The sequence below is a fragment of the Pseudomonas sp. JUb42 genome (assembly GCF_024807945.1).
In the GTDB taxonomy this organism is placed as follows: domain Bacteria; phylum Pseudomonadota; class Gammaproteobacteria; order Pseudomonadales; family Pseudomonadaceae; genus Aquipseudomonas.
Genome location: NZ_JANUFD010000021.1, coordinates 57,143 through 103,439 on the forward strand (window position 1 = coordinate 57,143; position 46,297 = coordinate 103,439).

41 protein-coding genes and 7 pseudogenes (1 of these 48 only partly in view) are annotated in these 46,297 nt (G+C 56.6%); 23 read left to right on the forward strand and 25 right to left on the reverse strand.

The genetic code is table 11. From position 1 onward, the window contains the following. A protein-coding gene (locus M2401_RS31490; RefSeq protein WP_259110117.1) for a YqaJ viral recombinase family protein crosses the window boundary here: on the reverse strand, positions 1-299 show its 5' portion. It extends 706 nt beyond the left edge of the window; the window shows 299 of its 1,005 coding nt (coding positions 1-299); its start codon is at positions 297-299; the stop codon falls past the left edge of the window. A gap of 81 nt (positions 300-380) precedes the next feature. After that, entirely contained in the window at positions 381-1,349 is a 969-nt protein-coding gene (locus tag M2401_RS31495; RefSeq protein ID WP_259110120.1) for a DUF932 domain-containing protein, read from the reverse strand. Between the two features lie 840 nt (positions 1,350-2,189). Between M2401_RS31495 and M2401_RS31500 the strand changes: the two genes are divergently transcribed. Next, positions 2,190-3,590 (forward strand): YfjI family protein, encoded by a 1,401-nt coding sequence (locus M2401_RS31500; protein WP_259110123.1) that lies wholly within the window; start codon positions 2,190-2,192, stop codon positions 3,588-3,590. Positions 3,591-3,996: 406 nt separating this feature from the next. On the opposite strand, the gene M2401_RS31505 is transcribed toward M2401_RS31500, so the two are convergent. The 3 genes from M2401_RS31505 to M2401_RS31515 form a co-directional block, all read right to left on the reverse strand. After that, positions 3,997-4,977, reverse strand: a complete 981-nt coding sequence (locus M2401_RS31505; protein WP_259110126.1) for a toxin-antitoxin system YwqK family antitoxin — start codon at positions 4,975-4,977, stop codon at positions 3,997-3,999. 73 nt (positions 4,978-5,050) lie between these two features. After that, entirely contained in the window at positions 5,051-5,812 is a 762-nt protein-coding gene (locus M2401_RS31510; RefSeq protein ID WP_259110128.1) for a TylF/MycF family methyltransferase, read from the reverse strand. Beyond that, a complete protein-coding gene (locus M2401_RS31515) occupies positions 5,805-6,575 on the reverse strand; it encodes a phytanoyl-CoA dioxygenase family protein (RefSeq protein WP_259110131.1) in 771 nt (256 codons plus the stop codon). The genes M2401_RS31510 and M2401_RS31515 overlap by 8 nt, the downstream gene beginning before the upstream one ends. Positions 6,576-6,781: 206 nt before the next feature. On the opposite strand from M2401_RS31515, the gene M2401_RS31520 reads away from it, so the two are divergent. Then, positions 6,782-7,087: a helix-turn-helix domain-containing protein gene (locus M2401_RS31520; RefSeq protein WP_259110133.1), complete on the forward strand. Its 306-nt coding sequence runs from the start codon at positions 6,782-6,784 to the stop codon at positions 7,085-7,087. 773 nt (positions 7,088-7,860) lie between these two features. Here the strand turns inward: M2401_RS31520 and M2401_RS31530 are convergent. Then, on the reverse strand, positions 7,861-8,367 hold the full coding sequence (locus M2401_RS31530; RefSeq protein ID WP_259110138.1) for a hypothetical protein: 507 nt from the start codon (positions 8,365-8,367) through the stop codon (positions 7,861-7,863). A gap of 422 nt (positions 8,368-8,789) precedes the next feature. Here M2401_RS31530 and M2401_RS31535 point away from each other — a divergent pair, with 422 nt between their 5' ends. The 5 genes from M2401_RS31535 to M2401_RS31555 all read left to right on the forward strand — a co-directional run bounded on the left by M2401_RS31535 (position 8,790) and on the right by M2401_RS31555 (position 14,015). Continuing rightward, positions 8,790-9,134, forward strand: a complete 345-nt coding sequence (locus M2401_RS31535) for a transcriptional regulator (protein WP_259110141.1) — start codon at positions 8,790-8,792, stop codon at positions 9,132-9,134. Positions 9,135-9,640: 506 nt separating this feature from the next. After that, entirely contained in the window at positions 9,641-11,701 is a 2,061-nt protein-coding gene (locus M2401_RS31540) for a SwmB domain-containing protein (RefSeq protein ID WP_259110144.1), read from the forward strand. A 153-nt stretch (positions 11,702-11,854) separates the two neighbouring features. Beyond that, a complete protein-coding gene (locus M2401_RS31545) occupies positions 11,855-12,139 on the forward strand; it encodes a type II toxin-antitoxin system Phd/YefM family antitoxin (protein WP_259110147.1) in 285 nt (94 codons plus the stop codon). Further along, complete coding sequence (locus tag M2401_RS31550; protein ID WP_259110149.1) at positions 12,136-12,522, forward strand: type II toxin-antitoxin system VapC family toxin; 387 nt, start codon at positions 12,136-12,138, stop codon at positions 12,520-12,522. The genes M2401_RS31545 and M2401_RS31550 overlap by 4 nt, the downstream gene beginning before the upstream one ends. 284 nt (positions 12,523-12,806) lie before the next feature. Next, positions 12,807-14,015, forward strand: coding sequence for a trypsin-like serine protease (locus M2401_RS31555; RefSeq protein ID WP_259110151.1), 1,209 nt, complete (start codon positions 12,807-12,809; stop codon positions 14,013-14,015). Between the two features lie 119 nt (positions 14,016-14,134). Here the strand turns inward: M2401_RS31555 and M2401_RS31560 are convergent, their stop codons facing one another. Beyond that, positions 14,135-15,088 (reverse strand): GDP-mannose 4,6-dehydratase, encoded by a 954-nt coding sequence (locus tag M2401_RS31560; RefSeq protein ID WP_259110152.1) that lies wholly within the window; start codon positions 15,086-15,088, stop codon positions 14,135-14,137. A gap of 48 nt (positions 15,089-15,136) precedes the next feature. After that, complete coding sequence (locus M2401_RS31565) at positions 15,137-16,324, reverse strand: glycosyltransferase family 1 protein (protein ID WP_259110153.1); 1,188 nt, start codon at positions 16,322-16,324, stop codon at positions 15,137-15,139. Between the two features lie 374 nt (positions 16,325-16,698). Between M2401_RS31565 and M2401_RS31570 the strand changes: the two genes are divergently transcribed. Beyond that, positions 16,699-17,037: a hypothetical protein gene (locus tag M2401_RS31570; RefSeq protein ID WP_259110154.1), complete on the forward strand. Its 339-nt coding sequence runs from the start codon at positions 16,699-16,701 to the stop codon at positions 17,035-17,037. Between the two features lie 349 nt (positions 17,038-17,386). Here M2401_RS31570 and M2401_RS31575 read toward each other — a convergent pair whose 3' ends face one another. After that, entirely contained in the window at positions 17,387-18,286 is a 900-nt protein-coding gene (locus tag M2401_RS31575) for a DUF4214 domain-containing protein (RefSeq protein ID WP_259110157.1), read from the reverse strand. Positions 18,287-18,504: 218 nt separating this feature from the next. Here M2401_RS31575 and M2401_RS31580 point away from each other — a divergent pair, with 218 nt between their 5' ends. Next, positions 18,505-19,923, forward strand: coding sequence for a mannose-1-phosphate guanylyltransferase/mannose-6-phosphate isomerase (locus tag M2401_RS31580; protein WP_259110159.1), 1,419 nt, complete (start codon positions 18,505-18,507; stop codon positions 19,921-19,923). 74 nt (positions 19,924-19,997) lie between these two features. Next, entirely contained in the window at positions 19,998-21,164 is a 1,167-nt protein-coding gene (locus M2401_RS31585; RefSeq protein ID WP_409034013.1) for a murein transglycosylase A, read from the forward strand. A 121-nt stretch (positions 21,165-21,285) separates the two neighbouring features. Here the strand turns inward: M2401_RS31585 and M2401_RS31590 are convergent, their stop codons facing one another. Next, positions 21,286-22,815, reverse strand: coding sequence for a sensor domain-containing diguanylate cyclase (locus M2401_RS31590; protein ID WP_259110162.1), 1,530 nt, complete (start codon positions 22,813-22,815; stop codon positions 21,286-21,288). A 469-nt stretch (positions 22,816-23,284) separates the two neighbouring features. On the opposite strand from M2401_RS31590, the pseudogene M2401_RS34855 reads away from it, so the two are divergent. The 5 genes and pseudogenes from M2401_RS34855 to M2401_RS31610 all read left to right on the forward strand — a co-directional run. Beyond that, positions 23,285-24,019, forward strand: a pseudogene (locus tag M2401_RS34855) (cache domain-containing protein); the annotation flags it as partial. Between the two features lie 342 nt (positions 24,020-24,361). After that, positions 24,362-24,877: pseudogene (locus M2401_RS34860) on the forward strand (methyl-accepting chemotaxis protein); the annotation flags it as partial. Between the two features lie 185 nt (positions 24,878-25,062). Further along, positions 25,063-26,529, forward strand: coding sequence for a sensor histidine kinase (locus tag M2401_RS31600; RefSeq protein ID WP_259110167.1), 1,467 nt, complete (start codon positions 25,063-25,065; stop codon positions 26,527-26,529). Between the two features lie 176 nt (positions 26,530-26,705). Then, complete coding sequence (locus M2401_RS31605) at positions 26,706-28,961, forward strand: EAL domain-containing protein (RefSeq protein ID WP_259110169.1); 2,256 nt, start codon at positions 26,706-26,708, stop codon at positions 28,959-28,961. Positions 28,962-29,105: 144 nt separating this feature from the next. Then, on the forward strand, positions 29,106-29,471 hold the full coding sequence (locus tag M2401_RS31610) for a response regulator transcription factor (protein WP_259110172.1): 366 nt from the start codon (positions 29,106-29,108) through the stop codon (positions 29,469-29,471). Positions 29,472-29,542: 71 nt separating this feature from the next. Here M2401_RS31610 and M2401_RS31615 read toward each other — a convergent pair whose 3' ends face one another. Further along, positions 29,543-30,199, reverse strand: a complete 657-nt coding sequence (locus M2401_RS31615; protein WP_259110175.1) for a response regulator transcription factor — start codon at positions 30,197-30,199, stop codon at positions 29,543-29,545. 321 nt (positions 30,200-30,520) lie between these two features. Here M2401_RS31615 and M2401_RS31620 point away from each other — a divergent pair, with 321 nt between their 5' ends. The 4 genes from M2401_RS31620 (at position 30,521) to M2401_RS31635 (ending at position 34,660) form a co-directional block, all read left to right on the forward strand. Next, positions 30,521-31,519, forward strand: coding sequence for a response regulator (locus M2401_RS31620; protein ID WP_259110177.1), 999 nt, complete (start codon positions 30,521-30,523; stop codon positions 31,517-31,519). 2 nt (positions 31,520-31,521) lie between these two features. Further along, positions 31,522-32,475: a diguanylate cyclase gene (locus tag M2401_RS31625; protein ID WP_259110180.1), complete on the forward strand. Its 954-nt coding sequence runs from the start codon at positions 31,522-31,524 to the stop codon at positions 32,473-32,475. A gap of 292 nt (positions 32,476-32,767) precedes the next feature. Continuing rightward, positions 32,768-34,030 carry a 3-phosphoshikimate 1-carboxyvinyltransferase gene (gene aroA, locus M2401_RS31630; protein WP_259110183.1) on the forward strand — a complete coding sequence of 421 codons (1,263 nt, stop codon included), beginning with the start codon at positions 32,768-32,770 and terminating at the stop codon, positions 34,028-34,030. Between the two features lie 3 nt (positions 34,031-34,033). Then, a complete protein-coding gene (locus M2401_RS31635) occupies positions 34,034-34,660 on the forward strand; it encodes a nucleoside/nucleotide kinase family protein (protein WP_259110186.1) in 627 nt (208 codons plus the stop codon). Between the two features lie 31 nt (positions 34,661-34,691). Here the strand turns inward: M2401_RS31635 and M2401_RS31640 are convergent, their stop codons facing one another. Next, positions 34,692-34,985, reverse strand: a complete 294-nt coding sequence (locus M2401_RS31640; protein ID WP_259110188.1) for a type II toxin-antitoxin system RelE/ParE family toxin — start codon at positions 34,983-34,985, stop codon at positions 34,692-34,694. Continuing rightward, on the reverse strand, positions 34,975-35,214 hold the full coding sequence (locus M2401_RS31645; RefSeq protein ID WP_259110189.1) for a type II toxin-antitoxin system RelB/DinJ family antitoxin: 240 nt from the start codon (positions 35,212-35,214) through the stop codon (positions 34,975-34,977). Before M2401_RS31645 ends, M2401_RS31640 begins: the two co-directional genes overlap by 11 nt. A gap of 432 nt (positions 35,215-35,646) precedes the next feature. On the opposite strand from M2401_RS31645, the gene M2401_RS31650 reads away from it, so the two are divergent. Both M2401_RS31650 and pelG read left to right on the forward strand, forming a co-directional pair. After that, positions 35,647-36,339 carry a metallophosphoesterase gene (locus tag M2401_RS31650; protein ID WP_259110191.1) on the forward strand — a complete coding sequence of 231 codons (693 nt, stop codon included), beginning with the start codon at positions 35,647-35,649 and terminating at the stop codon, positions 36,337-36,339. 40 nt (positions 36,340-36,379) lie between these two features. Next, a pseudogene (gene pelG, locus M2401_RS31655) lies at positions 36,380-36,529 on the forward strand (exopolysaccharide Pel transporter PelG); the annotation flags it as partial. Between the two features lie 53 nt (positions 36,530-36,582). On the opposite strand, the gene M2401_RS31660 reads toward pelG, so the two are convergent. After that, entirely contained in the window at positions 36,583-37,389 is an 807-nt protein-coding gene (locus M2401_RS31660; RefSeq protein ID WP_259110192.1) for a helix-turn-helix transcriptional regulator, read from the reverse strand. Between the two features lie 118 nt (positions 37,390-37,507). On the opposite strand from M2401_RS31660, the gene M2401_RS31665 reads away from it, so the two are divergent. Further along, positions 37,508-37,867 (forward strand): DUF2834 domain-containing protein, encoded by a 360-nt coding sequence (locus M2401_RS31665; RefSeq protein ID WP_259110195.1) that lies wholly within the window; start codon positions 37,508-37,510, stop codon positions 37,865-37,867. 43 nt (positions 37,868-37,910) lie between these two features. Here M2401_RS31665 and M2401_RS31670 read toward each other — a convergent pair. Continuing rightward, positions 37,911-38,093 (reverse strand): annotated as a pseudogene (locus M2401_RS31670) (transposase domain-containing protein); the annotation flags it as partial. Here M2401_RS31670 and M2401_RS31675 point away from each other — a divergent pair. Further along, positions 38,040-38,606 (forward strand): annotated as a pseudogene (locus M2401_RS31675) (IS66 family transposase zinc-finger binding domain-containing protein); the annotation flags it as partial. The pseudogenes M2401_RS31670 and M2401_RS31675 sit on opposite strands and share 54 nt — an antisense overlap. Before the next feature lie 64 nt (positions 38,607-38,670). Here M2401_RS31675 and M2401_RS31680 read toward each other — a convergent pair. The 10 genes and pseudogenes from M2401_RS31680 to M2401_RS31725 all read right to left on the reverse strand — a co-directional run. Next, positions 38,671-39,177, reverse strand: coding sequence for a GNAT family N-acetyltransferase (locus M2401_RS31680; RefSeq protein ID WP_259110196.1), 507 nt, complete (start codon positions 39,175-39,177; stop codon positions 38,671-38,673). A gap of 54 nt (positions 39,178-39,231) precedes the next feature. Continuing rightward, complete coding sequence (gene tnpC / locus M2401_RS31685; protein ID WP_259110200.1) at positions 39,232-40,758, reverse strand: IS66 family transposase; 1,527 nt, start codon at positions 40,756-40,758, stop codon at positions 39,232-39,234. A 63-nt stretch (positions 40,759-40,821) separates the two neighbouring features. Then, positions 40,822-41,157, reverse strand: coding sequence for an IS66 family insertion sequence element accessory protein TnpB (tnpB, locus tag M2401_RS31690; RefSeq protein ID WP_259110203.1), 336 nt, complete (start codon positions 41,155-41,157; stop codon positions 40,822-40,824). Then, positions 41,154-41,486 (reverse strand): IS66-like element accessory protein TnpA, encoded by a 333-nt coding sequence (tnpA, locus tag M2401_RS31695; protein ID WP_259110206.1) that lies wholly within the window; start codon positions 41,484-41,486, stop codon positions 41,154-41,156. The genes tnpB and tnpA overlap by 4 nt, the downstream gene beginning before the upstream one ends. 72 nt (positions 41,487-41,558) lie before the next feature. Then, positions 41,559-42,089: pseudogene (locus tag M2401_RS31700) on the reverse strand (IS3 family transposase); the annotation flags it as partial. Between the two features lie 171 nt (positions 42,090-42,260). Beyond that, complete coding sequence (gene istB, locus M2401_RS31705) at positions 42,261-43,064, reverse strand: IS21-like element ISPsy20 family helper ATPase IstB (RefSeq protein ID WP_029241171.1); 804 nt, start codon at positions 43,062-43,064, stop codon at positions 42,261-42,263. Beyond that, positions 43,057-44,556, reverse strand: coding sequence for an IS21 family transposase (gene istA, locus M2401_RS31710; protein ID WP_102619021.1), 1,500 nt, complete (start codon positions 44,554-44,556; stop codon positions 43,057-43,059). Before istA ends, istB begins: the two co-directional genes overlap by 8 nt. A gap of 191 nt (positions 44,557-44,747) precedes the next feature. Further along, positions 44,748-44,999 (reverse strand): hypothetical protein, encoded by a 252-nt coding sequence (locus M2401_RS31715; RefSeq protein WP_259110214.1) that lies wholly within the window; start codon positions 44,997-44,999, stop codon positions 44,748-44,750. A gap of 657 nt (positions 45,000-45,656) precedes the next feature. Further along, entirely contained in the window at positions 45,657-45,938 is a 282-nt protein-coding gene (locus M2401_RS31720) for a hypothetical protein (protein ID WP_259110216.1), read from the reverse strand. A 74-nt stretch (positions 45,939-46,012) separates the two neighbouring features. After that, positions 46,013-46,297: pseudogene (locus tag M2401_RS31725) on the reverse strand (hypothetical protein); the annotation flags it as partial.

Genomic DNA, 46,297 nt, shown 5'->3' on the forward strand with positions numbered 1-46,297 from the left:
CCGCTGCGCTTTGTGTAATGCGCTGCCACGATAGGCTCCAGCACGTTACCCCAGTAAGCCGGGCTTTCCTCATCCTGGGCATCGAGCTTAGGCAAGGAAGCATCACGTCCTGTTTTCTCCAGCCAAAGTTCTAGCTGAGATTTGTAAGGGTTAAGGCCAACCGCCGCGGCCGCATCCGAACTACCGATACCTTGCTTGCGCACGGCTAACCAGTCCTCGCGGGGCAAGTCGTTAGTACCCACCAAGCGCAAGGCTGGGTGAGGTTTGGTTCTGGGGGTTCGCAACTTTTGAATGGCCATGATGTTTTTCCTGAGCGGCATAAAAAAGCCCGGCTAGCGGATGCTAACCAGGCGCTTTAACAGCTGAGTAAGTGCGGCCAGCTAGGCAGCAAGTTGTAACGCGGCCTGTAAGGCGCGTTGTTTGACGACAGCACCCTGGCCGAACCATGCCGAGTCCATGCGGTTTTCAGTACTTCGCGCGCGCCGCTCGTGATCGACGTACTCGGTCACCGCGTTGACCAGGCCCCAGGCAGTGCCCTGGGCCGACTCCAGTGTGGCGCCGCGACCATGGCCTTCATACAGGCTTTGCACCTTACGCAGAGCTCGCTCATTCGGCAGGACATTTGCCTGCTCACTAATGGAGGGAGCGTTACACAGCACGTTCATGAAAAAGCTCGTGGCTTCATGACCTTTTATCTTGCGCTCAGCCAGTGTTCGCATTCGGTACATGAAGTCGTCCCAGTGGGAAACAGCGATGCCCAGTCGCTTCTTTACAGCCTGGGGATCGAAGCGGGTGCTATGTGGCACCTTAATCGCTCGTGTAGTGCCATCCAATGCGATGGTTAATGTGTTGTTGCATACTACTCGAACAGTAGTAGGGGTGGCAGTGGTGGCCAGGGTGCCGTCACAGGAAGTGGCGAGCAGGAGATAGCCGTTCACCTGGTCATTTCCTCTTAACGCTGTACCTTGCCCAGTACGTGCCAAGGCCCAGAACTTGCGCCCACCCTTGAGCACACCGGCGGTTTCCAACTCATAGCCGGAAACCTCAGTTAGATCTCGGTAGAACTCCAGAACCTCGCGAGGTTGAACAACTCGGTAGCGGCTGGAAACCACTGACAATGGGGCCTGAGTGTCGGAACGATATAGCACCTTCTGTTCAGGGAATGTGTGAATTGAGCCCAGATCATCGAAGCTCTCGGATTTAAAATGCACTGGACTGTCCTGGATCTCCCAGTCCATACCCGCTTCGTTCTGCCAGACTTCAAGAGGTTGTTTGGGAGAGAGTCGACTGCCTAGGCCATGCCAAGGGGTAGTGCCAACATAGGCCATTTGTTCAATGAGATGAGCCATGGAAGTGATTCCTTAGGAATGAGTTTAAAAGGGCATCGTTGTTTTAGTAAAAATATGGTGTGCTCGGAGCTACTTGTTGGTTGGGCCGACGATAAGCTTCAAATGTGCTTGGATATTTATTTGCCGAGCACACGGTGTTATACCGGCGATTACCGGATCGTCTGTTTGCCGGTGAGATAATTACCGCGCTAGTATTGAGCCAGATAGGAACTGGCATCACTAGCTCCACTGGCTTTGTAAGCAACCAAACTACTTGTTTCGTATGGCGATTCTTTTGCCAAATGCCTTCAGGGCTGGTGCTTGCTCGAGGCGCACAGCTCTCAGGCGAGGGGGCCTGTTAGCGCCGATAGCGGTGGGGGAGGCATCGTGGTGATATAGATCTGAGATTCTATCGAATGCGTTTTCAAGCGAAAGACCTGCCGAACGAGCGGTAGGGATTCAGCTTGATTACAGTTATCAGGGTAGACATTCCTAAAGAGAATCTGCTATTTCTGATATTAGTAGCAGAAATAGCAGATGTCATGACGAAATTTTGGATTTTTATGAAGTAATGATTCTCAATACTTCAGGTGGTACAAAATCGGCAAGCAGCGTCCGGTGCCTACGTGGTGCTTTAGGAAGTGAGAATAATTAGTATTAATATTTACATACCTCTGCTCTGATCCAGGTAAATCGAGATGAAGGATCACGCTCGTAGGAACTGGAGATTCATCGGGCGATGGGATGGATTTGAAAACTGTAGGGCCGCCAATACCACGGATATTACAGAACTCCTCGGCACTGGCGTTAAATAAAGGAAACAATTATGCACGCCACTATATCCATCAAGAGTAATGCAGTATGACGCTCGCCGACATAGACTTTCCGATGGTCTTACCTTTTCCATTATTAGCTGCTGCGATAGATGAAGTCCAGAACACGGTAAAAGCACCTCGGTCGCTGATTCTTTCTACGGCGTTATCTGCTATTGCTGTCGCTATACAGGGCTTATTTGATGTGCGTAAACCAAATGGACAACAAGTACCTCTTTCGCTAATGCTTATGACAATTGCAGATTCGGGGGAGCGTAAGTCTACCGTAGATAAAGTGTTTTTCCGAGCCGTTCGTGAGTTTGAAAAAAAACAAAAATTAATTTATGATTATGCCATAAAGGAGTGGAACTATGAGTTGAAAATTTTAGATGTTAAAATTAATAGGATTTTTGGATTGATTAAAAGCAAAACTGCTGTCGAAGAATCGTCAGAATACGAAGAAAACAGAGCTAAATTCCTTGAAAACTCTAAACCTTTAAAACCTAGATTATTCAAGCTCTTGTATGATGACGCAACTCCAGAAGCCTTGTTCCTTGGACTGTATCGGGACTTGCCAACGGCAGGATTAATTTCTAGTGAGGGCGGGAGTATTTTAAAAGGAAGAGCTTTAGGTGATCTGCCAAAACACAACGCTATTTGGAGCGGCGATCAAATAACTATAGATCGTAAAAAAGCTGAAAGTTATACCATTACTGATGCTCGTCTGACTGTTTCGATTATGATTCAAGAAAGTGCTTTTCTTAGCTACATGGAGACGCGTGGAGAACAATCCAGAGGGTCTGGATTATGGGCAAGGTTTCTGGTTTGTAAGCCGGAATCAACTCAAGGCTCCCGTATGATGAGTAATGTTACTATGTCATCAGAACATTGTGATAGATTTTCAGAACGTCTACTTGAATTGCTCGAGCCAAATATAGAGCTCCTAGAAAATCCAAATAGACCAAAAGCGGTAATAAAGTTTTCTCCTGAGGCTGGCGAAGCGTGGATAGCAATGTTTAACCGAATTGAACAGGCAATTCGAACAGGTATGCATTATTCAGAAGCGGGTGATCATGCATCAAAGCTTGCCGATAATATTGCAAGAGTGGCGGCTTTAATACATTGCTTTGAAGGATTTGAAGGGGACATTTCACTAGAAACCGTGAACATGGCGAATAGCCTTTGTATTTACTATTCTGATGAGTTCATGAAAATTTTTGTACCGCCACCCCAAGATGAAGTAAATGGGTACGAGCTTTATACTTGGTTGTTGAAAAACCTTCAGCAAGGTCACATGATGACGAAGAACAATATACGTCAAAAGGCGCCTTCTAAACTTAGGAGCAAAGATATCATAAACAGTGCTTTGGAATTCCTTGTTCAACAAAACAAGATTTACGTAGGAGTTGTGAATAAAACTCAATACGTTAGTTTTTCTAGAATTTATTAGCTTAACAGAGCTTCTTATTGTTTTTGCAAATTTGCTATAGAAATAGTTTGTATTAGTGAGGAGATTTAGTCTTGACTAGAGGTTAACTAATTCATTGCTACTAATTTATGATATTCGCTAGAAGACCTATAGTGATGAAACATTTGTTTGTGCTGCCCAACGACTCTCTCGTCTCTTTGCTTGTTGGCCGCTCCATGCGACAGCACTCGCGACCTGTGTAGGTATTTGCCCATGGCCCCCACCGCCATCTTGTATATCGACACCCGCAACGAGCCGCAAAAGGGCAGGGCTACTATGGCGGAATATTGGTGTCTAACGGTGGCTGGTGCAGGGGGACGCCTGGCAGGCTTCCTAACCATTGTTTATGACCAGGGTTGTTGCGTAAACCGTAAACCAGGATGATAGTTTAATTTGGAAGTTTTCCTTCAGCACACCAGCTTTCCCATTCGTCGATTTGCTCGGTGGTAATTAGAGCGTCTTCTCCGTTTGTTCTGTGAAACGCATCGATCCATTTGTCCGGGCAGTTTGAATTACTCAAGGATGGAGAGGTTGCTGGTTGTTGATTTGGATACCAAATCTCTCGTTTGTAGGTACCAGAGCTTATCAGAACTCCTTTTTCGTCCCAAGATTGAGACGGGCCATCCCGATAACCATCCTTCATCATGACGACGGACATTGGCTTTCCGTTGTCGAACCAGGTTTTTACCAGACCCGATTTTAATCCATTGGAAAATGGAACTTCACCTGTTAGTACCCCTTCACGGCTCCATAACCGCATGAGCCCAACGTTAAGACCATTTTTTGCTACGACGTTAGACGTCATTTGTCCTGTGTTTTCGTCCCAAGTTGTTTGTGATCCGTCAGCCTTTCCATTAGTGCTGTGATATTCAGCAATTAACTTTCCAGAATGAGGGCCATACACCTTTATGTCACCATCGATTAAATCATTTGTAAATTGAGCATGGGCCAACTGGGTTTTACCATCTGCTGCATAAACATTGATATCGCCGTTGAGTAGCCCGGAAGTATATTCAGCTGTATAACGTTTAACGTTTGTATTGGGGATGTAGCAGATGGTTAATCCTGATAAATAACCTTTCTTGACTTCCGAAGTACAAATCAGATGCCGCCCATATATGGTGTTTTCACGAGCTTTGGTTTTGTCCATAATGTTATTATAGCTTACCAAGAAGTCATTGAAATTTGCCGCCATGCTAATGACGCTTTCGGGAAGGTTGTATGCAGTGCCACTGAATGGTGTATCTTCGCTTTTCTTGAAGATCTTGCCGTTAGATATCTGCATATTTTTAAAGTCGAGTTCATTTTGACTGCACCCGCCAATTAAAGTAAGTAAAAATGAGAGTAGTGCTAGGTATAACAAGTTCATGGTTTGGTTCTCTTATAAAAGGTGGATGTATTGGCTCTAAATCATCAGCCAATACAACGTAATACCTCAGCTTTCAAAGAACAGCAAAAGAGATGTAGGAATCAAAGTAGAAACGCTCAATTTTTAAATTGTTGATCCCTAAAGTTTCTTGAACTGCTAATGTCTCTCCTGGGAAAGACTTGGCGTTCAACTCATCAAAGACGATAATTGCGCCTTTTGGCATTCTAGGAAGAAATGTTTCGATCAGCGTTTTGGTCGGTTGATAAAGATCTACATCCAGGTACAAAAGACTTACTACAAGGTGTGGGTTTTGATCGAGGTACGCTTTTGCCGTGTGCGAAATATCTCCCTTTATCAATTCAATTTTCTGAATATGTGATAGAGGACGGTTGATGTCATAAGTATCTACCGCAGCAAGAACATCTTCGTACGAGGAGCCCCGCAATGCTCCTGGCACAAGTAAGTCGCTATCACTACCAGTTGTATCCTTAGTATCTATCGAAGGAAACCCATCAAAAGTATCAAATCCAATGATTTTTCGCGTATGGTTAACGGGCTCCAGAATTGAAGAAAGCTTCGCCCATGCTAACGTGCCCCCTCCTTGAAGGACTCCACCTTCAACGATGCTACCATTGACATTTATTATCTTTTTAAATAATTCATATTTTGTTATGAATTTAGCGATAGATTGACGACTTGCGTATTTTGCGAATGAATCTAGTTTAATCGATAGAGGATCATTGCTATTTTTAAATAGTATTTCGGATGCTGAGAATTGTTCAAGATCCTGCAATGATTGATTCTTGGGTTCCCGATATGTAATTGGCTTAGACATCAATATTTCCTTTCATGATTGTAGAGGGTGATTTACCACGAGACGTGTAGCGTAATTGAATGGAGTACCGGATTTCTTCAGAGAAATTTAAATTTGAGGAGTGAACTAGTAAAGAACTAAAAAACAAGGCGTCGTTCTGTGACATTTCAACGAGTCTAACTTCTCTATCATAGATGCCCATCGGAACACGCTTCTTTCCTGTCACATAGCTGTGTTCCAATCGACCAAGTCTATGTGAGCCTGGCATGACCGAGAGGCAGCCTTGAGGAATACTGGTGTTTTGTAGAGGAATCCACACGGTAAGTTCTTCGTCATTACCTTTAACGTAAAAATCATCTTGATGCCAATAGGCAAGTTCTTTATATTCGAATGGGATATCGATACGTAGCACGGACTTTAAATATAGCGAAGGGTCTTTAATAAATAGACGAACAATGTCTGTAATTGGTTTTGATCTGCCGAGATCTATTAGCCTGGCATTGTTTTGTAGTTTTTCATATATTTTTGTGACCGTCTGTGGATTGGTTTTTAGAAAAATCGCTGTATCGGGAGAGTGAATATCGTTGCAGGGGTAATGTTCAGAAATCACCACTGATATTAATTTCTCAATGTTTGAAAAGGAATCTATTTTAAATAAATTCTTGGCGAGATAGTAGCCGTGCTCATTATATTGATTTCCAATGAGTCCCTCTTCATTTGCCTTCGCAGATTTATCCATAATCCTTGTATTTCCAATAAATGGCATACGCTCTGGGTTATTCATCAATACGGTTCATGCTTCGATGGGTATCCATTAATCTGGCTTTTATCGACATAGCTATCCCTAGACCTCGTAGGTAAGTTGAGCCGGGTTAGATCTCCCTACGTAGGGGGCAGTCCTAGCTCGCTTTCTGGGCAATACTACCAAAACGGTAGTATTTAAAAAAGCCCATGTCTTCACGATGCCGCTTTTGCATCTGGACTGAGCTGATGTCTCTTTTAGGTAAGCGGATCAAGCATGCGCGTCTCTTGGCTGGACTCTCCCAAGAGGGTCTGGGGCTTGAGGCTGGGCTGGACGAGATGTCCGCGAGTACGCGAATGAATCGTTATGAGCTAGGTCGCAGGGTACCTAGCCCAGATTTTGTGGTCCGATTGGGTAAGGTACTCAACGTCCCAGCAGCATACTTCTATGCGACGGATGAAGATGAGGCAGACCTGCTCTTGGGGTACCATCGTTTAGACCCAACGCGACGTACGCTGGTCATGAAATTTCTGGCAGAGCTGGCAAACCACTGAAGTCAGCGGTTGCCGAATAATCAGCGGCTGACGCTAAATGTGAATTCGCATGTTAGGCAATGATAGTTATCCAGCAGTACATCATCGATGTGCTCTCCTATGGTAGCGCCTGTTATTGCTCCAGCGGCTGCTCCGGCTAGACCTCCGAGTATTGCACCAGCTATACAGGTTACGGCGACACCTAACGGCCCACCGCTTACACCTACAGCCGCGCCCGCTTCAGCTCCTGAAATAAGACCTGACGCACCAGATGCTGCGCCTCCTACCAGCCCGAGAATTCCACATATGTGCCGGGCTGTATTTTTCTCAACTATTTGATCGTAGCCACATTTTGGGCAAGAAATGTTCATTTGCTCAATCCTTAATTACATATTAAAAGTCGCAAATTCGCAGTTAGCTGTAGCATCGCCTTCGTGTTCACATCTGTTATATGGACTTATCTTTTTTTTGAATTAATAATTGATTATCAGTCCATTTTGTTGGCATACATATTTGCGTTGAATGTTCGCTTCACTGCATATCGCGCGGGTGATTGTCGGTTGGCTGACAAAAACTTGATTTGCGATACCCGCATTTTTAACTAAATAGCAGCTGGTCATTTCTAAAAGCAAGTAGCTGAGCTATCTTAAGATAGCTGTAATCGATTGGTTACTGCGAGAATACTGTGAATGGCGTGCTAGTTATTTGTATGGCCGTATCGCCCGCAACATAATTGGTTGTCGCTCCAGTCGTCTCAATATAAGCATAGGTGTTACCGCCAAAGATGAATACGGTCAAGCCTGAGTTGGTCGTATTGTCATTCGCGAGGACGTTGAGCGCAGCCAGCACGCTAGCTTGGGCAGACAGGTCTGAACGAGGTTGATGTTCGAAGCAACCGTCGTGATATCGCTGATGGTAATGATGTCGTTCCCGGCGCCTCCTGCACGGTAGTCAGTGATGGTATCCGTAAAAGCCGGAGTCGAACGGTTCCCCAAGTTAAAGGTATCGATACCGGCGCCGCCGGTAAGCGTATCAGCACCTGTGCCGCCACTGATGGTGTCTGCCCCAGCCCTACCAACGAATTTTTGCCCGCCTGTGCCGAGCTGAACGGACACTGCAGCCGTGCCAACGTCGTTGGCAATGGTAATGACGGCTGAGCTACCCGCCAGGTGAACGGTTTCAAAGCCCGACAGGCTGGTGAGGGAAGTGGTCGTCACTGCCGATGTTGTAAGGGGCAGCACATCGTCGTGGAGTTTGCGGCGAATATCTTGCCTGCCAAAGGCAAGGTCTTTAAGCGACACGCATGACTCAGAAGAAGATCGCGATCACCAGTATGAGCCAGGCATATCTGAGCCTGCCTTGAACCATTCGCGGTAGTGCCCCGCGAACCCTTGGAGGTCTTAATGCTGGCGGGATTGCCGTGTCGCATCGGCTCATTCTGACCTGGAACTGATCTTTCCGATCCCTGTAACCACTCGTTCAGCGCCTCGTTGCCGGCCTTTTAGCCGCCAACGTGAGCACCGAGTCGGAATCAGCAAAGCCCGAACAGCGTGGTACGCGCTTCACAGACACTACCTCGAATTTTGACGTAGAAATAATAGTCACCAACGTTAACCTTATAAATATTAACGTTAACAACGGTGCGCTTTAATTGTATTTTCCGGAAATTTAATACGTGCTATCGTCAGTCTTAACTAATTTAATACTCATGATGGTTAGTCTTATGGATGCGTTTTTCCCCGTCGCTTGCGCTGATAAGCTCAGTAAAATCGGGCTTCTCGTTAAAGCCAAGCGCCTTGCGTTAGGAATCCGCCAATCCGATATCAAGGTTTCACTTGGCGTCTCAGAGCACACGCTTCGCAAGATTGAGGGCGGATCGGAGCTCGTGGATCTTCGGTCGTTCATATTGGTGCTGTGGAAGATGGGAATCACTGAAACGGTTTTCGCCTCCCTGGACGGAATCGAAAAAACGTCCGAAATCACCCGTTTTACCGACGAAGGTGAATCACACCATGTCCTGGCAACAAAGCGTGTACGACTGCCTAAACCCAAGCCCGAGGATTTCTGATGCCGCGTGCTTACATCTACATGGAACATCCCGAAACCGGCGAGCGTCTGACCCTCGGGAGACTGACCTTGAAAGGGAACTGCGGCGAGTTTCTCTATGCGCCCGAATTAGTTAAGCGCGGGGAGTGGGTGCCTGACCCCATCAACTATCCATTGCGCGCTGAGCCTTACACCGCAATTACGAAGAACCGTAGCGTTCCCGGCTCCATCAATGATGCTATGCGTCGAATGTTCTGGCCTCTTCGCGGATAAATCCGCTCCCACCGAATGCTCTCCCCCCAAAATTTGCACTCGTCCCCAGGCCAAGGTGTTTGTTGTTCGACGTCTCTATATCGCGGCATCGGGCAAGTGCGCGCGTTGTCGATATTCATTTTGCCCGCGCAATAATGGTGATATAGCATGGCGTTTCAGTCAGCCTGCAGCGCGCTATCGGGCTGTCCCCTATCGGTTGTGTTTCATGAGCGGTCCCTGGGTGGCCGGAACGTCATTTCTACGGAAGGTTTTTTCATGACAAGCATCACATCCATCAACCGGGTAACCGGGACAAACACCAACGCCAGTTCCCTGGAGTACACCGTTACGTTCGATAGCGCGGTAACGGGCGTCGATACGGGCGACTTCTTGCTGAGTGCCACTGGATCAGCGACCGGCACCATCACCTCGCTCACTCCTGCCGGCAATGTATATACCGTCACGGTTAGCGGTGTCAGCGGCGACGGTACTCTGCGGTTGGACTTAAACAGCTCGGGTACGGGGATCGTCGATGGCTCCAGTAACCCAATCACAAGCGGTTATACATCCGGCCAAGCTTACACCCTCGACCACACCGGCCCGTCTGTTGGTAGTGTCGGCGTCCCTGCCGATGCGACCTACACAACAGGCGATAATCTCGATTTCACGGTCAATTTCAACGAAGCCACGACGGTCGATACAACCGGCGGTACGCCGCGCCTGGCTGTCACCCTGAGTACCGGCACGGTGTATGCCAATTACGTGAGTGGCTCGGGCGGTACTGCCTTGACCTTCCGCTATACCGTTGTGGCCGGCAATGCCGATGCTGATGGTGTCTCCGTTGGCGGTTCACTTGACCTCAATGGCGGGACCATTAAAGACGCCGTGGGCAACAATTCGACGCTGACGCTCAACTCGGTCGCTAGTACTGCTGGCGTGCTGGTGTCGGCACCTGTACTTGCCGTGCCACCGGTGTTCAGTTCGGCGGCAGTTACGGGCAACAGTCTGGTGCTCAGCTACACCGAGGCTACGACGCTGGATGCGGTCAACAAGCCCGCTAACGGTGCCTTTGAGGTGAAGGTGGGCGGCGTTGTCGATACGGTTACGGCGGTGACGATCAATGCCGTGGCCAAGACCGCGACCCTGACGCTGAATACCGCCGTCGTTGCCGGTCAGGCGGTGACGGTGGCCTATACCGACCCGACCGCAGGCGACGATACCAATGCTCTGCAGAATGCGGCCGGTACCGATGCTGTCAGCCTGGCTGCGACAGCAGTGACCAACAACACGCCTACAGTGCCACCGGTGTTCAGTTCGGCGGCGGTCACGGGCAGCAGTCTGGTGGTCAGCTATACCGAGGCTACGACCCTGGATGCGGTCAATAAACCCGCTACCAATGCGTACCAGGTCAAGGTGAACGGTGTGGTCGATACGGTCACGGCAGTGACGATCGATGCTGCGGCCAAGACCGCTACCCTGACCTTGAACACCGCCGTTGCGGCGGGCCAGACGGTGACGGTCGCGTACACCGACCCAACCGTCGGCGACGACGCCAATGCTCTACAGAATGCCGCCGGTACCGATGCCGTCAGTCTGGCCGCGACGGCGGTGACCAATAACACCGTCGCGCCGGTTGTGGGGCCTTCGGCGCCCAGCGTCGGTGTGACTCTGACTGCGCCTGCCGGTGGTGGCACGCTGCAAGGCACGGCTCAGGCAGATGTTCTTATCGGCTCCGGTTCCAAGGATATCTTCTATCCCGCAGGCGGTGCGGACAGTGTGGACGGCGGCAGCGGTATCGACACTGTGGTGCTGACTGGCGCTCGCGCTCAGTACGGGATTAGTCATCAGGCAGACGGCACCTTTACCGTGCGCTCGCTGACCGATGCCAATACCGTGGTGACCCTCAAGAACGTCGAGCGCGTGACCTTCGACAACCAGACCATCGCCTTGGACAGCACCACCACCAGTGGCCGTGTCGCCGAGTTTTATCACCTGGCCCTGGGGCGCAATCCGGAGGAGGGCGGGCTGGATCTTTATTCGAACGCCAGCAACCAGAGCTTGAGCACCGCGCAACTGGCGCTGAACTTCGTCAACAGCCTGGAGTTCGCCAGGATCCATAACACCACCGACAACACCGCGTTTGTCACCCAGCTCTATCAAAGCGCCTTTAACCGCGCGCCCGATGCGACAGGCCTGGCCTTCTTCCTCAACCAGTTGGCTGCCAACCCAGGGGCTGCCGGGCAGGCGGCGGTGATTGCCAACTTCATCGACTCGCCGGAAATGGCGGTGAAACTGGCCGGTGTGGTGGATCAGGGGGTGGCGTTGTTGGCGGTTTGAGTGAACTGATATCGGTGGGACCGGCTAAAGCAGGTCCCACATGAGCCATTGCCATTCTTCTGATCGATTTTCAGATTTGTCCTATATCCCTCTGGATGTCTGTGCATTGATTCTCTAATCCCTTGCAGAAATCAGGCATCGTAGATCGTTTTTATGACTAAACTAACAGGACTTAGTTTAAGTGAGTCCATCATGCTGACTATCAACATCCATGAAGCCAAGACGCATTTGTCGCGCCTGATTGATCAGGCAGCCAAAGGGGAATCGTTCATCATTGCCAAAGCAGGCAAGCCGCTGGTCAAGGTTATGGCGTTGACGGCACCTGAGGCTGATCAGGTCAAGCGCCTGGGGTTTATGGCGGGGCAGATCAACGTGCCCGATGATTTTGATGAGATGGGCCGTGATGAGATTGAGCAGATGTTCGGTGGCGATGCATGAAGCTGCTGTTGGACACTCATCTGTTGCTCTGGGCTGCGTCTAACCCTGAACGGCTGTCTTCCGTGGCAAGAACCCTGCTCGATACGCCAGAGAATGAATTGTTTTTCAGCGCGGCCAGCTTGTGGGAAATTGCTATTAAACGTGGGCTGGGGCGTGCGGACTTCAAGGTCGACGCTCGGGTACTACGCCGAGGGCTGCTCGACAATGGTTACAGCGAATTGCCTATTGGCAGTGAACACGCTGTTGCTATAGACAATTTGCCACCGATTCACAAAGATCCTTTTGATCGCATCCTGGTGGCGCAAGCGACTGTGGAGGGTATCGTTCTGCTAACGGTAGACGCGCTGGTTGCCCAATATCCCGGACCTGTTCAGCGGGTCTGACAGATGCTTGAAGCTGCTTGTCCGACGCACACCGTCATCTCTGCCCTCAATCAATAAGTATTAGAGCTAATTAACTCTATCGGTTTCCCTGGGGGGGATATCGAATACCCACTGGCAACAAACCCTTTGCGGTTTGGGATTTTCCGCGTTTGACGGGAAATACCGCATGATGCGACAGGCGCTGACGTTCGTCAGCGCCTTCTAGCCCGACGAGTACCCTCATTTCCTCACCCATCCGGCCGACACCCTGTGCACGTCGTCTATTTTTTCAGGACTCTCACCCCATGGTCTCAACCGTCACGTCTTACACCGACACCCGCAACCGCGCTTTGACCGGGCAGGGCTACGATGGCGTGGTGATGGTGTCAGTGGGGGGTTATTACGGCACCGGGGTGTTGTTGTATGACGGCCAGGCGGTGCTGACGGCGGCGCATTTGTTTTCCCATGGCAGTTCGCTGACGACGGTGCTGTTCCAGACCACGGCGGGGTCGCAGTCGCTGACGACCAGTGATGTCGCGGTGTTGAGCAGTTATGACGCGACCAATACCAATAACGATCTGGCGATTGTCTGGCTCAACGGGCATGCGCCGCTGGCTGCCAATCGCTACGACCTGTATCGCAGCAGTGACGAGATCGGCCAGGCCATGACTCTCGTCGGCTACGGCGAGCCCGGCACGGGGACGTCGGGGGTGTTGACCAGTTATGCGGCGGCGCCGATCCGGCAGAAGGCGGTCAATACCTTCGATGCCGATGCCTCGGACCTCAAGGCCAAGCTCGGCTCGATCATGAGCTGGACGCCGAAGACCGGCACGCAATTGGTTGCCGACTTTGATAACGGTGCTACCGCCCAGGACGCGCTGGGGCGGCTGATCGGCAAGTCCGGCCTGGGCCTGGGCAGCAGCGAGGGGATGATCACCCCGGGTGACAGCGGCGGGCCTGCGTTTATCAATGGCAAGGTGGCGGGCATCGCCAGTTACATCACCAGCCTGAGCCAGAACGGCGTGCATCCGGATATCGATAACACCTCGACCAACAGCAGCTACGGCGAGATTGGTGCGTGGCAGCGAGTCAGTGCCTATCAGCAGACCCTGGATCAGGCGATCCGCGCGCATTACACCGACGCACCGACCACGGCCGCCCAGGTCAAGACCTCGGTGACTGAGGGCAACACGGGGATGACCAATGCGTATTTCCTGTTGCAGTTCACCGGCATGCGCACCGACCCCAACACGGTGCTGAGCGTCGATTACACCACCCGCGACGGCACGGCCACGGCCGGTCAGGACTATGTGGCGGTGAAGGGCACGCTGAAGATCTATCCCAACGAGAGCCAGGCGGTGGTGGCGGTAGAGATCATCGCTGACCGGGTGGTAGAGCCGAACGAGACTTTCTTCCTGGACCTGAGCAACCCGGTGGGCGGCAGCTTCGGTGCGGGCGTGGTGACACTGACGGGCATGCGCACCATCGTTAACGATGATGGGGTAGTCGCGTAGGACTCGGTTGAAGAGGTATGTAGGACCGGCTTTAGCCGGGAAGGCTTAGGTACAGACGACAAAGATGTATCGGCTGTACTGACGCTTTCCCGGCTAAAGCCGGTCCCACCAAGGTGTTTTTACCCGCGAACCTGCTCACGCCAGTACGCCAGCAACTGCTGCAAGGTCTCGCGCAGGTCGGTGGCCGGGCGCCAGCCGGTGGTGTCGCGCATGGCCTGGGTGTTGCCGGTGGCGGTGGGGATGTCGGAAGGACGCATGCGTTCCGGGTCCTGGGTGACCTGGATCTGGGCGCTGCTCATGGCCAGCATCTCGTCGAGGATGCTGCGAATCTGCCGTGGCTGGCCGGAGCAGATGTTGAAGCAGCGCGGGTAGTCGCCGTCGCGCTCGGACAATTGCAGCAGCTTCACGTAGGCGTCGCAGACGTCGCTGACATCGAGGAAATCGCGGCTGGCGTCGAGGTTGCCGACCTTGAGCACCGGCTCCTGCTGGCCGGCTTCGATCAGGGCGATCTGGCGGGCAAAGGAAGCGGTGACGAAGTCTGCCGATTGCTGCGCGCCGATATGGTTGAACGGCCGCACGATCACGCCCGGCTGGCCCTGGCGGAAGTACTCGTTGAACGCCGCTTCTGCCGCCAGTTTGCTCGCCGCGTAAGGGTTGAGCGGCTGGCACAGGCTGTTCTCGCCCAGAGCAATGCCTTGCTTGAAGCTGGCGCCGTAGACTTCCGAGGAGCTGACGAACAGCACGAAGGCCTCCGGCGCCTGGTTGCGCAGGGCCTGCAGCAGGTTGACGCTGCCGATGACGTTGGTCTGCCAGGTCAGTACCGGCTCCTTGAAGCTCAAGGGCACGTTGGTGATGGCGGCCAGGTGCACGACGTGAGTCGGCTTCACTTCGGCGATGGCCTGCTCCAGGGCGGCGGCGTCGCGGATGTCGCAGGTCACGGTCTGTTGTGCGTATTGCGGCGCCGCCGAGGTGGCGCCGGTGAGGGCGATAACGTGCTGCCCGGCCTGGTGCAGGATCTTGCACAGGATCTGCCCGACGAAGCCGTTGGCGCCTGTAATGAGGATGCGTTGCATGGTCGGTTTCCTTGTTGCCGTACGCTGGCTTGCGAGTCTATCAGTGTGTCAGCGCGGGCTGACCGTGCGGTAGATATCCAGGGTTTCCTGGGCACAACGTTTCCAGGAAAAAGCCTTGGACCGCAAAAGTCCGGCATCTGCGACGCCCAGGCGTAATTGTTCATCACTGAGCAGGGCGTTCAGGTGCATCGTCAGCTGTTCGGCGTTGCCGCGCTCGACCAGCAGCGCGCTGCCTTCGGTGAATTCCGACATCGAGGTGTCGGCGGTGCAGACCACCGGCACGGCGCATTGCATGGCTTCCAGCACCGGCAGGCCGAAGCCTTCATACAGCGATGGGTAGGCAAAGACGGCGGCCCCGGCGTAGAGGGTCGGCAGGTCGCTGCCGGCGACAAAGGACAGCTGACGCACGCCATGGCTGGCTTCCAGGGCCTTGATGCGCTCGCTCAGGCCGTGGTTCTGCCAGCCCGGCGCGCCGGCCAGGACCAATGGATAGGCCTGGCGCAGTTCTGCTGACAGGTTGCACCAGGCATCGAGCAGGGTGTCGACGCCCTTGCGCGGCTCCAGGGTGCCGACAAACAGCACGTAGCGGCCATGCTGCAGGCCGTAGCGATCGAGGATCGGCCGGGTCTGTTCGGCGGTCTGCGGGCCGTAGGCCTCGGAGGCGCCGAGGTAGACGGTACGCACCTTGTCGGCGCTGACCTTGAAGTCGCTGATCAGCTCGTCGCGGATCAGGTCCGAGTCGGTGATCAGGAAATCGGCCCGGGCCAGGGTTTTAGGCAACTGATCACTGAGCCAGTCCACACGTTTTTGCGGGTGGAACTGCGGGTAGTGAATAAACGACAGGTCATGAATGGTCGCAACGCTCGGGCCGGAGTGGGCCTTGAGCATGAAATTGGGCTCGTGATAAACGAAGTCCCGGCGCTGACTGGCGCGCAGGCGCAGTTGAGCGTTGCGCAGCTTTTCGCGCATGCGGTAGGCGAAGGTCCAGCTGCGCAGCAGGGCGCGCAGGCGCGATTGCGCAGGCGGCGCGGTGCCGTCGTCGCGGGTGCGGACATAGTGGCTGCTGGCAGCGGCGCAATTGGCCAGCGCCTGCTCGGCGGTGAAGTATTTGGCGCCGATGAAGCACTCGATGGTCTCGATGTCTTCATCCTGCAGCTGTTCGATCAGGTTGTAGGTGTAGTTGCCGATGCCGGTGAGCGGGGGGATGAGCGATTCGATATTGAGCAGAAGCTTCATGAAGTCGGTCTTACCTGGCTGCGCCAGTCGGCGAGCAAATCGAGAAATGGGGGGATGAACGGCGCCCTGCCGCGAGGCGGCGAGTTTACCAGTCTGTAGGCTTTACGCCTCAGCTTTGTAAGAAGCTTCGACATATGCTCGTTGCTAAATCCCGTCCCCTGTGTGAGCATCTGCGCAACTATTGGCATTTACCTGAAAAAAACCTTGTCTTCAGGGGCCATCAGGCAGCTAATAGCCTTTTTTGACGTCAAGGATCTGTGTAGGACGATTCTGACGGTAACAACCGTAAATATATTTTCATTTGACGGTTGACGAGGGTCTGTGCGGGAATCATTGTGGCGTTTCAATATCATCTGTTTCATTGAGACGCCTAAATGAAAAAAATCTTCGCTGCTGTGGGCCTTTCGCTGTTTGCTGTGCACGCTGTAGCTGCGACCATCAAGATTGAAAATCAGTCTTCTTGGGAGATTCATGAGGTCTACTTCGCTCCGTCGAGCCAGGACGATTGGGGCGATGACCATTTGGGCAAGCAGATTCTCAAACCAGGTACTACCCTGACGCTGACGGGCGTAACGCCGGGCAAATGGGATGTGCGTCTGGTCGATGAAGATGAAGATGAGTGCATCGTTACCGGTCAGAAGATCGCCGAATCGGAAAAATTCGTGATCGATGACAAAGATTTGATCAGTTGCCAGAAGGCGACTGAAGAGTAAGTTCTGATCGTTGCCATTCTCCAGGGTGGTTATGATGGAAGCTGGGCACCGTGGGGCAGCCCCCCACGGTGCTTTTTTTTGCCTGGAGAAAAGTGAACCGGCCCGATTGTGCAGCGAAACCTGTGGTGGCAGCTGTGGGGGCCCTACTGTGTGCATCCAACACATTGGCGGCGTCCGGAATAAAGCTTTCGCGAATGAATTCGCTCCCACAGTAGCGCGTGCATATCGTCGGATCTGTGGCCGGATTCATCCGCTGAAGGGGCTGCTCTGGCTTTACAGCAAACATAGAATCTCCCACAACTGTTCCCGCAGAATTCGCTCCTACAGTCGGCTTCCACGCTTCCCTGGCTCAGCTCAACCAGATCCCGCCATTGAGTGCCGGGGCGGTGGCGGCGATGTTTTCGTTGCTTTCGGCGAAGGCGGCCAGCACTTCATAGGCCGGTGTCCCGCTGTTCATGGCGGCAGACCAGTAGGCCTGGCCGACGGCGTCAGGCGCACGGTGCAGAACGTGCTGGTAGTAGCTATTGAGGAGGGCGGTCGTGTCGTTGCCCGGGTTCATGGTCTTGAACTCGGTGCTGTTGACGAATCCATTGGCCACGTCCTTGAGCGACATGCCGTTGTCCATCTGCTTGACCCAATAGTTGAGCCCGGTCAGATCCGGCTTGCGGTCGAATGCAGCCTGGTAGATACGGTAGGCCGAACCGGTGTTCTCACCGGCCTTGACGTCCAGGGCCAGAATCGAGCCATTGCCGGCCTCAATTCGTTCGATACCATTCAGCGTATCCGTCATACCCTGGGTCGCGACTTTGTAGTAGTTGCCTGTGGGGGTAACGGTGATGTCGCTTTTACTGGCGTTATAGAAAACGGTATCAATGCCAGATCCACCGTTGTAGGTGTCATTACCTGTGTAGCCGTGAAAGCTATCGTTACCATCCGAGCCGATGAATGTATCGTTACTACTGGTGAGAAGGGCCATTAGGCTATCGCCCCTGGTGACGAAAAGCTCTCGGGCGTCCAGTTTCAAATAATCAGCAGCAAGGTAGGTCTGGCCCCCCTGGGAGAACGTTACCCCCCATAGGGTTCCGCCAATTATTCCCGTGGCGTCGTAGATAAAGCTGCCAGAAAAGTCGATGGTGTGGACACCGTCACTGACTTGGGCGTGATAAGCGCTGAGAGCGGTTGTGCTGGGGCTCCGCCAGTCGTTTAAGTTGAAGGTGTCAGCAGGCCGAAAATAGGTGATGGTGCTCATGAGGCGTCCTTATCCATGGAAGGGACGGGCCGGCAAGGCCCGCGCTGAAGCGGGTGGTGGTAAAAACGTCATGCCTGAAACATAACGGTACATACCGACTACAAAAACGCCCTCTTGTTCAACCAACGACTCCCTTCCGCACACTAGTTGCAACACGTGTGCCCCCCTCGGATAATGCGCGACCCGCTACGCACTCGTAGCACCAGAATGGAGTATCTATGTTCACCCCCGTAATCCTGGCCGGCGGTAATGGTTCGCGCCTGTGGCCTCTGTCGCGGCAGAGTTTTCCCAAGCAGTTCCTCGCCCTCGACGGGCAGGATCAGGGCACGATGTTCCAGCGCACGCTGGCCCGTCTGCAGGGCTTGGAGCATTCTCCGGCCATGGTGGTGAGCAACGAAAATCATCGGTTTATCGTCGCCGAGCAACTGCGTGTGGCGAAGATGACCAGCCGCCGGATCATTCTCGAGCCGCTGGCCCGCAATACCGCCCCGGCCATTGCTCTGGCCGCGCTGGAAGCCACCGCCGACGGCAGTGACCCGATCCTGCTGGTACTGGCCGCCGACCACCATATCGATAACGAAGACAGCTTCCGCGAGGCCGTCAGCGTTGCCCAGGTGCACGCAGCGGCCGGGCGTCTGGTGACCTTCGGCATCACGCCGACCCACGCCGAGACCGGTTTCGGTTACATCCAGTGCGGTGCCGCAGTGGAGCAGGGCGGTTTCGACATTGCCGCGTTCAAGGAAAAGCCATCGCAGGTGCTGGCCGAGGAGTACCTGTCGTCGGGCGTGTACCTGTGGAACAGCGGCATGTTCATGTTCCGCGCCTCGGTGTTCCTGGCCGAGATGCAGCAGTATCGCCCGGACATCCTCGCTGCCTGCCGCGTGGCCCTGGAACACGCTCAGGCCGACAGCCACTTCCTGCATGTACAGGCCGAGCAGTTCGCTTTGTGCGCCGATGAGTCGGTGGACTATGCGGTGATGGAGCACACCAACGCTGGCCTGGTCGTGCCGCTGGATGCCGGCTGGAACGACCTAGGCAGCTGGTCGGCGATCTGGGACGTGGGCCCGCACGACGCCAACGCCAACCGTCTGGAAGGCGACGTAATCGCCATCGACACGCGCAATTGCCTGGTGCAGTCCCATCATCGTCTGGTCGCTACCGTGGGCCTGGAAGACCTGATCGTCATCGAGACCAAGGACGCCGTACTGGTTGCCAACAAACACGACAGTCAGCAGGTCAAGGATGTGGTCAAGCGACTGCAGGCCGAAGAGCGCGAAGAGTTCGTCAGCCATCCGCTGGTCAACCGCCCATGGGGCCATTACGACACCGTCGACAAGGGCGAGCGTTATCAGGTCAAGCGCATCAGTGTGCTGCCGGGTGAGTGCCTGTCGCTGCAACTGCACTACCACCGCGCCGAGCACTGGATCGTGGTGTCGGGTACGGCCAAGGTCATCTGCGGCGACAAGGAACTGATCCTCTCCGAGAACCAGTCCACCTACATCCCGCTGGGGGTCAAGCACTCGCTGGCCAACCCGGGCAAGGTGCCGTTGGAGTTGATCGAAGTGCAGTCCGGGGTGTACCTGGGCGAAGACGATATCGTGCGTTTCGAAGACCGTTACGGCCGCCTGGCCAAGTAACGGCTGCCGGCGCCTGCCCTTGCGGGCGCCGTCACCGCCTCATCTGCTTCAGGTAACTCCCCATGTTTCCCTCTATGCCCCCCTCTTTCAAAGCCCTGGTCTGGGTGCTGCCCATGGCCTTGCTGCTCACCGCCTGCGACAAGCCGGAGAAAACCCCGGCGCCTGCCCAGGCCCCTGCGGTCGAACCGCACACCACTTACGTGAAAGCGGGCTGGGATGCCTTGCCTCCTGTGGCCGATGCCGACCTGCAAGCCGGTTTTGCGTCGTGGCGCAGCGCCTGTGCGACGCGGCTCAAGAGCGATGCGGTGTGGGCCGAGACCTGCGCCGCCGCGCTGAACCTGCCGGTGGTGCCGACTGCGGCGGATATTCGCAGCTTCTTGCAGGCGCGCTTGCAGGTCTACAGCCTGCGCGCAGCGGGGGGCAGTGCCGAGGGTTTGATCACCGGTTACTACGAGCCGGTCTACCCCGGCAGCCTGACCCGCAGCGACGTAGCGACAGTGCCGGTCTACGGCGTGCCGGATGACCTGATCATCGTCAATTTGGAAAGCATCTACCCGGAACTCAAGGGCAAGCGCCTGCGCGGACGTCTCGAAGGCCGGGTGCTCAAGCCCTATGACGACGCGGCGGCGATCAACGCCCAGGGCGTCAAGGCGCCGGTGATTGCCTGGCTGACCAGTCAGATGGATCTGCAATTTCTGCAGATCCAGGGTTCAGGCCGGATTCGTCTGAACGACGGCAAGCAACTGCGCATCGGTTACGCCGACCAGAACGGCCACCCGTATAAAGCCATCGGCCGCTGGCTGGTGGAGCAGGGCGAACTGAAGAAAGAAGACGTGACCATGGGCGCTATCTCCAGCTGGGCCAAGGCCCACCCGCAGCGCATCGGCGAGTTGCTGGCGAGCAACCCCAGTTATGTGTTTTTCGCCCGCAACCCGGACAGCAACGAAGGCCCGCGCGGTTCGCTCAATGTACCGCTGACCGCTGGTTACAGCGTGGCGATTGACCGCAAGGTGATTCCGTTGGGCAGCCTGCTGTGGCTGTCGACCACGCGCCCGGACGGCACCCCGCTGGTGCGCCCAGTGGCGGCTCAGGACACGGGCGGAGCGATTGCTGGTGAAGTGCGCGCCGACCTGTTCTGGGGGACCGGCGATGCCGCCGGCGACCTGGCTGGGAACATGAAACAGAAAGGCGCGATCTGGCTGCTGTGGCCGCAGAAGGCGGCGTTGCCTTCTGCACAATAGAGGCGACGAACTTTGTGGGAGCCGGCTTGCTGGCGATCGAGTGCGAAGCGCTCGCAATAGTTTCAGTGACTGACCCGAGCCATCGCCACCAAGGCGGCTCCCACGATGTATCAGCCGCTGGTTACAACGCCATACTCCGATTGCGCCCCGTACGCTTGGCCAGGTACAGCGCCGAGTCAGCGTTTTCAACGAAGCCTTTGACGCTGACATCCATGCCCGGCACTTCGGTATGGCAGCCCATGCTCACGGTGACCACCTGTTCCGGGTTATCGGCGTGGGGCAGGTGTTCGTTGTAGATGGCCAGGCGGATGGCTTCGGCCATGTTCAACGCGCCGTCGCTGTCGGTGTCCGGCAGCAGGATGGCGATTTCCTCGCCACCATAGCGCACGCCCAGGTCGCCCGGGCGCCGCAGGCACTGCTTGACCACATTGGCCACCGCAACGATGCAGGCGTCGCCGGCGACATGGCCGTAGTGGTCGTTGTAGCTTTTGAAGAAGTCGATATCGAGCATGAGCAGGCTCAAGGGCGCCGCGCCGCGCTGACCACGCAGAAACTCCAGCTCCAGGTTCTTCTCGAACAGGCGTCGGTTGGCCAGGCCCGTCAGGCTGTCCTTGAGAGCCAGCTCCTCGAGCACGCTCTGGGTGTCGCGCAGATCGGCTTCGATGCGCACGCCGTAGCGCAGCTGTATCACCAGCATGAAGCCGAACAGGGTGTTGACCACCAGCAGGGCGAAGATGATGCCGTAGGTGTTGCGCGCCGAGTCCTGCCATTCGGCGAGGATGGTGCGTCGGGAAATCCCCGCTGCGACGATCACGTTGTAATTCTCTACGGTGCGATAGCCGTACAAACGCATGATCCCATCCAGAATCGACGGCACCATGGCCACTCCGGAACTGGCGTAGGGCAGGTAGTTGGAGAAGATCTGCCCCTTGGCCAGGCTGGCGCCGATGTTTTCCTCGGCGAACGGGCGCCGCGCCAGGATCGTCCCGTCGGCCCTGGCCAGGAAGATCACGCCGTCGTCGCCAATGCCGAAACTGGCGAAGTATCTGTCGAAGTACGACATCTTGATAGTCGCCAGGGCTACGCCCAGGAACTGGCCGTTGTCATCGTTGATGCGCCGCGAGAGCGGGATGATCCACTCGCCCGTGGTGCGGCTGTGGATCGCCGTGCCAATACGCGGGACCAGTGACGCGTGAGTGGCGTGGAACTGAAAATACTCACGGTCGGCGTTATTGGCGCCCGGCGCAATCTGGCCGAAGGAGGACAGCAACCATTCGCCGTCCTTGCCGTAGATGAACACCCCGTGCAACTGATTGACCGCCCGTACCTGCTGCTCGGCGAAGGCCTGGACGTTGGAGTTGTTGTGCTCGTTGCGGCGGTTAGCCTGGAACAGTTCGATGGTGCCGCTGAGTACGATATTGGCCTCATCGAACGCATCGGCGGCCTGCTGGGCCATGGCCTTGGCCAGGTTGGTGCTGTCGGTGCGGGCATGATCGAGTTCGTGATCGCGGGCCTGGAGCAGTTGATAGATCGACAGCCCGATGATCGACGCGCAGACCACGATGATAAATGCGATCGAGACCTTTACCACGGGCAAGCGCTTGAGCCTTCCGGTGAAGATCTTCTGGGTCGCGGTTAAAAAGTCAGGCAAAGGCAAGGCATCCTGTGGAGGGGTAAAAGTCTCTTTGCGCTGCAAGGAATCATCTGGGGTTATCGACAGTAGTCAGGGAATCTGAATGCAGGGCCTGAGCAACTCGGCATAACTATAGTGGACGCCACGAAATGCATTTCGTGCGAAGCGCCCTGGCAGAAGCAAGTCACCTTTGGGCCTCTGCCGGTTTTTAGCTGATATGTGACATTTAATCGGTAGTAGCCCATTGACACGTCTGTACCGTCTTCTATGATCGGCAGATCTTTCGGCTTGCCGAAAACTTCTCGTCTGCCTTCGCAAACCCTGCCCATGATCAAGCCCCTCTGTTGCGGGCTCGCTCATCATTTGCGTTTGATTTCACTTTCCCGGAAAGGAATCTACCGTGGCGCTCAACTTACGCAGCAAAGTGATCCTGTTAGCGATTGTGCCCAGCCTGTTATTGGCTGCCGTCATCAGCGCCATCGCTTTTGTGGTCCTGGAAAAACTGGCCACTGAAGAAGTCGATCAGACCCGTACGTTATTGACCGAAGAACGGCGTTTATCGCTGAAGAACTACACCGAAATCGGTCTTGCCGCGATCAAGCCGATCTACGACGCCGCGGCGCCCGGCGATACGGCTGCGCGGGACAAGGCTGTACAAGTACTGCGCAAGTTGAACTACGACAAGGCCGCTTACTTCTACGGCTATAACTCGGCCAGTGTGCGGGTGTTCTGGGCGGATAAAGACCAGGACATCGGCAAGAGTTTTATCGACTCCAAGGACGCCAATGGCGTGCCGGTGGTCAGTGGTCTGGTCGAGGCGGGCAAGTCCGGCAAGCATTTCTTCCGCTATGACTGGCCGACGCCGGGCAGCGACAAACCGGTGCCCAAGCTCGGCTATACCGTGTTTCTCGATAAGTGGGACCTGATCTTCGGCACCCAGGTGAACCTGGACGATATCGAAGAGCAGGTGCAGGCCATTTCTACTGACCGTCATAGCCGCATCGGTTCCTACACGGCGTTCATCATTGCGGTCGCCGCGGTGCTGTTGGCGCTGGTGGCGGGTGTCGGTGCGCTGCTGGGCAACAGCATCGTCAAGCCGGTACTGGCAATCAAGACCAAGCTCGATGACATTGCTGCCGGTGACGGCGACCTGACCCACCGTCTGCCGATCACCAGTAACGACGAACTGGGCGTGCTGGCCAACTCGTTCAACCTGTTCGTGGAGAAGATCCACACCCTGGTGCGGCAGATTGCCGAGATGACCGGGCAACTGACCGGGCTGGTCGGCGACATGTCGTCCCAGGCCGGGCGCTCCGAGCATCAGATGGAGCTGCAACGCCAGGAGACTGACCAGGTCGCCACCGCCATTCACGAGATGTCCACGGCGGCGCATCAGGTCTCGGTCAGCGCCCAGGGCGCTTCCCAGGCGGCCAAACAGACCAGCGATGTCGGCAGTGAAGCCCGTCGTGTGGTCACCGAGAGCATTGCCAGCATTCATGAGCTGATCGGTGAGATCAGTGACAGCAGCTCGTCTTTGGATCACCTGCAGAAGAACGTGGAATCCATCGCCAGTGTGGTCGATGTGATTCGCTCCATCGCCGAGCAGACTAACCTGCTGGCCCTGAACGCGGCCATCGAAGCGGCCCGGGCAGGTGATGCCGGACGTGGTTTTGCCGTGGTTGCCGACGAAGTCCGCGCCTTAGCCAGCCGCACCCAGAAAAGCACTCAGGAGATCAACGAAATGATCGGCCTGTTGCAGCGCGGCACGCAGAATGCCGTCACCTCCATGAGCCGCTCCAGCGAGACCGGCAAGACCACGGGCGAGCTGGCCAACCAGGCGGGCAAGTCGCTGGATGCCATTGGTCACCTGATCGAGACCATCAACGACATGAACGCGCAGATCGCCAGCGCCTCGGAAGAACAGACCTCCGTGGCCGAGGAAGTCAGCCGCAGCATGACCCAGATCGCCCAGTCGGTGGACAGCGTCGCCGACGATGCCCAGGGCGGTGCGCAGACAGCGCGTAGGCTGAATGAGCTGGGCAATCGCTTGGGTGGGTTGGTCAAACAATTCAGGATTTGAGACGCTGAGTGCTGCAAGTTCGGACTTGTGAAAGCGAGGCTTGCCCGCGAAGAGGCCAGTACATCCGCTACATTTTTTCAGGCTGAAAAATCGCCTTAGCGGGCAAGCCTCGCGCCCACTGGAATCGCGCATCTAGATAGATATATAGCTATCTATCTAGATATAAATCAAGGATGGTCCGCTCTATGATCCCTTCCTCCACCTCCCGACTCTGCTCCCTCCTGAGCCCTTGGCTCATGCGTCTGGGCGCGCTGTCGATCACCCTGATTATCTTCCTGATCGACAGCCTCAGTTCTCTCGATGTGGCCATCGCGGTGTTGTACATCGTGGTGATCCTGATCGCTGTGGACCTGTTCTCGCGCCGGGGTGTGCTGCTCGTGGCCTATGCCAGTGTGGCCCTGACCCTGAGCGCCTATGTGATCGCCCATGGTGACGAGTTCTGGGGGCCGGCGTTCGGTCGTTGTCTGGTGAGTCTGGCGGCCATTGCCATTGCCGGGTACCTGGCGCTCAAGAACAAGGCCGGCAAGGACCAGTTGCAGGAACAGGTGCGTCTGCTGCATCGCAGTGAGGCGTTTCTGGCCGGGGCCCAGCGCCTGAGCCAGACCGGCAGCCTGGGCCTCGAATTGCCCGGCACAGCCATGTATTGGTCGGATGAAGCGCGGCGGATTTTCGAGTTCGATGCCGGGCAGCAACCTTCGGTAGACGCCATGCTTGAGCGAACCCACCCGCAGGATCGCACGCTGTTGCGCTCGATCATCGACCAGGCCGATGCCGGCACCGTGAACCTGGCCGCCGAGTTTCGTTTGCAGATGCCCGATGGCCGTACCAAGCATGTGCGCATGCTGGCCCGGGAGGTCGAGGACGGTGCCGGTCACCGCGAGTATGTCGGTGCGCTGATGGACGTCACCACGGCCAAGAACGCCGAAGAGGCCCTGCATCGGTCGCAGAGCGATCTGGCCCATATCACCCGGGTCACGACCCTGGGTGAGTTGGCGGCGTCCATTGCCCATGAGGTCAATCAGCCCCTGGCCGCAGTCATCACCAATGCCGAGGCCGGGCTGCGCTGGCTCAACCGTGAGGTGCCGGACATCGGCGAAGTGCGCGCGGCCATCGAGCGGGCCAAGAGCCAGGCGCACCGTGCCAGCGAGGTGATCCGGCGTATCCGCGCGCTGTCACGCAAGACCGACCCGCAGAACGTCAGCCTCGATCTGCCGGAAGTTATCGAGGAGTCCATCGCTTTGGTCCAGCGCGAGATCCAGCGCCAGCGCGTGACCCTGAGCGTGCAGATTGACGAGCCGCTGCCCGCGGTGCGCGGCGATCGCATTCAGCTGCAACAGGTGATCATGAACGCCGTGCAGGCCATGGCGGCTTCCCCGGACGGTCGCCGTGATGTGTTCGTGCATCTGCGTCATACCGAGGGCGAAGGCGTCATGCTGCAGATTCGCGACAGCGGCCTCGGCATCGATGCGCAGAACATGGGCAGCCTGTTCGATCCGTTCTTCACCACCAAGGCCAACGGCATGGGCATGGGCATGGGCCTGTCGATCTGCCGCTCGATCATCGAATCCCATGGCGGCCGGATCTGGGCCGACAGCGAGCCGGGGCAGGGCGCGGTGTTGAGTTTTGCCTTGCCAGGGGAAACGAACGGCTAACTAATGTGGGACCGGCTAAAGCCGGTCCCACACAAAAGCCGGCACACAAGAAACAGACTGCTCCTATACCCAGGTATAGGTCCGCCAACCCCATAGCTGATCGGCACGTCCATGGTTGAATGCTAAGGTCGCATCCTTTGCCAGAACCGTTTAATCATTCAGGGAGACACCCCCGCATGCTCAGCGCAAGTCGACGCAGGATCGGCCTCTGGCTGTTGTTGGCAGCCGCTATGGCCGGTGCGCTGGGCGGTCTGCTGTACCTGGATTATCGCCAGGTGCAGCGCCAGGCCGAGGCGGATATCGGCAATCTCAACCTGATCTTCGAAGCGCGCCTGAATGCCACGCTGCAAGGCTTTCAGGCCAGCCTGCAAGGCATTGCTCTGCGTATCGATGACGGCATGTTCAGTTTGCCGGCCGGCAGTACGACGGGGCAGCGCAAGCTCAAGGCGCTGGGCAGCCGTTTTGGCGAGATGGGCGATTTCGACGTGTTGGCCAGCGATGGCCGCCTGTTGCTGCGCACCGATGAAAAAAGCGCCGAGCCGTCGACCGACGAGCTGCATTTCTGGGCCACGCTGACGCCGCAGCCCGATGACCAGGGCAGCCTGACGCCGATGGTCATGGGCAACGACAAGGGCCGCGACGTGCTGCACATGGCGGTCCCGGTGTTCGACAATCAACGTCGGCATATCGGTTGGGTGACCTTCAGCCGCCCGCTCAAAACCATGCTGGAGCTGTTCGACCAGATCGATGTCGGGCGCCATGGCGTGATTACCGTGCGCCGCGCTGATCGTCCTGACCTGGTGCTGCGCGTGCCCAAGGCCGACAACCCTTATCGCCAGTACGCCGCCGACAAGATCGATCAGATGATTATCAAGGGCGAGCAGCAGGGCAAAGTCGTCATGCCGTCGCGCATCGATGGCATCAAGCGCTTGTATGGCTTCAAGCGCGTCGGTCAGTTTCCCCTGGTGATCGTCACGGGCCTGGCGTCCGAGGATTATCTGGCGAGCTGGAAATACACGGTGATCGCCGCCGTATTGATGTTCAGCGTGCTGTCGCTGGCGATTTTCGGTCTGAGCCAGCGTTTGCAGCGCATTCGCCTGCGTCGTCAGCAGGTGGTCGATGAGCTGCGTGACAGCGCCTTCCACGACGCCCTGACCGGCCTGCCCAACCGGCGTTTCCTGCGCGAGCGGGTCAACCATTGCATCAGCGCGTGCAGCGCCGGGCAGCAGCGTCTGGCGCTGTTGTATTTCGACGTCGATAACTTCAAGACCATCAATGACTCCCTCGGCCATGTCTCCGGTGACCTGATCCTCGAAGGCCTGGCTGGGCGCCTGCTGGCCCTGCAGCCGCAAATAGACACGGTGGCACGGCTGGGCGGCGATGAGTTTCTGATTCTGATCAATGACGACAACCGCGAGTACCTGGTCGAGGTTATCGACCATGTTCTGCAGGCGGTGCGCGAGCCGTTCCAGATTCAGGACTATCGCCTGGCCGTCAGCGCCTCCATCGGCGTGGCGCTGTATCCCGAGCACGGTAATGACTTCGGCTCCTTGCTCAAGGCCGCTGACACGGCGCTCTATCAGGCCAAGAACAACGGTCGCAACACCTGGGCTTTCTACGAGACCGCCATGGGCGAGCGCGGGCTGTGGTTGCTGCAGATCCAGACCCAATTGCGTAACGCCCACGAGCAGGCCGAGCTGAGCATTCACTATCAGCCCCAGGTCGATTTGCTGACCGGCCGGGTCATCGGTGCCGAGGCGTTGATGCGCTGGTGGCACCCGGAAAAGGGCGCGATCCCTCCGTCGGAGTTCATTCCGGTGGCGGAATCCAGTGGCCTGATCCTGCCCATGAGCCACTGGCTGCTGCATGAAGTCTGTAAACAGGCGGTGGCCTGGCAGCGCGCCGGTTTCGGTAAGCTGACGGTGGCGATGAATTGCTCGGCCGTGCAGTTTCGTCAGGACGGCCTGGTCGAGCAGGTGCGCCAGGCCTTGCAGGACACCGGGCTCAAGCCGTCGCTGCTGGAGCTGGAGCTGACCGAGTCGATCCTGATCGAGAACTCCGAGCGGGTCATGACCATGATCCGCGATCTCAAGGCCCTGGGCGTGAAGATGTCCATCGATGACTTCGGCACCGGTTATTCGAGCATGGCCTACCTCAAGCGCTTTGAGGTCGACAAGCTCAAGATCGACCAGTCCTTCGTGCGTGGCATGCTCGACGACCCCAAGGATGCCGCCATTGTTCGTGCGGTGATCGGGCTGGGCCACAGCCTGGACATGACGGTGATCGCCGAGGGCATCGAACACGCGGGCATCGTCGCGGCACTGATCGACCACGGCTGCGACGAGGCTCAGGGCTATCACTATGCCAAGCCCCTGACTGTGGCCGACTTCCACCGCTACATGCTGGCGCACCAGGAAGCGCTGCCGGCCTGATCAAATGGTCAGAAAATACGCCTTCGGTCAGTCTGGCCCGCACTTTATACGTGGGTATGATTCCGCCGCGGGCGTGCACTGGTTAACGTGCACCTCTGCGCCGTGTCGGTGCAGGGTGGTTCATTCGAATTGAAGGTAAAGGGTTTGTCCAAGCTTGCGGTGATAGCGGTTGTCGACGATGACACGGCAGTGCGCACGGGTATCGACAGCCTGATTCGTTCACTGGGGTGGCGGTCGTGTCTGTTTGCCTCGGCCATGGCGTTCCTCGACTCCGATTGCCTGCATCAGGTCGATTGCCTGATCACCGACGTGCAGATGCCCGGCATGAGCGGCCTGCAGTTGCACGAGCAACTGACGGCCCGGGGCCTGGCAATTCCGACGCTGTTTATCACCGCCTTCCCCGAAGACAGCATCCGCCGCCGGGCCATGACCGGCAGCGCGGTAGGCTTTCTGGCCAAGCCCTTTAGCGCCCAGGCGTTGATTGATTGCCTTGAGTCGGCGCTGGCCTGAGTCTGTGTTTTCCCCGTAGGACCGGCTTCAGCCGGGAGGATGCCCTCGCGGCTAAAGTTGCTCCTACGGTCTTATGACGTCTTGATCTCCAGTGTCTGGGCCATGCGCACCAGTTCGGCGAAGGAGCGGGCGTTCATTTTCTTCATGGCGTGGCCGCGGTGGATCTTCACCGTGATCTCGCTCAGGCCGATTTTCCCGGCAATCTGCTTGTTCATCAGACCCGAGGCCGCCAGGGCCATGATTTCCTGTTCACGCGGGGTCAGGCTGGCGTAGCGCTCGCGCATCTGGCGATTGGCCTTGTGTGCTTCGCGACCCTGGCGGTCCTTGTCCAGGGCACTGGTCACGGCGTCGAGCAGGTCCTGTTCGCGAAACGGCTTGGCCAGGAAGTCCACGGCACCGGCCTTCATCGCCCGCACGGTCATGGCGATATCACCGTGGCCGGTCATGAACACGATGGGCAGTTCGACCTGGGCCCTGGCCAGTTCATTCTGGAAATCCAGGCCGCTGGTGCCCTGCAGGCGCACGTCCAGGATCAGACAACTGGGCACGTCGGGGCGCGGGTACTGGGTGAACTGGGTGACCGAGGCGAAGGTGGCCACGCGCAACCCGATGGAGCGCAACAGGCTGCCCAGGGCCTCAAGCAGGGCAGTGTCGTCGTCAATGATGAAGACCAGAGGATCATTGCTGGCGGCCACGGCTCTCTGGTTCAGTGGATGGTCGTCGTTCATTCGGGTTCCCACAGGCGCTGGCGAGGGCATGAGTCTAGTCTCAAGGTGCTCTGGAACAAATGCTGTGGGGTGGATTTTTGGTACGGTTGTGCCCTTGGTTGTCATTGTTTTGTGCGCGATGGCAATCGGCCATTTCGTTACCGTGCGTTGAGCATAGATATTGCATAGAGATCAAGGGGTAAGCGCGAAGAGTGCATATTTGACTCAACCTGCTCTTTTACGCCATCTACATCTTTATTCCTCAAGGGCGCCCGGACAGGTATTACTGTGCAGGCTGTCCGAGACTCTGGCTGAAACTTTTTCGCAGTGAGAAACAAAGTAATGCCGATGATTCCCCTGCTGATTTGCGACGACTCCAACATGGCGCGCAAGCAGTTGCTCCGGGCTTTACCCAGCGACTGGGATGTTTCGGTCACGATGGCCACCAACGGCCAGGAAGGCGTTGATGCGATCCGTCAGGGCCTGGGGAAAGTGGTGCTGCTGGACTTGACCATGCCGGTCATGGATGGCTATCAGGCATTGGCGGCTGTGCGCGCCGAAAACCTTGAAGCACAGATCATCGTCGTCTCCGGCGACATTCAGGAAGAAGCCGTACGCCGCTGCATGGAGCTGGGCGCGCTGGCGTTCCTGAAAAAACCGGCTGATCCGGAAGAACTCAAGCAGACCCTGAGTAACCTGGGCCTGCTCGGCGTACCGGGCACTATGCCTGCGGTGATCCCGACAGCTGCGGTATCAAATATCAGCCTGCACGATGCCCTGCGCGAGATCGTCAACGTCGCCATGGGCCGCGCCGCCGCACTGCTGGCCCGGGTGCTGGGGGTGTTCGTGCAGTTGCCGGTGCCCAACGTCAACATGCTCGAGGTGGGCGAGCTGCACATGGCCCTGGTCGATGCCCAGAGCCGCGACCGCCTGACCGCTGTATGCCAGGGTTATATCGGCGACTGCATCGCCGGTGAAGCGTTGCTGCTGTTCCATGATTCGGAAATCTCCGACATGGCCAGGCTGATGCAGCGCGACTCAGCCGATTACACCGATATGGAAATGCTCCTGGACCTCTCGGCCGTGCTGATCGGCGCCTGCCTGAGCGGGATTGCCGAGCAGATCGACGTCGAATTCTCCCAGGGCCACCCCCAGGTGCTGGGTAAGCTCAACGGTATCGGTGAGCTGATTCGTATCAACCAGCAACGCTGGAAAAAAACCCTTGCCGTGGAGATCAGCTACAGCCTGGAAGGCCATAACATCCATTTCGATTTGCTGATGTTGTTCACCGAAGACTCGGTCGAGCTGCTCTCGCATAAACTTGCTTATCTGATGAGCTGACCATGAACAACAACATCGATCTCAAAGAACTGCACTGGATGCTCACCATTACCCAGAACATCGACGTGGGGCTGGTGGTGCTCGATCGTGATTACCGCGTGCAGCTGTGGAACACCTTCATGGAGAACCGCACCGGCGTGTTGCCTGACAAGGCGGCCAACCAGTCGTTTTTCAAGCTGTTCCCGGAGGTCAACGAGCGCTGGTTCAGCAAGAAAATCGAAAGCGTCGTCACCCTGGGTACACCGGCCTTCACCATCTGGGAACAGCGCCCTTACCTGGTACGGTTCAAGAACTACCAGCCGATCACCGGCCAGGAAGATTTCATGTACCAGAACACCACGCTGTTTCCGCTGCGTTCGACCAACAGCGAGATCAGTCATATCTGCCTGGTGATCTACGACGTCACCGACGTGGCCACCAACCGTCACCAGTTGCAGGCGGCCAACAACGCCCTGCTGGAGCTGTCGAGCACCGACCGCCTGACCGGCCTGTTCAACCGCGGCCACTGGGAAGAGGTGCTGAAGAACGAATACGCCCGTCATTGCCGCTATGACTCCCAGGCCACGCTGGTGATGTTCGACATTGACCACTTCAAGCGGGTCAACGACACCTACGGCCACCAGATGGGCGACAAAGTCATCCAGCGCGTGGCTGAGGTGACTCGCCAACTTGCGCGTACCGCCGATATCGCCGGCCGCTACGGCGGTGAAGAATTCGTCGTGCTGCTGCCCGATACCGACAAGGCCGGCGGGAAGATTTTTGCCGAGCGTTTGCGCCAGGCCATCGAGGCCCAGGAGATGAGTCACGAGGGCCAGGTGATCCGTTGCACCATCAGTCTGGGGGTGGCAGATCTGTCGCAACCGACCGCAGAGTACAAAACCCTGATCGAATTAGCCGACCAGGCCCTGTATAGCTCGAAGAAAAACGGCCGCAATCAGGTCACAGTCCACGAATAATGGCTGGAAACGCCCGATCTTGAGCACGATTCAGCTTTTTTTCATGATGCAGTGCTCAATCGGCGATGTCCTAAATCCACAATGGCGGCAAGCAGCTAGTATGTGGGTCGTTCACCCAGTGTCAGGAGCCAGGTCCTAGCATGGAGTGCGAAGAGGCACTGGGAGAACACTTGATTGGATACCTGCGAAGTCGCCTGACTTCGCACGCTGGGCATTTCGCCTTCTGCGATGTGTCGGCACGTTGAGTCATGTCTGCTAGGATCGCGATTTTGCGCTGACCTTCAGGGACATCATGCGACCCACTTCTACCCTTACCGTTACCCCTGTCGACCAGCCTCTGGTCGGACGTGTCAGCCCGCCTGGCTCGAAATCCATCACCAACCGCGCCCTGTTGCTGGCCGGTCTGGCCAAGGGCACCAGCCGCCTGAGCGGCGCGCTCAAGAGCGATGACACCCGGGTCATGTCCGAAGCCCTGCGCCTGATGGGCGTGCAGGTCGACGAGCCGGACGACAGCACCTTCGTGGTCACCAGCAGCGGTCACTGGCAGGCCCCGCAGCAGGCGCTGTTCCTTGGTAACGCCGGTACCGCCACACGTTTCCTCACCGCCGCCCTGGCCAACTTCGAAGGCGAGTTCGTCGTCGATGGCGACGAATACATGCGCAAGCGCCCGATCGGCCCGCTGGTCGATGCCCTGCAACGCATGGGTGTGGGCGTCAGCGCACCAAGCGGCTGCCCACCGGTGACCGTCAAGGGCCTCGGTGGCCTGGCCGGCGGGCGTATCGAGATCGATGGCGGCCTGTCCAGCCAGTACGTCTCGGCCCTGCTGATGGCCGCTGCCTGCGCCAAGGGCCCGATCGACGTGGCCCTGACCGGCAGCGAGATCGGCGCCCGTGGCTATGTCGACCTGACCCTGGCGGCCATGCAGGCTTTCGGTGCGCAGGTCCAAGCCCTGGACAATGGCACCTGGCGCGTCGCCCCGACCGGCTACCAGGCCACGGACTTTCATATCGAACCGGACGCCTCGGCCGCCACCTACCTGTGGGCGGCCCAGGCCCTGACCGGCGGCGCCATCGACCTTGGCGTCGCCGCTGAAGACTTCACCCAGCCCGACGCCGAAGCGCGCTTGCTGATCGAGCGTTTCCCGAACATGCCGGCCGTGATCGACGGCTCGCAAATGCAGGATGCTGTGCCGACCCTGGCCGTGCTCGCCGCCTTCAATAACCAGCCGGTGCGCTTCGTCGGCCTGGCCAACCTGCGGGTCAAGGAATGCGACCGCGTCTCGGCGCTGTCCCACGGCCTGTGCGCTATTGCTGCGGGCCTGGCCGAAGAGCAGGGCGACGACCTGCTGGTCCACGCCAATCCGGCCCTGGCCGGGCAAACCGTCGACGCCCTGATCGACACCCACGCCGACCACCGCATCGCCATGTGCTTCGCCCTGGCGGGCCTGAAGATCGCCGGGATCCGCATTCAGGATCCGGACTGCGTCGGCAAGACCTACCCCGGCTACTGGGACGCCCTGGGCTCCCTGGGCGTACAGACTCAACGCAAGGACTAAACCATGAGCCCGGCACTGCCTCCCGAACTGCTCGCTCGCGCCCAGGCCCTGATCGATCGAGGCGGGCGGCGCCTGCTGGGCATCGTCGGCACGCCCGGGTCGGGCAAATCCACCCTGGCCCAGCTGCTCGCCGACGCCCTCGGCGAGCAGGCGGTGGTGGTGCCCATGGACGGCTTCCACCTGGCCAACCGCGAACTGGCCCGCCTGGGCCGGGCTGCGCGCAAAGGCGCCCCGGACACCTTCGATGTCGGCGGCTACCGCGCGTTGTTGGCACGTCTGAAGCAACAGCAACAGGACGAAACGATCTACGCGCCGCTGTTTCAGCGCGAAATCGAGGAATCCATTGCCGGCGCCATCACCATCCTGCCCCAGACCCGGCTGGTCATCAGCGAAGGCAATTACCTGCTGCTCTCACAGGGGCCATGGGCCTCGGTCGCGCCGATTTTTGACGAGTGCTGGTTTGTGTCAGTAAGTGCCGAAGAGCGTCACTCTCGCTTAATGGAACGGCATCAACAGTTTGGGCGCAGTGAAGAGGCGGCGAGGGCGTGGATTGACTCGACCGATGAGCCGAATGCGCGGTTGATTGAAGGGGATCGGGACAGGGCGGATTGGGTGGTTGATTGGCGTTAGAGGATTCCGTTCTGTTTATGATGCCGGCGGATTACTTCAACCTTTCAGTCGCTTTGCGATAAGCCTCTTCGCCTTCGCCTTCGCGCTTGCCGACCGCAACGACAAAGACCACTACTTCATGGTCGATGACCTGATATACAAGGCGATAGCCGCTGCTGCGCAGCTTCAGCTTGTAGCAGTCTGGCAATGAATGCAGGCGATTGGCCTCAATACGCGGGTTAAGCAAAATCTCGGACAGTTTCTTCTTGAGTTGCTGCCGGACTGTATCCCCTAGTTTGTGCCACTCCTTTAGCGCTCTGGCATCGAATTCAAGGCTATAGGTCATCCAACGAAACCTTTACCCGTTGCGGATGAGCCAGGCGTTCGCGAACTGTCGCCACCAGCGCTTCGTCTTCTGGCGTCATCAGTACGGGCCGAAAGGGCAACTGACCACTATCAGCCACGTATTGCAGGGCCTGGCGCATCAGTTCGGAAGGGGTTACGCCGAGTCGATCCAGTTCGCGATAAGCGCGAGCTTTCAGGTCGTCGTCGATGCGGATGTTGATCGAGGCCATGGAAAAATACCTGTAATGACAAACGTCGTTACGATGGCAATATTTTTGGGATTTCGCAATAGAACAGGTCATAGGAATGCGATCTTGTTGTTCCTTCAGTGCAGGTGCTTTTGGACTGGCCAGGGTGAGCCAGGAAGAAGGGCAGGATATCTCTTTAAAAAAGCGCTGAGAGGTAACTATATGTGTAGATTTAGGGTCAGGGTCGACATAGGTACATGTCCACGGTGAGTATCCAAATTGGCTAAAGGGCAGTTGCCTATTTGATGACTATCCGACGATGCTACTTACCGGCTGCGGCCCCTTCGCGAATGAATTCGCTCCCACAATACCCAGCCAGCGCTGCCCAGCCCGACCAAGGGCCATGCCCCCGCGCAACCTATCCCCCATTCCACAGTCCATTGCGCATCCATTCAAACCGATGAAAAACCACCCATGAGCCGCTTCCAACAGATTGCCGCCAACCCGCAAGGCCGGGATTTTGCCGTGGGGGACATTCACGGGCATTTCAGCCGCTTGCAGACAGCGCTGACGGCGGTGGGGTTTGATGCGGCGGTGGATCGGCTGTTCAGCGTCGGTGATCTGGTGGATCGCGGGCCGCAGAGCGCGCAGTGTCTGGAGTGGCTGGCGCAGCCGTGGTTCTTTGCCGTGCAGGGTAATCACGAAGCTCTGGCCATTCAGCATGTGCAGGGGCGGATTGCCGATTACCGCCTGTATATGGCCAGTGGTGGGGCCTGGTTTCTCGACCTGACGCCTCAGGCCCAGCGCCTGTATGCCGAGCGTTTTGCGCAGATGCCGATTGCCCTGCAGGTCGAGACCGCTGAGGGGCCTGTGGGCCTGGTCCATGCCAATTGCCCGCTGCCCAGCTGGGCGATGTTGCGCGACACCTTGTTGGGCCATCTGCCGGGGCTGGAGCGGGCCGAAGAGGTGTGCCAGTGGTCCCGCGAGCGCCAGCGCAGTCAGGATGCCAGCGGTATTCCCGATCTGCGGGCCATGGTGGTGGGCCATACCCATCTGCCCAGCCCGGATGTGCTGGGCAATGTCTTTCATATCGATACGGGTGGCTGGCGCTCTGATGGGCGGGGGCGTTTCACCCTGTTGGACCTGGCGACCCTGACGCTCTATTAAAGGAATAGGCGAAAAGTCATAAAATTGACTTTTAATTCCTGCCGAGTGGTACGACCGCCTGTTCCGCGCGATACGCGAAGGCGAGACGCTGCAGAATATCCAGCACCTCAAAGTGGAAATGACCCTGTCGATCCGCCAGGGCCTGGTGGAAATCTGCAAGGTGCAGGGCCTGACCGTGGTGCTGTTGTACCGTAAGCGTCTGGCGAACACACCTATGAATCTGTTGAACCGAAGATAACGGCATCAGCATTTCAATTGTCCATAGGCTCGGGCCATGACTTCCCAGGTTCTCGCGTCGGCAGGAATCAGATGCTCAATACGCAGCGACTCCATCGTAATGTCGAGAGGCATGCCAAATGTTGTAAAAGTTGACATGAATTTCAGTTCCCCGTGCCTTGAGTCGAGCCGCGTCAGTACCAACGGAGGCAGTTCGCTTGTCAACGTGGAAGCCTCTTGAGGCGTGGGGAGGCTTTTCAGAAGCGTAGCGAGCCCCGGGTTGCACAGAGCCTCTCTAGCTGCCCTTTGCCAAGCAATCAATCTGATTTCCTCGACATTGTTCAGATGATCGCCCAACCCTCCAGGCTCCAGCAGCGTTACCAATAGATTTAGGCCTTCTGCCGCATCGGCACTCAGGCCGACCAGATCGAACAGCACTCCAGTGCTGGCGTTGGCTGCCAATATCTCCCACTGACTCCCCAAGACAATCGCTGGTGCGGGGTTGTTGGCATGAAGCAGGTGAGTTATAGCGTCACGAACAGCCTCCATGCTTGGCGAGGTAAGAGGTGTTGCTTCGTAGCGCGGTGCATAACCACTGGCGAGAAAGACACTGTTGCAGTGCTCTAGAGGCGCATCGAGTGCCATGAGTAGGTTATGCAGAGTTCCTGGGCTTGGCTTGGCGCGCCCTGTCTCGATGCAGCTGAGGTGGCGCTGAGAAATACCTGACATCAAGGCTAGGTCGAGTTGGCTCAATTTTGCCTGACGTCGCAGATGACGCAACTGCTCACTTGCAGTGATGGCGGGTGTCGTTCGAGGAAAAGGTCGGGTGCTCATTATTCGACTCTGACGGCGCGAATTGGCTGAGTCCATGACCTGTGAGGTCATTGATCTCGTCGTGACAATATCACTACCTTGTCAGCGTTGATCATCGCTTCTTGCTCAAGGAGGACAAATGAAAAGACCCTACCTCTCACTTGCCACATTGGTGATTTTTTCCTTGTATACGGCGGGTACCATGTTCGTTGCCGATCAATCGCTCATCGACTTCGGCCTGGAGTTAATATCCAGCCCGGACACTGCCCAAGTAGTTATTGACCTTTACCTGCTCGGCTTCCTCGCTTGCATCTGGATGTATCGGGACGCTCGCTCCAAAGGCCGATCTGCGGTCTCTCTTGTGCCTTACTTTCTGATAACGGCGGTCTTCGTATCGATTGGCCCATTGCTTTACCTCGTTATCAACGGATTCGCCAAGAAGAAGCTGGTTACGGATACCACCGGTTACAGCATCAATATTTCGGGCAATCTCGACTAAAAGGAATGAGGAAGTCCGTTGGCGTTTGGCAATTCCTTTGTTTCTAGATGTCCGGCCAACACGCCTTGCGTGATTGAATGGGCACCCATTGATGCGGCAGCAACTCCGTAATCTCACTCGCCCGCTGCGTCGGCAGGCGAGTAAGAACATCCTTCAAGTAAGCATACGGATCATGCCCGTTCATGCGCGCAGACTGGATCAAACTCATGATTGCTGCCGCCCGTTCAGTATGGGCAAGAAGAACGACCGCGACCAAACCATCATCGAGCAACTCACCCACGAAATCGCCTGGTTCAAACGTAACAAGTTTGCCAAGCGCAGTGAGCAATTGAGTCCCGACCAAGGCAGCTTGCTCGACGACTTGCTCGACACCGACATCGCGGCCATTGAAGCCGAGCTGAAGGCGTTGAGTCCACCGACTGCGCAAGCTGAACCACACAAGCAGCCCAAGCGTGTTTCCTTGCCTGCGCAGTTTCCGCGTACCGTGATTTATCACGAACCCGACAACATCCAATGCGCCTGCGGCTGCCAGCTCCAGCGGGTTGGCGAGGACGTCAGCGAGAAGCTGGATTACACGCCGGGCGTGTTTACGGTGGAGCAGCATGTGCGCGGGAAATGGGTCTGCCGCGAGTGTGAAACACTGACTCAGGCACCGGTTCCCGCCCAGGTCATCGATAAGGGCATCCCGACGGCAGGGCTGCTGGCTCACGTGATGGCGGCCAAATTTGCCGACCATTTGTAAGCGAATGGCAAAGACACCCTAGGTTAGGTGGTAATGCCCAATTTTCTTGTTGATCCAGCAATCATAGGACACGCCACAATGTTTCACGAGTTGTGGCGTCCAAGGTCAGCCATTGACGATCCATAACCTGTTTCAAGCCCTCAGCTATGTGTTCACTGGGCATCGTACGGAAGCCGTGTTTGCGGAACCAAGGGCCATTCCAAGGAGGCTCATGAAAAGTTGTTAAGGTCACTGCTTGAACCCCACTGCTTTCAGCATGCTCTATAACTGCCGTGAGAAGCTTTGCTCCAATCCCACTCCCTGAAGCATCTGGGTCGACGGAAATATTGTCTAAATATAAAAGCCCATCCAGTGGTCGCATTGCCGCAAAGCCCATTATTTTCTTGCTTTCGCTATCAAGCGCCACTACGACCCGACAGGCTTCAAATCTCGCAGGGGGCAGTGCGGGTGTTTCAGCAATATGGGCGAGATTTGGAATGGCCTTGTAACGCAGACGTGCTTGAGCCGAAATACGGCATAAATCTGCCACATCATCTATGCCACTAAGCCGGAGTTGGTAGCTATGCATGCTTTCTTCTCTCATTAAGATCGCTGGACGAGTATTCCGCTTACCTCACATGACTCAGCCAGATACCCACTGATGCGGCAGCAGTAGCTCAATCTCGCTCGCCTGTTGCGTCGGCAGGCGCGTCAGCACATCTTTGAGATACGCATACGGATCATGCCCATTCATGCGCGCAGATTGGATCAAGCTCATGATCGCCGCCGCCCGTTTGCCGCTGCGTAGCGATCCCGCAAACAACCAGTTCGAACGCCCAAGTGCCCACGGCCGGATCTGATTCTCGACCGGATTATTGTCGATTGGCACAGCTCCGTCATCAAGGTAGCGCGTCAGCGCTACCCAGCGTTTAAGGCTGTAATCCAAGGTTTGGGCCGTCGCTGATCCGTTGGGCACAAGATCGCGCTGGGTCAACATCCACTCGTGCAGTGCTTTCGCCAATGGTGCTGCTTTTTCTTGTCGTATTCGCCAGCGATCCTCGTCACTCATGTCTCGCGCTTGGCGTTCAACTTCGTACAAGCCGCCAATCGAGTGCAGCGCCTGTTCAGCCAGCTGGCTTTTATTTGCCACGTGCAGATCGAAAAACTTGCGACGGGCGTGAGCCATGCAGCCGATTTCGGTCATGCCTTTTTCGAAGCCAGCTTTGTAGCCAGCAAAGTCATCGCACACCAGCTTGCCGTTCCACGAGCCGAGGAAGTTACGCGCATGCTCACCGGCGCGGCTCGGACTGAAGTCATAGACCACAGCCTTGAGCGCCGAAAACGGTGTGGTGCAGTAAGCCCAGACATAAGCGCGGTGCGTTTTCTTCTGTCCGGGCGCAAGCATCTGCACCGGCGTCTCATCGGCGTGGACAACTTGCTGCGCCAGAACAGCTTCTCGCAAGGCATCAACCAGCGGCTGAAGCTGTACACCGGTTTGCCCAACCCATTGAGCCAGCATGGAGCGCGGTACCGCTAAACCAGCGCGCCCGAAGATTTTCTCCTGCCGATACAGCGGCAAATGATCAGCGAACTTCGCCACCATCACATGAGCCAGCAGACCTGCGGTCGGGATGCCCTTGTCGATCACTTGGGCCGGTACCGGTGCCTGGATCAGCGTTTCGCACCGGCGACAGGCCCATTTCCCACGTACGTGTTGCTCTACGGTGAACACGCCTGGCGTGTAATCGAGCTTCTCGCTGACGTCTTCGCCGATGCGCTGAAGCTGGCAGCCGCAAGTGCACTGGGTGTTTTCTGGTTCGTGATGAATGACGGTACGTGGAAACTGCTGCGGCAGCGGTGCGCGCTTTGGTTTTTGGCGCACCTCTTCTGGAGCCGGAGCCGGCTGGAGTGCCGTCAGCTCAGCGTCGATAGCCTCAAGATCAGTGTTAAGCAGATCGTCGAGCAAGCTGCCTTGCTCAGGGCTGATCTGCTCGCTGCGCTTGGCAAACCTGTGCCGCTTGAGGATCGCAATCTCGTGAGTCAGCTGTTCGATGATGGTTTGATCGCGATGGATCTTCCTGCCCATGGTGTCGACCTTCGACATCAACTGCGCAGCGAGGGCGCGCAGTTGGTCGGGGGGCATTTGGTCGAGATTGGGCAAGGAAGTCATGCGGTGGATTTTACCAAAGCAGACCGCCTACGGCAGCAGACCCAGACGTTAATTACCGCCTTTTTAAAGGATCGTGATTGCGCCACCAGCGCCCACGCGCTGCCACGGCAAACCAAGTATTAAGGCCTGAAGTTGCTCGGTATCCAGTTCCAGTTCGCTACCATGTCGAATACCTGGCCATTGAAACTTGCCCTGGTTCAACCGGCGTGCCGCCAACCAAACACCAATCCCGTCGTGAACCAGCACTTTCATCCGATTGGCCCGTCGATTGGCAAATAGATAAGCGCAGTGCGGCTTCGCCGCACCAAATACCGTAATGACTCTGGCCAGCGCGGTCTCGGTACCAGCACGCATATCCATGGGCTCGGTGGCGAGCCAGATGGCGTCGATGCGGATCATCGCAACAGGTCTCGAAGAAAGGTCGCGCAGACAGCAGCACTTTCAGTTGGCCAGTTTATTTTAACGGTGCCGCGTGGGTGCTCGATCTCAACGCAGATATTCGATGACGCTGCGTGCGAACCTGCTCCGGCCAACGGCATGGGTAATGGAATAAATGCAGGTTGCAGCGCCGTGCTGTTCTGCGTTTGCAGGCGAATCCATTTGTGGACGAGGTTTGCATTGAGGCTATGGCTGAGCGCGATGCTGGCAATCGAAGCGCCGGGCTGGGCACACTCTTGAATGACCTGGGCTTTGAAGGACTTGGAATAGGAACGGCGTTTTGGCTGCATGAAATACCCGCTTAAAAGGCTAGAACTGGTGCCTACTTAAATTTGATCTGACCCCGAAAAGTTGGACGCCTTCTATGCCCGCCGTGCTTGAGTCCTGTATTCCACAGGGCTCAGGTCACTTAGCTTCAGCCTGATTCGCGAATGATTGTAGTAGTGTATGTAGTCATCTATCCCTGCTTCAAGCTCATCAAGGCTGTTGAATTTGTTCAGGTAAAAGAACTCTGACTTCAGCGTGCCAAAAAAGCTTTCCATAGCCGCATTGTCATAGCAATTTCCTTTGCGAGACATGCTCGGCTTGACCGCTCTCTCACTCAGGACACGACGGTAAATAGGCATTCGATATTGCCATCCTTGGTCGGAATGCAAGATTGGTTTATCGCGTGGCCGTAGCCGTTCAAAGGCTTGTCGTAGCATCCCGTCGACCATATCGAAAAGCGGGCGCCTGGCTGTCTTGAAAGCGATGATTTCGCCGTTGTAGAGATCAAGTATCGGTGAGAGGTAAAGCTTCTGCCCGCCGACCCGAAACTCCGTCACATCCGTAACCCATTTCTGATTTGGTCGTTTGGCATTAAACTTCCGCTTCAGCAGGTTTGGCGCAACCTGACTGTTGGCGCTGATTGAAAACTGACCCACCCTGCCGATTGAAAATTGACCCAGGACGGATTGCTGATTTCTGTCCCAGCAATTGTGGATAAGCTTAGCAGCAGTGGGCCGATTCAAGACGCATCAACCCCCACCGCATGTAGGCATGCAGCAGGGTATTTATGGTGCGGATCAAAATGGCTCATCGTCCTCGACATCATCTCCGTCCTTGCGCTTTCGTTCCCGTGACTTGATCTTTGTCTGGGCGGCCAAGGTGCTGTGTTGTAGGCGGTAGGACTCGTTGCCCGTTTCGACGATGTGGCAGTGATGTGTCAGCCGATCCAACAACGCGGTGGTCATCTTGGCGTCGCCAAACACACTCGACCATTCCGAGAAGCTGAGGTTGGTGGTGATGACCACGCTGGTGTGTTCGTACAGTTTGGACAGCAGGTGAAATAACAGGGCACCGCCGCTTTGGCTAAAGGGCAAATATCCCAGCTCATCCAGTATCACCAGGTCTGTGCGAAGCAGTCCCTGGGCGATTCGCCCTGCCTTGCCATCGTACTTCTCACGCTCCAGCAGATTCACCAGATCCACCGTGGAAAAGAAGCGCACGCGTTTGTTGTGGGCCGTGATTCCGGATACAGCCAAGGCACTGGCCAGGTGTGTTTTCCCGGTTCCAGGGCCGCCAATGAACACGACATTCTGCGCCGTTTCAGTGAACGCTAAGCTGGATAGATCGCTGACCAGCCGGGCATCAGCGCTGGAAGCGCTGAAGTCAAAGCCAGCTAAGTCACGGTGCATGGGGAGTTTTGCCATGTTCATCTGATGATTCACCGAGCGCACCGCGCGATCCGCATGTTCCTGCTGAAGCAGATGTTCCAGCAGCCATTTCGATGAAGCCGTCGACGCTGTTCCTTGAGAGACCAGTTCTTCCCAAGCACTGGCCATGCCGTGCAGGCGAAGTTCTTTGAGTTCAGTCATTAGGTCACGCATTGCGATTCTCCTCATCGGTCGCACGGAGCCGGTCGTAGCGTGCTGTATTGGCAACAGGCGCGACCTTGAGTTGCAGGCTGGTTTCTACACTGGGAGGTAGTGCGGTGGAGGTCAGGCGGGCAAGGACATTGAGGATGTGATCGGCGCTCAGACTTCCCGATTCAAGTACCAGCTCCACCGCCACCAGCACAGGTTCGAGCCCCGCAATTGGCACAGCAGCCAGTACCTGCATCATGATTCGATCACCGTTGGTGTGACGCCTCAGTCCTCGTTTGAGAAGCCGTAACGGTTTTGGCAGATCAGCAAATGGCGCACCGTTGCGCAATGCACCAGGCTTGCGTTCGATGAGTGGGATGTAGTGCTGCCAGTCAAAACTGACCTGATCTCGATCAAAGAGGCGCTCGTGACTGGCGATCACCGTTTCGTCAGCAATGACCACGATCCGCGAAGGGTACAAACGGCTACTGACCCACTGGCCGACGCGCTCACATGGCACTGAATAGCGATTTCGCGCCACGCTGATCAGGCAGGTGCTGGAGACCCGCACGGTACGCTCGACGTAGCCATCAAATGCCGTCGGCATTGGCATCATTTCGACCTGCTCCAGCTCTAAGACCTCGGCCACCGTCAGCCCGTTGTACTGCGGATGCACCAGTTCGCTCCAGAGCGACCGACAACGTTGGCCGAGCCAGACATTCAGTTCCTCGAAGGTGTGAAACATACAGTTTTGAGCATCGAGCCAGATTCGCCTCCGGCTGTCCTGAACGTTCTTTTCGACGATGCCTTTTTCCCAGCCAGAGGCCACGTTGCAGAAGTCCGGATCGAACAGATAGTGCGCGCACATCACGGAAAACCGGGCGTTGACCGTGCGCCCTTTGCCTTTGTTGACCTTGTCGACAGCCGTTTTCATGTTGTCGTAGATGCCGCGACGCGGCACACCACCCAACGCTCCAAACGAACGGGTGTGGGCATCAAACAGCATCTCGTGGCCTTGGCTGGGGTACGCAACCAACCAGAATGCGCGGCTGGCACACAGCTTCATGTGGGAGACCTGGATACGTCGAAAAAGACCACCGATCAGCAGACCTTCTTCGCTCCAGTCAAATTGAAAGGCCTCACCGAGCGCAAACGTCAGCGGTACAAAAGCGCGTAAAGACTTGCCTTGCTCGCCTCGCCAAGAGCGCACAAACGCCGTGAGCTGGCTGTAACCGCCGTCATAACCCTCGGCTTTGATCTGCTCAAAAAGTGCTTTGGCGCTCCTGCGGTTGTGTTTTGGCCGGAACGAATCGGCCTTGAGCGCCTGCTCCAGGGTCTCGTGAAAAGGGCTGAGCTTATTGAAGGTTGCGCACCGTTGGTACGCTGGCTGAATGGCTTCGGGCGCTCTGACCCATTTTCGGATGGTGTTTCTCGACAGCCCGGTACGCTTGGCTATCTGATGCAGCGAGAGCTTGTCGCGGAAGTACATCCGCCGGATTTTTCCCAACATTTCCATGCTGATCACCCTGTGTTCTCCTGCTCGAAAAGTGAGCAGAAGCAGTTGAACACCTGGGTCAGTTTTCAGTCGGCAGAAGAGCCTCTACTGGGTCAGTTTTCGGTCAGCAGCAACAGGTGTTGAACAGGTGACTTGTCGTCCTGGTTGGCACCGGCCAGCAAGCCTGTGGGCGCGCTAGCCGAGCTTCATCGTTACTTGCGTTTGGCCTGCTGCTCAACCTGCAGGGCGTTGCTCCGGACCAGCTGGTTGTGGCTTTCCACCTGGATCTTGGCTTGCATCTTCTGCAATTCCAGCGACTCAGCCTGGACAGCTTGGATCTGAGTCAGCGATACGTTGATGGCTGCGAGTTGCTTGTTCTGCTCGTCGATCTGCGCTTGGCTCGCGCAACCGGTTAGTGAAAGGATAACCAGCGCCGCAGCGCACAAGGTGATACGTGTTTTCATCGGATCGTTCCTTCAATCGGCGTCGGCCAGTCCGACACTTCTGCGTCCTCGTCCCCAGGTTTTAGGCTGGGGCTTGTGGTTTACCTGGTGCGTTTTCCTACTCGCTGGCGATGTCTGGTGGAACCTCAGTCTCAAACATCACTTGGCAGTCAACACAGGCGTAGACGCGCATGTTAGCCGGATACGTTGATAGGTCGAGTTCGGGGCTGTCACACAGCCTATCTCTCTCGCCGTTCAGGGTGTTGCACTCTGGGCAGCGAACGAAAACCGCACCGCCTACAATCTCGGCATGCACTCGCGCAATCTGGAATCTTGCCACGCTCCCGCTCATGTTCATTCCCTCGATCATCGAACGCGAAACCCACGTTCAGGTACTGCCAAAGGCCCAATCAAGGGCCGGCGGTGTGTAGCGTTTTCCCTTACGAACGCGCCGCAGCGCGATAGGCTTCTGCGTCGGAGGTGAAACGACCGACCATCACGCCGTTTTCAAAAACACCCCAGCGCTACGGCCAGTGCAATTCGTGTAGCTCGCGAACATCAAAAATGGTCATCGTCGTTTTCCTACAAAAAAACGGTGTCAGTGAGGGTCTTCCTCCCATCGGCGCCGATGGTGGTCATCCGCATCCGTGCCCCCTCGCCACCGAGCAACTCAAAGCCCTAGGGCGGGTCGATCAGAAACTCTGCTGTTCGGGTGCTTGGGTTGCCAAGACCGTAGACCGGGTTTTCACCTTCGGAGCTGGGCGTCACATTGCCAAAGCATGGCAGCACCGCCTCAATCTCTTCAGGGATCAACGACAGGTACATGTTATTGGCGTGCTGCACCAGTTCACCGTTGCAGTATCGCAGTAGGTAAATATCAGACCCGAAAATGCCTTGGCGGCGGCGGATCTGCACAATGCTCCAGACGGCTCTAAACTGCAAATGGGCGATCCGAGACATAGTGGCGCATTAGCGCTAATGTCCCAGGGAGGAAAGAATTGTCCAGAGGGTCTGGAGTCGCGGTCGAGTAACAATCAAGCAGAAAAAGCGGTTGGGCCAAGGATGGATGAGCGCAGGCAAACGCCGGCTAAAACAAGCTTCTGATGATCGAGGTCAATCAAGCTCAGAGTGAGCAATCCGCCGGCAAGCACCACGGAGCTAATTGCGATGAAAACGTCTCCATAGTGCAGCGCTGCCCAGGTCGACTGCAGCCCGATGGCCAACCACGTCATGCCAGTAATTGGGGTTATTCGTCGAGGCCTAAATGCCGGGAAGGGACTGGGCAGCCGTTCGGTGGCCGACTGGTGCCCGAGCAGCTG

Excerpts from the sequence above, each read along its gene's own strand:
- M2401_RS31500 (WP_259110123.1), top strand. The coding sequence starts at position 2,190 with ATGACGCTCGCCGACATAGACTTTCCGATGGTCTTACCTTTTCCATTA.
- M2401_RS31535 (WP_259110141.1), top strand. The coding sequence starts at position 8,790 with ATGGATGCGTTTTTCCCCGTCGCTTGCGCTGATAAGCTCAGTAAAATC.
- M2401_RS31720 (WP_259110216.1), bottom strand. The coding sequence starts at position 45,938 with ATGTCTCGGATCGCCCATTTGCAGTTTAGAGCCGTCTGGAGCATTGTG.
- M2401_RS31580 (WP_259110159.1), top strand. The coding sequence starts at position 18,505 with ATGTTCACCCCCGTAATCCTGGCCGGCGGTAATGGTTCGCGCCTGTGG.
- M2401_RS31645 (WP_259110189.1), bottom strand. The coding sequence starts at position 35,214 with ATGGCCTCGATCAACATCCGCATCGACGACGACCTGAAAGCTCGCGCT.
- M2401_RS31620 (WP_259110177.1), top strand. The coding sequence starts at position 30,521 with ATGCCGATGATTCCCCTGCTGATTTGCGACGACTCCAACATGGCGCGC.
- M2401_RS31575 (WP_259110157.1), bottom strand. The coding sequence starts at position 18,286 with ATGAGCACCATCACCTATTTTCGGCCTGCTGACACCTTCAACTTAAAC.
- M2401_RS31680 (WP_259110196.1), bottom strand. The coding sequence starts at position 39,177 with ATGCATAGCTACCAACTCCGGCTTAGTGGCATAGATGATGTGGCAGAT.
- M2401_RS31495 (WP_259110120.1), bottom strand. The coding sequence starts at position 1,349 with ATGGCTCATCTCATTGAACAAATGGCCTATGTTGGCACTACCCCTTGG.
- M2401_RS31625 (WP_259110180.1), top strand. The coding sequence starts at position 31,522 with ATGAACAACAACATCGATCTCAAAGAACTGCACTGGATGCTCACCATT.
- M2401_RS31510 (WP_259110128.1), bottom strand. The coding sequence starts at position 5,812 with ATGTCTAAGCCAATTACATATCGGGAACCCAAGAATCAATCATTGCAG.
- M2401_RS31505 (WP_259110126.1), bottom strand. The coding sequence starts at position 4,977 with ATGAACTTGTTATACCTAGCACTACTCTCATTTTTACTTACTTTAATT.
- M2401_RS31635 (WP_259110186.1), top strand. The coding sequence starts at position 34,034 with ATGAGCCCGGCACTGCCTCCCGAACTGCTCGCTCGCGCCCAGGCCCTG.
- M2401_RS31550 (WP_259110149.1), top strand. The coding sequence starts at position 12,136 with ATGAAGCTGCTGTTGGACACTCATCTGTTGCTCTGGGCTGCGTCTAAC.
- M2401_RS31650 (WP_259110191.1), top strand. The coding sequence starts at position 35,647 with ATGAGCCGCTTCCAACAGATTGCCGCCAACCCGCAAGGCCGGGATTTT.
- M2401_RS31660 (WP_259110192.1), bottom strand. The coding sequence starts at position 37,389 with ATGAGCACCCGACCTTTTCCTCGAACGACACCCGCCATCACTGCAAGT.
- M2401_RS31560 (WP_259110152.1), bottom strand. The coding sequence starts at position 15,088 with ATGCAACGCATCCTCATTACAGGCGCCAACGGCTTCGTCGGGCAGATC.
- M2401_RS31605 (WP_259110169.1), top strand. The coding sequence starts at position 26,706 with ATGCTCAGCGCAAGTCGACGCAGGATCGGCCTCTGGCTGTTGTTGGCA.
- istB (WP_029241171.1), bottom strand. The coding sequence starts at position 43,064 with ATGCGTGACCTAATGACTGAACTCAAAGAACTTCGCCTGCACGGCATG.
- M2401_RS31515 (WP_259110131.1), bottom strand. The coding sequence starts at position 6,575 with ATGAATAACCCAGAGCGTATGCCATTTATTGGAAATACAAGGATTATG.
- M2401_RS31545 (WP_259110147.1), top strand. The coding sequence starts at position 11,855 with ATGACTAAACTAACAGGACTTAGTTTAAGTGAGTCCATCATGCTGACT.
- istA (WP_102619021.1), bottom strand. The coding sequence starts at position 44,556 with ATGGAAATGTTGGGAAAAATCCGGCGGATGTACTTCCGCGACAAGCTC.
- M2401_RS31585 (WP_409034013.1), top strand. The coding sequence starts at position 19,998 with ATGCCCCCCTCTTTCAAAGCCCTGGTCTGGGTGCTGCCCATGGCCTTG.
- M2401_RS31600 (WP_259110167.1), top strand. The coding sequence starts at position 25,063 with ATGATCCCTTCCTCCACCTCCCGACTCTGCTCCCTCCTGAGCCCTTGG.
- M2401_RS31615 (WP_259110175.1), bottom strand. The coding sequence starts at position 30,199 with ATGAACGACGACCATCCACTGAACCAGAGAGCCGTGGCCGCCAGCAAT.
- tnpC (WP_259110200.1), bottom strand. The coding sequence starts at position 40,758 with ATGACTTCCTTGCCCAATCTCGACCAAATGCCCCCCGACCAACTGCGC.
- M2401_RS31715 (WP_259110214.1), bottom strand. The coding sequence starts at position 44,999 with ATGAAAACACGTATCACCTTGTGCGCTGCGGCGCTGGTTATCCTTTCA.
- M2401_RS31520 (WP_259110133.1), top strand. The coding sequence starts at position 6,782 with ATGTCTCTTTTAGGTAAGCGGATCAAGCATGCGCGTCTCTTGGCTGGA.
- tnpA (WP_259110206.1), bottom strand. The coding sequence starts at position 41,486 with ATGCAGCCAAAACGCCGTTCCTATTCCAAGTCCTTCAAAGCCCAGGTC.
- M2401_RS31665 (WP_259110195.1), top strand. The coding sequence starts at position 37,508 with ATGAAAAGACCCTACCTCTCACTTGCCACATTGGTGATTTTTTCCTTG.
- M2401_RS31555 (WP_259110151.1), top strand. The coding sequence starts at position 12,807 with ATGGTCTCAACCGTCACGTCTTACACCGACACCCGCAACCGCGCTTTG.
- M2401_RS31540 (WP_259110144.1), top strand. The coding sequence starts at position 9,641 with ATGACAAGCATCACATCCATCAACCGGGTAACCGGGACAAACACCAAC.
- M2401_RS31565 (WP_259110153.1), bottom strand. The coding sequence starts at position 16,324 with ATGAAGCTTCTGCTCAATATCGAATCGCTCATCCCCCCGCTCACCGGC.
- M2401_RS31640 (WP_259110188.1), bottom strand. The coding sequence starts at position 34,985 with ATGACCTATAGCCTTGAATTCGATGCCAGAGCGCTAAAGGAGTGGCAC.
- M2401_RS31570 (WP_259110154.1), top strand. The coding sequence starts at position 16,699 with ATGAAAAAAATCTTCGCTGCTGTGGGCCTTTCGCTGTTTGCTGTGCAC.
- tnpB (WP_259110203.1), bottom strand. The coding sequence starts at position 41,157 with ATGATCCGCATCGACGCCATCTGGCTCGCCACCGAGCCCATGGATATG.
- aroA (WP_259110183.1), top strand. The coding sequence starts at position 32,768 with ATGCGACCCACTTCTACCCTTACCGTTACCCCTGTCGACCAGCCTCTG.